Consider the following 57671-nt stretch of genomic DNA (forward strand, 5'->3'; position numbering starts at 1 on the left):
CTACGCCAGCCCGGAGCTGATTGCCGGGCAGAAGGTGGGCGCGGCCAGCGATGTCTACAGCCTGGGCGTGATGTTGGTGGAGCTGCTGTCCACCCGGCCATGCCTGCGCGAGCCGCAGGACCGCGATACGCCGGTGCCGTTGCCCAGCGACCTGGCGCCGGATGGTTTGCCCTGGCGCAAGCGCCTTCGTGGTGACCTGGATGCCATCGCCGGGCGCGCCTGCGCGTTGGATGTCAGCCAGCGTTATCGCTCGGTGGAAGCGTTGATCACTGACGTGCGTCGCTATCTGGACGTGCAGCCGGTCGTCGCACGCCAAGGCGGCCGGCTGTATCGGCTGGGCAAGGGAATGCGACGCAACTGGCACGTGGTGGCGCTGGCCGCAGGTGCGGCGCTGGTGCTGCTGGTATTTGTTGCCGGGCTGCTGCGTACGCGGCACCAGGCGCAGGAAGAGGCTGCCATTGCCCAGCAGGTCAGCAATTTCATGGTGGGCGTGTTTGAAACCGCCGATCCGTTCCTGCGCACCGAGCGTGGCCAGGAGGAACTCAGTTCCCGTCAGTTGTTGGACAAGGCCTCGTTGCAGGTCTCGCGCGATCTGGCCGATGCGCCGGCACAGCTGGCCAGGATGCGCGCGGTGCTGGGCGTGGCGTACCAGAACTCAGGCGTGTCGCATCAGGCCGAGGCGCTGTTGCAGCAGGCCTACAACGGCTTCATGGACCCGCGTGTGGCACGTCGCGACGATGCTGCCGCAGTGCTGGCCGATCTGTCGGTGCAGAAAACGCTCGACGGCAACGGCCAGCTGGGTGTACGCATGGCCGAACAGGGCCTGGCGCTGCTGGATCGCAACGGGCCCACCGCAGTGAAGGCCAAGTTGCACGCGGCCCGAGGGATGGCGCTGGCCAACCAGCAACAGTTCGATCAGGCCGAAGTGGCGTTCGATTCGGCCATGGCGTTCTACAGCCGGCAGACCGATCACACCGCCATGGCCAAGCGACTGGAGCTGTCCTACAACAAGGGCCTGATGTACCTGCGCTGGGGCAAGCTGGAAGCAGCCGAGCGGGCATTTGGCCAGGTGCTGGACAGCCTGCACGGGCGTCGCACCAGCATGGCGCTGGCTGCCGAAGTACGGTTGGCGCAGCTGCTGCGCGAGCAGGGCCGCTACGAACAGGCGCTGCCCTTGCTGCAATCGGGCATGCGCCATGCGTTGGAGCTCTACGGGCCGCAGAGCCGGTTCGTGCTGATCCAGCATGATGGCCTGGCCGATCTGTACCGTGATTCGGGTGATTACGTGGCCGCCGACAGGCAATACCAGCAACGGCATGCATTGAGCGCCCAGTTGGATGGCCCCGAATCAGTGGAGTACTCGATGGGGCTGTTCAATCACGGCACCCTGCATGAACTCCGTGGTGACCTGAGCGCAGCCGAGCGCCTGTACCGGGAGGCCCTGGATATCCGCCGGCAGCAGCTGGGGCGTGAATCACCCACGAGCATGCGCGCCGAAACCGGCCTGGGCCTGTTGTCGATGCGTGAAGGGCGGATGGAAGAGGCCGGCAGGATGCTGCTGCACGCCGACCAGGGCATGGCGCTAGCCCTGCCGGCCGATGCACCCGGACGCATCGAAGCGCGCCTGAACCGGATCGACTGGCATGTGCGCATGGGCCAATTGCGCGAAGCGGGCCTGCTGCTCAAGGACATGCCCAAGACCATTCCGGACAGCCAACAGGCGCGCCTATTGCGGTTGCAGGCCGATCTGGCCGAGCGTGGTGGTCAGGCCGAGCAGGCGTTGGCCCGGCGCCGTGCGGCGCTGGCGTTCGTGCGTGGCCGTTATGGCGATGCAGGCGCAGAAACCGCTGACAGTCGCATGCTGTTGGCCGAAACCCTGCTGGCGCAGGGCCAGGCTTCGCTGGCGCGGCAGGAACTGGCCAGTGCGGCGCCGGTACTGCGGCGCCTGCAACTGGAAACCTCGCCGGAACGACGCAAGCTGGAGGGGTTGATGCTGCTGGCGGGCAAGGGCTGAGCGCGGCGATCGCCGGCAGGTTGCCCCCCGGCAGCTTGGCGTTGGCCTAGCCCTGCTCGCGCACGATTTCCACCAGGCGCGGGCCATAGCGGCTGAGCTTGCTGCCACCGATGCCGCCGACACGACCAAGCGCATCGATGCTGGTCGGACGTTGCTCGGCGATATTGCGCAGGGTGCTGTCGTGGAAGATCACGAAGGCCGGCACGTTCTGTTCACGGGCCAGTTCCGCACGCAGGCCGCGTAGCGCATTGAACAGTGCAAGGTCCTCGGCCTGTACCGGCAGGCCGGTGCGTTGGCTGCCTCGCTCGCGTTCGCGCGTGGCCGGGTTTTCACGGCGCATCATCATCTGCCGGCGGCCCTTGAGCACGTCGCGACTGGCATCGGTGAGACGCAGGCCACCATGGGCTTCCGGGTCCACTTCCAGCAGGCTGGCAGCCACCAGTTGCCGGAACACTCCGCGCCAGCTGCGCGCGTCCAGGTCGCGGCCGATGCCGTAGGTGCTGAGTTTTTCGTGGCCAAGCTGACGCATGCGCTCGCTGTCGCTGCCGCGCAGGATGTCGATCAGATGACCAACGCCGAAACGCTGGCCGCTGCGGTACACGCAGCTGAGTGCTTTTTGCGCCGGCACGGTGGCATCCCAGGCAGCGGGCGGGGTGAGGCAGTTGTCGCAGTTGCCGCACGGCCCGGGGTAGGTTTCGCCGAAACCGGCCAGCAGCACCTGGCGCCGGCACTGCATGGATTCGCAGTACCCGAGCAGGTGATCGAGCTTGGAGCGTTCCAGTTGCTTGCGTTCCTCGCCGGCTTCGGACTGCTCGATCATCTGCTTGAGCAGCACCACATCGCCCAGCCCGTAGCACAGCCATGCTTCGGCTGGTTCGCCATCGCGGCCGGCACGCCCGGTTTCCTGGTAATAGCCTTCCATCGACTTGGGCAGGTCGGTATGTGCGACGAAGCGGACGTCCGGCTTGTCGATGCCCATGCCGAAGGCGATGGTGGCGCACATCACGATGCCGTCCTCGCGCAGGAAGCGGCGCTGGTTGGCAGCACGCACTTCGGCTGGCAGGCCGGCGTGGTAGGGCAGGGCCTGCATGCCTTCGTTGCACAGGAACTGCGCGGTCTCCTCCACCTTGCGCCGGGACATGCAGTAGACGATGCCGGCTTCGTCACGGTGGGCCTTGAGGAAATCCAGCAGCTGGCGCTTGGCATTGTCCTTCTGCACCACGCGATAGCGGATGTTGGGGCGGTCGAAGGAGCTGACGAAGTGGCGTGCCTGCGCAAGATCCAGGCGCTCGGCGATTTCACGTTGGGTCGGCGGGTCGGCGGTTGCGGTCAACGCGATGCGCGGGATCTGCGGCCAGCGCTCGTGAAGCACGGTGAGCTGCCGGTATTCAGGCCGGAAATCGTGTCCCCATTGCGACACGCAGTGCGCCTCGTCGATGGCGAACAGCGCGATCTGGCTACGCCCGAGCAGCGACAGGAAGCGCCCGGTCAGCAAACGCTCCGGCGCCACGTACAGCAGTTCCAGTTCGCCATCGAGCAGCTCGCGCTCGACCCGCGCGGCGGTTTCGGCATCCAGCGTGGAGTTCAGGAATTCGGCGCGCACGCCGGCCTGGCGTAGCGCTTCGACCTGGTCCTGCATCAGCGCGATCAACGGCGAAATGACAATGCCGCAGCCGTCACGCAGCAGCGCCGGGATCTGGTAGCAGAGCGACTTGCCACCGCCGGTAGGCATCAGCACCAGCGCATCGTTGCCGCCGGCGACGTGTTCGACGATGGCCTGCTGGTCGCCGCGGAAACTGTCGTAACCGAAAACGCTGGAGAGCAGTTCTTGCGCGGGACTATGGGGCATCGGCGTAGTTTACCCGCAGCGGTGGACCCGTCGCGTTGCCGGTTTCCACGAAAGCGTGTGGGAGTGGCCTAAACGCCAATGTAGGAGCGGCGTCCGCCGCGAAACCGGTGCCCTTCCCGCACTGCAATTGCTGACGTCAATCATCAGGTGGCGGGTTATATGAACGACTGGCAGTCCGTCAGCTTCGCGGCGGACGCCGCTCCTACGAAAGCGGCGACGGAAGACCGCATGTTGGATCTGGAGCAAAGCCCCCTTGAGTCAAGGGGGCACGCCGAAGGCGGGGGGGTCTGGCGCCTCTGGCCAGGGTCCAGAGTTTGCAGTGCAAACTCTGGAGGGCATGCCCGCTTGCAGGCGTAACCGCCACCCCATGAGTCAAGGAGGCGCGCCGAAGGCGGGGGGATCTGGCCGGCAGATGAAGCAGGGCTCTTGGTTCGGTGCGCCGAACCACGGAAATCCCGCAGGGGCGAAGCCCGGAGAGATTGCCGCAACAGCGAAGGAAGACCGCATATTGGATCTGGAGCAAAGCCCCCTTGAGTCAAGGGGGCGCGCCGAAGGCGGGGGGATGTGGCAGGCAGATGAAGCAGGGTCCGTGGTTCGGTGTGCCGAACCACGGAAATCCCGCAGGGGCGAAGCCCAGAGGGATTACTGCAACAACGAACGCAGCATCCAGGCGTACTTTTCGTGGATCTGCAGGCGCTGGGTGAGCAGGTCCTCGCTGGGTGCATCGTCGGCGTCGTCGGCCTGTTCCAGCACCTTGCGCGCGGTGCGGCATACCGCTTCGTTGCCGGCGACCAGCTGCTGCACCATGTCCTTCCAGTCCGAACTGTGGGTCAGGCCGGGTTCCTCGCTGATCGAGGTCAGGGCCGCGAACTCACGGTAGGAGCCGGGGGCGTTGAAGCCCAGCGCACGGATGCGTTCGGCGATTTCATCCAGCGCGGTCCACTGTTCGGTGTACTGGTCCATGAACATGGCGTGCAGCGAGTTGAACATCGGCCCGGTGACATTCCAATGGAAATTGTGGGTCTTCAGGTACAGCGTGTAGGCATCGGCGAGGAAGTGCGACAGGCCATCGGCCACCTTCTTGCGATCACTGTCCTTGATCCCGATATCCACCCCCGGTGCCGACGGCGCGGCCGCTGCCAGCTTCTTCTTTCCTGCGTCGGGCTTGGTGCTCTTCTTGGCCTTGGCCATGATGCGTACTCCTTGACGGGTTGAATGGCTTCACAATAGCGCTCCGGCAACCATACCGACATTTCAAGTTTTCACGTTGAACGATTGATGAGCGCTATCGAAAAAGACACTGCCGCGCGCCTGCGCGACGCCCGCAAGGCCATTGACACTGCAATGAGCCGTGATCGCGGACGCCTGCTGGGCCTGTTGTCGCGTTGGCAGGGCAAACCTGCCGATGCGGCTGCGGAACAGGCGTTCACGCAGCTGCTGGGGCGTTCCCATGCCCAGCGCCAGCAACGTGCCGCGAAGCAGATCGCGATCACCATGGACGAAACGCTGCCAATCGCGCGTGAAGCCGAGCAGATCAGTGCGTTGATCCGCGCTCATCAGGTGGTGGTGATTGCCGGTGAGACCGGTTCGGGCAAGACCACCCAGCTGCCCAAACTGTGCCTTGCGGCCGGGCGCGGCGAAGCCGGCATGATCGGCTGCACCCAGCCGCGCCGCATCGCCGCACGGGCGGTGGCCGCGCGCGTGGCCGAGGAACTGGGCACCGAGCTGGGTTCGGTGGTTGGCTTCCAGGTGCGCTTCACCGACAAGGTGGGCGAGGACAGTCGCATCAAGTTCATGACCGACGGCATCCTGCTGGCCGAGATCGCCTCGGACCGCTGGCTGTCTCGCTACGACACGCTGATCATCGACGAGGCGCACGAACGCAGCCTCAACATCGATTTCCTGCTGGGCTATCTGAAGCAGCTGCTGCGCAAGCGCCCGGACCTGAAGCTGATCGTCACTTCGGCCACCATCGATACCGAGCGTTTCTCGCGGCATTTCGACAACGCGCCGGTGGTGAACGTGGAAGGCCGCACCTACCCGGTGGAAGTGCGTTACCGCGCGCTGGATGAAAAACCGGGGTCAGAGTCGGGTTCCGCGCCGGCCGATGCCAGCGGGCGCGGCAAGCGCGAGGAGCCGGACGGCGACCCGGTGTCGGCGATCGTGGCGGCAATGGATGAAATCACCCGCAGCGACCCGCGCGGCGACGTGCTGATCTTCCTGCCGGGCGAACGCGAAATCCGCGACACCCACCAGGCGCTGGAGCGACGCAAGTACCGGGAAACCGAGGTGCTGCCGTTGTACGCGCGTCTGTCGGCCAAGGACCAGGACCGGGTGTTCAACCCGGGCCCGAAGCGGCGCGTGGTGCTGACCACCAACGTGGCCGAAACTTCGTTGACCGTGCCGCGCATCCGCTACGTCATCGATCCGGGTTTTGCCCGGATCAAGCGCTACAGCCCGCGCCAGAAGCTGGACCGCCTGCACATCGAGCCGGTGTCGCAGGCCAGTGCCAACCAGCGCAAGGGCCGCTGCGGTCGTATCGCCGAGGGCATCTGCTACCGGCTGTATTCGGAAGCCGATTTCCAGTCGCGCCCGGAGTTCACCGATCCGGAAATCCGCCGTTCCTCGCTGGCCGGCGTGATCCTGCGCATGTTGCAGCTGGGGCTGGGCCAGATCGACGAATTCCCGTTCCTGGAAGCCCCCGACGAACGTGCGGTGGCTGACGGTTGGCAACAGCTGGCCGAGCTCGGCGCCATCGACGATGAGCGCAAGCTCACAGCCATCGGTCGCCAGATGGCGCGTCTGCCGGTGGACGTGAAGCTGGCACGCATGCTGGTCGCTGCGCAGAAGGCCGGTTGCCTGCGCGAGATGCTGGTGATCGCCGCGTTCCTGGGCATCCAGGACCCGCGCGAGCGCCCGCCGGAAGCACGCGAGGCGGCTGACAACGCGCATGCCTTGTTCGCCGATGGGCGTTCGGAATTCCTCGGCATCCTGCGTCTGTGGGAGGGCTATCGCATTGCCCATGAGGACCTCACCCAGTCCAAGCTGCGCGACTGGTGCGGGCGGCATTTCCTGGGCTTCCTGCGCATGCGCGAATGGCGCGAACTGCATCGCCAGCTGCGCCTGCTGTGCGAGGAACTGGGTTGGGACATCAACGAAGGCGATGCCTTCGGCAAGGCATTGCTGTCGGCACCGGCCGCGTTGCCGGCCGGCGGTGATGCGCAGGCCAAGCACAAGGCCACGCGCGGCGAGCAGCACAAGGCGGCGCGTCTGGCGCGTGAAGGTAAGAAACCGGGGTCAGAGTCGGGTTTCCCCAATCTTCAGGCAACCAACCAGAACGGACGGGGGAAACCCGACTCTGACCCCGGTTTGTCTCCCAGCATCCCCGAGAAGGCACGCGTAGCCGCCTACCAGGCACTGCATCGCGCGATCCTGGCCGGCTTACCTACGCAGGTCGGCCACCGCACCGACAAGGGTGATTTCCAGGCCCCACGCCAACGTCGCTTCCATCTCTTCCCTGGCTCGGTGCTGGCCAAACGTCCGCCGCCGTGGGTGCTCAGCGCCACGCTGCTTGATACCCAGCGCGTCTGGGGCATGACCAATGCGTCGATCGAACCGGACTGGGTGATTGCCGAGCTGCCGCATCTGCTGGCGCGCAAGCACTTCGACCCGCATTGGTCGCGCGCGCAGGGGCAGGTGCTGGCATCGGAGCAGATCAGTCTGTTCGGGCTGGTGCTGGCGCCGAAGAAGCCGGTGCATTTCGGCAAGATCGATCCCGGCCAGGCGCATGACATCTTCGTGCGCCAGGCGCTGGTGACCGGCGAGATCAACACCCGCGCCAGCTTTGTCGCCGACAACCTGAAAGTGCTGGAACAGGCGCGCGAGGAAGAAGCCAAGCTGCGTCGCGCCGGCATCGTCGCCGACGAGGACTGGCAGGCACGCTGGTACCTGGACCGGGTGCCGTCCCACATCCATTCGGCCAACCTGCTCGATGGCTGGTGGAAGGCGTTGCCGCCGGAGCAGCGCCGCAGCCTGCAGTGGTCGCTGATCGACCTGCTGCCGGGCGAGGGCAGTGAAGAGGACCGCTACCCGAAGTATTTCCCGCTGGGCGATGCGCGCCTGGCCATGCATTATCGTTTCGAGCCCGGTGCCGAGGACGACGGCGTGACGCTGGACGTGCCGCTGCATCTGCTCAATGCGCTCGATCCGGCGCGGCTTTCATGGCTGGCGCCGGGTTTCGTCGCCGACAAGGCCAGTGCCATGATCCGCACCCTGCCCAAGGCAATGCGGCGCAACTACGTACCGGCGCCGGACTTCGGCCGGGCCTTTTTCGAGGCCTGGCCGCAGCCTTCGGCCGATGACATCCGTGGCGAGTTGGCGCGCTTCCTGAGCAAGACCACCGGGGCGACGGTGGCGGCCACCGATTTTGACGTGGACGCATTGGAGCCGCATCTGCGGATGAACCTGCGTCTGTTTGAAGCCGCGCCTTCGCGCGCGGGTGGCGCAGGAAAGGGACGGTCAGCGGCGGATGCTGGCGACGCCCAGAAGCTTGCTTCCGCAAGCGCAAGGGAGGGCGCCAAGCTGCTCGCCATGTCGCGTGATCTGGATGAACTGCGTGCGCGTTTCGGCGAACGAGCCGGTAGCGCGTTCGCCGCGCGTGCGGGTCAAGCGCTGGCCGCCGAGGGGCTGCGCGAATTCCCGGCGACATCGATTCCCGAGCAGGTGCCAGGCGAAGCCGGCGTGCCGGCGTATCCGGCGCTGGTCGATACCGGCGACGCTGCGGCACTGCGCATTTTTGCTGATCGCAACGAGGCAGCATTGGCGCATCCGGGTGGCGTTCGTCGACTGCTGGAGATCGCCCTGGCCGACAAGGTCAAGCAGGCGCGCAAGCAGTTGCCGGTGTCGCCCAAGACCGGCCTTTTGTATGCGGCGATCGAATCGCAGGAACGTCTGCGCGGCGATCTGGTCGATGCCGCAATGAACGCGGTGTTGGCTGACGGATTGGAGACGATCCGCTCACCTGAGACGTTTGAACTGCGCCGCGCCGATGCGGCCAAGCGTCTGTTCGGCGAAGCGATGGAACGGCTGAAGCTGGCCGAATCCATCCTCGGCCTGGTCGGCGAATTGAAGCCGCAGCTGGAAGCACCGCTGATGGGCTGGGCGCGCGGCAACCTGGACGATATGGAGGCGCAGCTGGCCGGGCTGGTGCACGCAGGCTTCCTGCGCGAAACACCGGCCGATGCGCTGGCGCAGTTCCCGCGTTACCTGAAGGCGATGATCCTGCGCGCCGAACGTGCCAAGCGTGATCCGCCGCGTGACCAGGCCAGAATGCTGGAGCTCAAGCCGTTCATCGATGCGCTTGACGATGCACGCGTGCAGGGCCGGGCGGGACGACCGGAATGGGCCGCGCTGCGTTGGGATCTCGAAGAGCTGCGCGTGTCGTTGTTCGCGCAGGAACTGGGATTCCGTTCCGGCATCTCGGCCAAGAAGCTGGCCCAGCGGGTGGCGGCGCTGCGCGGTTGAGGAAAACCGGGGTCAGAGTCGTGTTTCGCTCTGATCCCGCTTCTGCTTGCTTTGCCGCAACCCGACTCTGACCCCGGTTTTGATCCTGCTCTCAGCGCGCCGAGCGGTGCTGTTCCAGGCACCGTTGGCGGGCAGCATTCATCTGTGCGTGGGCATTGCCGTGTTCGCGGCTGATGGCCTGCCGGAAGGTTGCCATGCGCGTGCGTAGCGCCTGGCTGCGCTGCGCATCCGGCGCGTTGGCCAGTTGCTCGTTGAGCAGGGTCATCTGTTGTTGCAGCGTGCTGACGCGGTCGTTCGACGGGCCGTAGACCGAAGCAGTGGCGTTGGCGATGCAACTGCGTTCTGCTGCGCGGCTTTCTTCGGCTGCCTTGGCGTTTGCAGCGCTGGCTGCCGATGGCGCGGATGAAGAGCCTTCGGCAGACGGCTCCGAGCCTTCGACCGAGGCTTCAGCCGAAGCCTGCCCCGACGCGGCCACCGGTGTGGGCGCGGTGTGTTCGCGCAGTTTCATCGGCTCGGCGCGGGCATCGCAGGGATGCTCGGAGTACATCGTCTCACCGGATTTGCCCTTGCACTTGTAAACCTGTGCCATGGCGGTGGTTGGAAGCAGCAGCAACAGCAGGGTCAGGAAAATCGCGGGCATGTCATCAAGGTATCGACGGGCGCCGGGGCGCGGCAGGAGGTGCCCGGCGCAGGGCCGGGCAAGGTGACTGAAGCGTGAGCCGAACGGGTGCAGGGTTACTTGGTGCGACGAACCTTGGCACGGGTGTTGAGGCCGTCCACCTGCATGTACCAAACGCCCATCAGGCCGGGCGTCATGCGTACCTGCGGCGCCTGTTTGCGTACGCCGGCGGCGCTTGCGTCGTCCGTCTGCTCCCAGACCTGGTTGTTGTCCAGGGTGTACTGGCGGCCCTTGCCAAAGCCGCTGAAGTCACCGCTCAGCCGGGCAACGATCGGCTCGTTGGAGCCAAAGTCGTAGAAGCCGCGGTTCTTCACGATCACTTCCTGGCGGCCTTCCTCGCGGGCCTGTTCCAGCACGCTGCTGGTGGCCTGCTCGACCTTGCCCTGCAACCAGCGGTTGAGCGTGGCCAGTTCGGCGGCGCTGAGCTTGTCCAGGCCGGCAGCCTTGAACTCGTCGGTGGACATCTGCTGCTGCAGATCGCCGTGCACCACGCGCTGGGCATGGGCATCGATGAACGGGGACACGGACAGGACGGTGAAGGCAAACAGGGCAGTCAGGCGCGGCAGCTTCATGAACGATTGTTCCCGGAGACGGTTGGGCGCTAGTGTAGGGGCATCCGTCTGCAATTGAATGCTGTGAACCGCACCTCCTCCCCCGGCCTGGATACGCTGCTGCAGCGTGCCTCCACCCGCGCCCTGTCCGAACCGCTGCGACAGGCGCTGCTGGCGTGCTGGCAGCACCCCGATCTCGATCAGACCCCGCGCCTGGCCTGGCCAGTGCTGGCCGATACGCTGGACTCGCTGGCGCTGTTGTCGGCCGACGAAAGCGTGATTGTGTCCGCGCTGTTGTTCGACCTGCCGGGTCTGCGCTCGCATCTGCATGAACTGCCCTTGGGCGTTGGCGCCGCAGCGGTGACCGGCCTGCTCGACGGCCAGGAAGCGGCCGACCAGGTGTGGGCGTTGCATGCCGGGCGCGAAGCCGGACGCAATTCCGAAGGGCTGCGGCGGCTGCTGCTGTCCATCATCCACGACCTGCGGGTGGTGCCGATCCTGCTGTCGCGGCAGCTGGCCTGCATGCGTGCGGCCGACAGGCTGCCCGAGGACGAGCGCCGCGCGCTGGCGCAGCTGACCCGCGACATCCACGCGCCGTTGGCCAACCGGCTGGGCATCTGGCAGCTGAAGTGGGAGTTGGAAGACCTGGCGTTCCGCTTCCTGGAACCTGAAACCTACCGCCACATCGCCCGCGAGGTGGACGAAACCCGCGTCGCCCGCGAGCGCTACGTGGATGCGGTGAAGAAGAAGCTGTCCGCCGCCTTGGACGAGCAGGGTATCCGTGGCGAAGTCAGTGGCCGGCCGAAGCACATCTACAGCATCTGGCGGAAGATGCAGAAGAAGCATCTCGCGTTCCAGCAGCTGTACGACCTGCGCGCGGTGCGGGTGATGGTGGACGACGTGGCTGCGTGCTACGCCACGCTGGGCGTGGTGCATGCGTTGTGGGCGCCCATTCCCAGCGAGTTCGACGACTACATCGCCCGGCCCAAGGCCAACGATTACCGCTCGTTGCACACGGCGGTGATCGGCCCGGAAGGGCGCACCATCGAAGTGCAGATCCGTACCCACGAAATGCACGCACAGGCCGAGCTGGGCGTGGCCGCGCACTGGAAGTACAAGGAAGGCGGCAAGGGCGCGGAAAAGGCTTTTGATCGCAAGATCACCTGGATGCGGCAACTGCTGGAGCAGGCGCAGGACCCGGGCAATCCCGAGGACCTGGCCGGCGCACTGGATGCCGAGCTGGTTGAAGACCGGGTCTACGCACTGAGCCCCAAGGGCGAGGTGATGGACCTGCCAGCTGGCGCCACGCCGCTGGATTTTGCGTACCACGTACACACCATGGTCGGGCACCGTTGCCGTGGCGCGAAGATCAACGGCCGCATCGTGCCGCTGACCTACCGTCTGCGCAGCGGCGACCGGGTCGAAATCCTGACCGGCAAGGAAGCTGATCCCCGGCGCGACTGGCTGTTGCCGGCCAACGGCTTCCTGGCCAGCGGGCGTTCGCGCGAGAAGGTCCGCAGCTGGTTCCACAAGCTGGACCGCGCACGCAACGTGCAGGCCGGCCGTGACCTGTTGGACCGTGAACTCAAACGATTGGGTCTGCAGCATTCGGACCTGATGGTGGCCGCCCGCAAGTTCCACGCCGACAGCGTGGATGACCTGTATATCCAGGTTGCGCTCGGTGATACCGGCCCCAACCAGGTCAGTCGTGCCCTGCTGGAAGCGGAAAGGGCAGCCCAGGCACCGGCAGCACCGGCCTTGCCCAGGCCGACTGCCAGACGCGGCAGCACCGGCAAATCCGATTTCACGGTGGAAGGCGTGGGCAACCTGCTGGTGCAGTTGGCGCGCTGCTGCCAGCCGGTGGCCGGCGAACCGATCAGCGGCTATCTCACCCGCACCCGCGGCGTCACCGTGCATCGGGCCGATTGCGTGGCGCTGGCGCGTTTGTCGGCCGCTCACCCGGAGCGGGTGATGCCGGTGGAATGGGGGCGTACCGGCGCCAGCTACGAAGTGGACGTGATGGTGCGCGCGGTCGACCGGCGCTGGTTGCTCAAGGACATCACCAACCTGATCGCACAGGAAGACGCCTACGTCATCGAGATCAACAGCGACAACGTGCGTGAGAGTGGGCGCGTGCAGCTGCGGCTGCGGTTGAAGGTGAGCGACTACGGGCAGTTGTCCACGTTGCTGGGCAAGCTGGATGCACTGCCGGGTGTGGACGAGGCACGCCGGTTGGGGTGAGCCCGGCAGGCACGCGTTCACTGCGTCGTTGCCGGCTGTATCGTGCCGGTCATGCCGACGCGTGAACATCTGCACTGCTGGCAACGGGCCTGCGCGACAGCGCTGGCGACGGTTTGTGGACAAGGACTCTGGTTAAGCTGGGCGCATGCGCAGAAAGCGGCAACGAGCCGAACATGGACGGGAAGCACTCGGCGATCGCCTGCGGTTGTACAGCCGCTGGTGGGTGGCGCGTGGCTGGAGCAGCCCTCGTGCCTGGCGCTGGATCGGCCTGGGTGTGCTGCTGCTGGCGGTGGTGCTGGTCATCTTCCGCCAGCCACTGGCTGACCGGTTGTGGCCGGAAACCAGGATCCAGCAGTTGCTGGACGAGGGCCAACGTGCGCTGCAACAGGGGCGGCTGAGCGCGTCCGATGGCAGCGGAGCGCGCGAGTTGTTCCAGGCCGCCGCCGCGCTGGACCCTGATCGCAGCGACGTACAGAACGCGCTGGTGCGCACTGGTCAGGCGGCGCTGGAACGGGCGCGACGACAACTGGCTGCCGGCGACCACGATGGTGCGGCAGTCGCCCTGGAACTGGCGCGGCAACTGCAGGTGTCAGCCACCGATATCGAACAGGTCGCAGCCACCGCGCAGCGTGCGGCCAGTGACCGTGACGGTCTCGAGCAACTGTTGCAGCAGGCCGAAGCGGCCCAGGCACAGGGACGGCTTGATGATGGTCCGGACAGTGCGTTGCCGCTGTACCAGCGCGTGCTGGCACTGCAACCAGACCGGATGCGTGCGCTGGCCGGGCGCGATGAGGTGCTGTCGGACCTGTTGGCCCAGGCCAATGACGAGATCGCACAGGGAAAGCTCGCCGACGCAGTGGCGACCGTGCAGCGGGTGGAATCCTATGACGGCGGGCACGCTGATCTGCCGCCGACCAAGGCCGCGCTCAATGCCGCGCTGGATCAGCGCATGCAACAGGCCGAACGCGATCTTGCGCGTGGCCGGCTCGAGCGCGCCACCACCGGTTTCCAGCAGGTGCTGGCAGTGAACGACAACACCGCCGCGTGGCAGGGATTGCAGCGCATCGCCCGGGCACGGGCGCAGGAAGCCACCCGGCTGGCAGCGGACTTCCATTTCGAACAGGCCGAACAAGCCCTGTCCCACGCCCGCGAGCTGGCGCCGGACAGCGCCGATGTCGCCAGCGCCAGCCAGGCCCTGCTGCGCGCTCGCGCGGCACGGCAATCGATGGAGGCCGGTCTGGCGCCTGCCGCACGCGAGCGACGCCTGAAGGAGCTGCTGGCGAAGCTGGAAGTGGCTGAAGCGCGCCAGCAATGGTTGCTGCCACCGGGCAGCAGTGCCTACGACCATTTCAAGGCGGCACAGGCATTGGCTCCGCAAGACGCACGGGTCAAGCGCGCCGCCGCGCGCATCCAGCCGGCGGCGCGCAGCTGCCTGGAGGAGAACCTGCGCGGTAACCGCCTGCGCGCGGCGCGTGGTTGCCTGGACGCCTGGCAGGCGCTGGCTCCGGCTGACCCGGCGTTGGCCCCGGCGCGACGGCGGTTGGCGCAACGCTGGATCGCGGTGGGTAGCGAGCGGCTGGGCATGGGCGATACGGCGTTTGCGCAGCAGGCGCTGGAGCAGGCCCAGGAAGTGGATGGCACCGCGCCGGAGATCGGTGCATTCGCCGAACGGGTGCGCGCGGCGATCCCGTAAAGCGATGCGGGATGGTCGGATGCCGAAGGCATCCATGCAGCGGGGTACGCAGCCAGGCTCGCAGCCGCCTCGTGGCTGACGTGACTTGCCGGCGCGTGCAGTTCCGGCACCGGCGGGCGCACCGGTCATTCCGTCCGGCGCGTGACACGGACGCGCATCCAATGACGAGATGCGCGTGATGCCCTCAATCCGGGCTGGGGCGCAGTTACGCGCCGCTGGCCGTTGTCGCGGTATCGAAGAACACGCGCCTGACCGCCGCCTGCGCCGCATCCATCGAGAAATGCCGGGCGATGTTGCGCAGACCGCTTTCGGAAAGCTGCTGCCACAGCACCGGGTCGCGATACAGCCTGACCACGGAATCGGCAAATGCCTGCGCGTCGTCGGCCACCAGCACATCCTCGCCATCGTGCAGGTGCATGCCTTCCACCGCGCAGGTGGTTGCGACAACCGGCTGGCCGTGAGCCATGCTCAGGTTGACCTTGCCTTTGACCCCGGCTCCGAAGCGCAGCGGCGCCACGGCGATGCGCTTGCCGTCCATGTATGGGCCCACATCCGGCACGTAGCCATGGACCTGCACGCCGGGTTGGTTCGCGGCCAAGGCGTAGATGCTGTCCGGCGCATTGGCGCCGATGCAATGGAAGCGGATATCGGGCAGCTGCTGCCGGATCAGCGGGAACACCTCGCCGATGAACCACTGCATCGCATCCAGGTTGGGCAGGTGGCCGAAGCCGCCCACGAAGACCAGATCGTCGCGTCGTTCCCAGCCTTCGCCGCCACCGGTTGCTTCATGCAGGTTGGAGATCAGTTCGACCTGCACCTGCGGCGCATCCTGGCTCAGTTGCTGTTGCTCGGCGGCGCTGACCAGCACGGTCACGTCGGTGCCCGCCATCACCGCCAGTTCGCTGGTGCGGGTGCGTTCGGCGCTGCGCAGCAGGCCAGCATCGCCAGCCACTTCGGCACCACGGCGTTCACGCAGGTAATGCAGGTCGACCGTGTCGAAGACGGTGCGTGCCTGCGGGGCGAACTGGCGCACCAGTGCCAGGCATTCGTTGGCGACGTGGTAACGGACCATCATCACCACCGAGAAACGTCGGCCGTTATCGCGCAGCCAACTGGCCACGCCCTTCAGGAACGGCGCATGCCAGACTTCCACGCCCAGTGCTTGCAGCGCCTCGGTGGCCTTGCCGGCGTGTTCGCCGCGGGTCGGTACGAACACGACATGCGCGCCATCGGCCAGCAGCATGCGGATCAGGTTGAACTGGCGCAGCGACGCCGAGTCGCGGTCCGGCTGCGGAACCGACTCATCCAGAATCAGGATCTGGCGCTGGCTGCGGTGCTGGTTGGCCGGCGCCGGGACGCTGCCGGGAGGCAGCTGCTGCGTCAGCGCATCGCGCCACTTGTCGGCAAACACCTGCTGGTTGCGGACCTGGTAGGCCTTGACCCCGCTGCTGGTGTCGGTGCCATTGCTGGTGCCTTCGTCATGCACCACGCGGCTGGCGGGCTGCACCAGTACGCGCTGGCCGGCGGCACGCACCTTGAACGCCAGGTCGGTGTCTTCGTAGTAGGCCGGTGCGTAGCGCGTATCCAGCCCGCCAAGCTGCTCGAACAGGTCACGGGGAATGGCCAGTGCCGCACCGGAGCAGTAATCGGTGTCGCGCAGGGAGGTAAAGCGCGGGTCTTCGGCGGACTCGAAGCGGCCGTAGCTCCAGCAGCTGCCATCGGCGAACACCACGCCGCCGGACTCCTGCAGGCGTCCATCCGGGTAAAGCAGCTGCGAACCGACCAGGCCGGCGTTGGGGACGTTGCTGAAGGTATCGAGCAGTGCGTCCAGCCAGCCCGGCTGCGGAATGGTGTCGTTGTTCAACAGCACTACGTAACGGCCGCGGCTCAGGCGCAAGCCATCGTTGCAGGCGGCGATGAAGCCACCATTGCGTTCGCGCACGTGGTAACGCAGGCCGTCGATCTGGGGCATCCATTGGCCGGTCTCGTCACTGCTGCCGTCGTCCACCACCAGGATCTCGCAGGCGGTGACCGGCGGATGGGCGGCGAGAGCGCGCAGGCAGGCCAGGGTGTGGGCGCAGTGGTTGTAGACGGGAATGACGATGCTGGCCTGCGGCTGCGCGCTTGCCGGCACGCTGAACGGCGCGAATGGTGCCGGCTCGGGCAGGAACAAGGGCTCGCGACGCGGCGGCGGCTGCCTGCGGGCATGAACCCCGACCCGGTTCAGGGTGGCGCGCCAACCGCGCGTGCGCAGGCTCGCCAGAGCGCGGCGGATCAGGCCGGTGATGCGCTTGAGGTGGTAGCGCGCGTCGGCCAGTGACATCGACATTGCGTTGGAACTCCAGCTTAAGCAGGGGGGAGCCTTTCGCCGCGCCAAAGCTTGGGCCTGCGTTAGACTCCTGACAAACCACATTCTCGCATCCCAGTGCCACGACGCTACGATTCCGACGAGTTCGACGACGATACCGACGACAGCAATCCGTTGTGGCGCAGCCGCCTGATCACCTGGGGCATTGCCGCGGTGGCCTTGGGGCTGGGCTTCCTGGTTCCCTATACGGTCTACCTGAACAGTCAGGTCACCCAGCGTTTCGGGGAGCTGCGCTGGCAGATTCCGACCCGCGTCTATGCGCGCCCGCTGGTGCTCAGCCCTGGCGTGGCGATGAACGCTGCCACTCTCAAGACCGAGCTGGCCGCCTCCGGTTACCGTGACGATGGCATCGGTGACGCTCCCGGCACCTACAAGGTGAAGGGCGCCAGCTTCAACATTTCCAGCCGTGGCTACGACGACGTGGACGGCCGCGTGGCGCCGCGTCAGCTGGATGTGGTGCTGTCCGGCGGGCAGGTGGCTTCGGTACGCGAAAGCGGCAACCGCAAGGCGGTGAAGGCCGCGCGTCTGGACCCGGCGCGCATCGCCACGCTGTACGGGCAGAACCAGGAAGAACGCCGTCTGGTGCGCGTATCCGAAGTGCCGGAGCTGCTGGTCACCGGCCTGCAGGCAGTGGAAGACAAGGATTTCGCACGCCATCACGGCATCGACCTGAGCGGCATCGTGCGCGCGGTCTGGGTGACGTTGCGCTCCGGTGGTGAAACCCGCCAGGGCGCCAGCACCTTGACCCAGCAGCTGGCCCGCAGCGGCCTGCTCGGCATCGGCAAGGAACAGACGGTCACCCGCAAGTTCAACGAGGTGCTGTACGCGCTGATCATGGAAGCGCGCTATGAGAAGGCCACCATCCTGGAGGCCTACCTCAACCAGGTTTACCTGGGCCAGCGTGGCAGCCAGGCCATCCACGGCGTTGCTTCGGGTGCGGAGTTCTGGTTCGGTCGCGATCTTAATTCGCTCACCTCCGAGCAGGTGGCGTTGCTGATCGGCCTGGTCAAGGGCCCGTCCTACTACGACCCGCGCCGCAATCCCGAGCGCGCGCTGGACCGCCGCAACTTCGTGCTGGGCAAGCTGCATGAAAGCAACCTGATCGACGACGCCGAGTACCAGCGTGCGCTGAAGGCGCCGTTGGGCGTGGCAAAGACGCCGGGCTTGGCCGCAGCCAACCGCTTCCCGGCCTACATCGACCTGGTCCGCCGCCAGCTGGGCAACGACTACCCGGAAACCGTGCTGCAGGGCGCCGGCCTGAACGTTTTTACCGGCATGTCGCCGTCGGCCCAGGCCTATGCCGAAGGCGCGGTGGCGCACACCATCAAGGCGCTGACCAACAAGCGCCGGCCGGAACTGCAGACCGGGCTGGTGCTGACCGACGTGCACAACGGTGACGTGCTGGCCGTGGTTGGCAGCCGCGATGTGGCCGAACCGGGCTTCAACCGTGCCATCGAGGCACAGCGCCCGGTGGGTTCGCTGCTCAAGCCGTTCGTCTACCTGCTGGCCCTGGCGCAGCCGGATCGCTTCTCGCTGGCCAGCTGGGTGGATGACTCACCGGTGACGGTCAAGCTCAGTCGTGGCCGCAACTGGACGCCGGGCAACGCGGACAACCGCAGCCACGGCACGGTGCGGCTGATCGACGCGCTGGCGCGTTCCTACAACCAGGCCACGGTGCGGGTGGGCATGCAGGTCGGGCCGGAGCGGCTGGCGCAGCTGATCCACGTACTGGCCGGGCTCAAGGCCGACTCCAATCCTTCGGTGATCTTGGGTTCCACCGACCAGAGCCCGTACGGCATGGCGCAGCTCTACCAGTTCCTGGCGTCCGGCGGCGAGATCCAGCCGCTGCACGCAGTGCGTGGCGTGGTTGATGCGCAGGGCAAGCTGCTCAAGCGTTACGACAAGAGCCCGGCACCGGCGCAGGAAGGTGATTCCATCGCTGCCAACCTGATCAGCGTCGGCCTGCAACAGGTGGTGGCCAGCGGCACCGCGTCGCGTCTGAACGCCGATGGCCTGTCGCACCTGCAAGCCGCCGGCAAGACCGGCACTTCCAACGACGGTCGCGACAGCTGGTATGCCGGCTATACCGGCGATCACTTGGCGGTGGTCTGGATGGGCAACGACCAGAACGAGCAGACCGGCCTGTTTGGTGCTTCCGGCGCGATGCGGGTGTGGTCGGGCATCTTCCGCAACCTGCCCAGCGCACCGCTGCGGGTGAGCAACAAGGGCCTGGACTGGCAGTACGTGGAAGCCACCGGCAGCAACGCCACCGACGAAGGTTGTCCGGGGGCGCGTCGCTTCCCGTTCGTGGTGGGCTTCGCCCCGCCGCATGTTCCCTGCGCTATGCCCGTCGAAACGGCGCCGGTCGAAGGCGAGGGCGGTGAAGAGCAGGGCGGCGGCTGGCGCAGCTGGTTCGGCCTGGAACGCAAACCGGAAGAGGCTGCCCCCGCAGCTGCAACGGAAACCCCTGCACGATGATGCCGATGATGAATGCCAACTCCCTGATACGCCCCGCCGTCGTTGCCCTGGCCGCTGGCCTGCTGCTCAGTGCCTGCATCAGCGCGCCGCCGAGCGCCCCCAAGGTGGTGGACAGCACCACGCCGGCCCAGCGCCTGGCTGCGGTGGACGCGATTGCCGGGGTCGATGACACCGAGCTGTCGGTACAGCCGTTGCGTGATGCACAGGTTGACGACTTGCGCGAAACGGCCATCGCCAAGCGCAAGGCCGGCGATCTGGCTGGCGCGGCCGAAGCCTTGAACCAGGCGCTGCTGCTGGTCGACAACGATCCGGGCATCCTCCAGGAGCGCGCCGAAATCGCCCTGCTGCAAGGCGATTGGTCGCGTGCGGAATCCCTGGCGAAAATGGCTGTGGACCTGGGTTCGCGTACCGGCCCGCTGTGCCGCCGCCACTGGGCGACCATCGAACAATCGCGCCTGGCCCGTGCGGAGAAGGAAAACGCCGTTTCCGCGCACGCGCAGATCGAAGGCTGCACGGTGCCGGGGATCAAGCGCTACTGACGCGCGGGAATCGGCGGCCCGGGATTCGGGGTGTTTCCGCTCCTTGCTCCTGTTCCGACCTTTGCACGTGTTCTTTGCTTGCTCGTCATGCCCCGCTGCGCGGGAATGACGACAATGGAGCGCACGCCAAGGCTGCAAAGCCCATTCCGCCTTCCGAATCCGCAGCCTCGAAGCCATGTCCTCCCTAGCCACCGCCAGCCGTGAAGCATTGAGCGAAGGCGGCGCACTCGCGCGGCAGCTGGACGCCTTTGTGCCGCGCCCGGCGCAGTTGCGGTTGACGGCGGCCATCGCCGATACCTTCCAGCAGCGCGACGTGCTGCTGGCCGAGGCCGGCACCGGTACCGGCAAGACGTTCGCCTATCTGGTGCCGGCGTTGTTGTCGGGGCTGAAGACGATTGTTTCCACCGGCACCCGCGCGTTGCAGGACCAGCTCTATCACCGCGACCTGCCGCGTGTGCGCGCCGCGCTGGGCGTCGGGCATCGCGCAGCATTGTTGAAGGGGCGGGCGAACTACCTGTGCCGCTACCGGCTGGACCAGGCGCGCGGTGAGCCGCGCTTCGCCACGCCCGAGCAGGTGGCGCAGTTCCAGCGCATCGCCACCTGGAGTGGGCGTACCCAGTACGGCGATATCGCCGAGCTGGAAGGGCTGGCAGACGATTCGCCGTTGTTGCCGATGGTGACGTCCACGATGGACAACTGCCTCGGGACGGATTGTCCGTTCTGGAGTGACTGCTTCGTGGTGCAGGCGCGGCAACGCGCGCAGGAGGCGGACCTGGTGGTGGTCAACCATCATCTGCTGCTGGCTGATCTGGCCCTCAAGCAGGAAGGCTTCGGCGAAATCCTGCCCGGCGCGCAGGCGTTCGTCATCGATGAGGCGCATCAGCTGCCGGAGCTGGCGGCCAACTTCTTCGGTGAAGGTTTCGGCATGCGCCCGTGGCAGGAGCTCACCCGCGACTGCCTGGCCGAATGCCGCAGCGTGGCTGGCGCGCAGGCCACGTTGCATGCGCCGGTAGCCACGCTGGAACTGGCATTGCGCCAGCTGCGCGAGGCGATGGAGCAACTGCCGCCGCGCGGCACCCGCTGGCGTGCATTGGCGGTGCCCGATGTCGCCGATGGTTTCGACGCGGTCTCCAGTGCGCTGCTGCAATTGCGCGATGCGCTGGCGATCGTGCGTGAAGCCTCACCGGGGCTGGATGCCTGCCATGCGCGCGCGCTGGAAGGCGTTTCGCGGCTGGCGCGCTGGCTGGAGGACGGCCAGGAAAGCGGGGGCGAGGAATGGGAAATCGACGACGCCCCGATCGAAACGCCGCTGCTTCCCGAGGCCCCCGAGCCGGCGTCCTGCTACTGGTACGAATTGACCCCGCGTGGCTTCCGTTGCCAGCGCACGCCGATGGACGTTTCCGGGCCGCTGCGCGAGCACCGCGAGCGTTCGATGGCGGCGTGGGTGTTCACCTCGGCCACGCTGACCGTGGACGGTGGTTTCGAGCACCTGGCCAAGCGACTGGGCCTGGATGACCCGGACACGCTGGTCCAGCCCAGCCCGTTCGATTGGCAGCAACAGGCGCTGTGCTATCTGCCCAGGCAGTTGCCGGATCCGGCAGCACGCGGCTTCGGTGCGGCGTTGATCGCTACGCTCAAGCCGGTGCTGGAGGCATCACAGGGCCGCGCGTTTCTGCTGTTTGCCTCGCATCGGGCGTTGCGCGAAGCCGCCGATGCGCTGCGGGGTGGGCCGTGGCCGCTGTTCGTGCAGGGCGAGGCGCCACGTGCCAGCCTGCTGCAACGTTTTCGCGAATCCGGCAATGGCGTGCTGCTGGGCTCGGCCAGCTTCCGTGAAGGCGTGGATGTGACCGGCGATGCGCTGAGCGTGGTGGTGATCGACAAGCTGCCGTTCGCCGCGCCGGATGATCCGGTGTTCGAGGCGCGGCTGGACGCGATCCGGCGTGAGGGTGGCAATCCGTTCCGCGACGAGCAGCTGCCGCAGGCGGTGATCGCGCTCAAGCAGGGCGTGGGCCGGTTGATCCGCAGCGAAACCGACCGTGGCGTGCTGGTGCTGTGCGACCCGCGTCTGCTCTCGCGTGGCTACGGCCGGGTGTTCCTGGATTCGCTGCCGCCGTTCCGGCGCACCCGTGAGCTGGCCGATGTCCAAGCCTTCTTTGCGCGACAATGGGCGCCGGCCGCCGACGAAAGCCTGCCCGATGACGCGGATTCTCCGGCACCGCCGTTCTCCCTTTCCTGATTGTCCTGCCATGAAGCTGCTCGCCTTTGAAACCGCCACCGAAGCCTGTTCCGTCGCCCTGCATGTGGATGGGCAGGTGCTGGAACGGTTCGAAATCGCCCCGCGCCGACATGCCGAGCTGAGTCTGCCGTGGGCCGAACAGCTGCTTGCCGAGGCCGGCATCGCCCGTAGTCAACTCGATGGCATTGCACTGAGCCGTGGTCCCGGTGCGTTTACCGGCGTGCGGCTGGCCATCGCCATCGCTCAAGGCATCGCACTGGCGCTGGACCGGCCGCTGTTGCCGGTGTCCACGCTGCACACGCTGGCCCTGCGCGCGCCGCAGTCCGCGCCACGCGTGCTGGCCAGCATCGATGCACGGATGGGCGAGGTGTACGCCGCGCAGTTCATCCGCACGGGCGACGGTGAGCTTGAGTTGCAAGGGCAGGAAGTGGTGATTGCACCGGACGCACTGGAACTGCCCGCCGACGGCACCGAATGGGCCGCTGTGGGCACCGGGTTTGGCGCCGTTGATGGCGCGCTGGCCACGCGCCTGCAGGCGCGCCTGTCGTCACTGGATGCACTGGCGCTGCCACATGCATCGGACGTGTTGAAGATCGCCGTTCCGGTTCTGCAACGTGGTGGTGGTATCGCCCCGGAGTTGGTGCAGCCGGCCTATCTGCGCGACAACGTCGCCCTGACCCTGATCGAGCAGCAGGCACTGCGCGCCGCCAAGGGTGGGTGAGTTTGTGGCCGGGTTCGCGATGCAGACCGGCGCTGCGCAGCACCTGTAGGAGCGGCGTAAGCCGCGAAGCCGGCGCTGCATCCAGTCTCGCAATGTCAGTCATTGCAGCCTTTGTAGACCTGGATGTTGGCCGGCAGGCCTGGGGCCTGCCTCGCCGGGATTGGTTCCGGCCTACGGATGTCCGCTGAAGTTCTCGCCCCGCAAGCCGCATCGCGCGCTTGCAGGCGTTGCATGAACCGCGAAACCGGCACGGCAGCCATTGGCGCCGTTCCAGCAATTGCTCACATGCCCTGGGCCTGGGTTGTTTTCAGCATCGCGGCTTGCGCCGCTCCAGCAGAAGACCAGGGCGCAGCAGCTCAACGATCGTCGCGCAGCTCGCCGCCCGGCAGGAACACCCAGGTGCGGGTCACCTGCAGGATGTCGATGTCATCCCCGCTCTTGGGCAGGGCGGGGAACGGCTGGGCCAGTTCGATCACCCGCAATGCGGCGGCGTCGAGCAGCGGCACGCCACTGCTGCGCAGCACCCGGCTGCTCTCCACGCTGCCATCGCGGCGCACGCCAACGGTGATCACCACCTGTCCGCCAAGGCGGCGCTGACGGGCTTCGTCCGGGTAGTTCAGGTTGCCCACGCGCTCGGCACGGTCGACCCATGCGCGCAGGTAGTTGGCGTAGGCGTACTCGCGGGTGCTGGCAGAGACGAATTTGCGGTTCGGTCGTTTGGCGTACTGCTCCGAGCGCAGATGGACTTCGGCGGCCAATCGCGCCATTTCCGCATTGCGCTGCTCGCGTGCGGTCATGGGGGCGTTGGGGTCCGGCCGCTCGGGCAGCGGCTGGGATTGCGCGTCGGCTACACGCTCCTGGCCGTGCGTGCTGGTGACCACCCGCGCTTCGGGTGGGGGCGGGGTGGTCGCGGCCTGCTGCTGCAGCGGCACCGGTGCCAGCCCATCCTGCGCCTGCGGCACGATCCCGGCCTGGCTGTCGCGCGGGCGTTGCGCCTTGTCGTGGTCGCCACCGCCCTGCTGGTTGGCCTGGGCCAGGAAGTCGGCCTGCTTTGGCGTGAGCGGTGTGCTGGTCTGGCTGAAGATCACATCCAGGGTCGGCACCAGCGGCGCGTTGTCACTGACCGCAAAGCCCACGCCCAGGATCAGCAGCCCATGCACGAGGATGGACAGCACCAGGGTGGCGGTCAGGCGTTGCTGTTCGGTGACGCGCGGTGAGGCGGGCAGGGCGGCGGACGTGGAGCTCATTGCGTCAGGCTGGCCTCGATGACGTCAAACAGCTGGCCGGCGATGTTCAGGCCGAACTGCGCATCCAGCTCACGCACGCACGTGGGGCTGGTGACGTTGACCTCGGTCAGGTAGTCGCCGATCACGTCCAGGCCGACGAAACGCATGCCACGGCGCTTCATCTCCGGGCCGACCTGCGCGGCGATCCAGCGGTCGCGCTCGCTCAGCGGGCGGCCTTCGCCACGGCCACCGGCGGCCAGGTTGCCGCGGAACTCATCGCCCTGCGGGATACGCGCCAGCGCGTAGCCCACCGGCTCGCCATCGACCAGCAGGATGCGCTTGTCGCCGGCGCTGATATCCGGGATGAAGCGTTGCGCCAGCGCCAGGTTGCGGCCGCCATCGGTGAGCGTTTCCAGGATCACGTTGAGGTTGGGGTCGCCGGTGCCGCTGCGGAAGATCGACCGCCCGCCCATGCCGTCCAGCGGTTTGAGCACCGCCTGGCCGTGCTCGTGCACGAAGGCCTTCAGCTCGACGGCGCTGCGACTGACCAGGGTGGGCGGGCAGCATTGCGGGAACAGCAGCGCGGCCAGCTTCTCGTTGAAGTCACGCAGGCCCTGCGGGTCGTTGACCACCATCGCGCCGGCAACCTGGGCGACGCTGAGGACGTGGGTGTCGTACAGGTACTCCGAGTCGAACGGCGGATCCTTGCGCATCAGCACCACCTGGCCGGGGCCGAACGGCAGCGGCGCGAACGCGCCCAGGGTGAACCAGTCGGCCTTGTCGTCGCGCACCTGCAGCGGCGCCACCTCGGCCATGGCGGTGCCACCGTGCAGGGACAGCCCGCCCGGACGCACGTAGTGCAGCCGGTGGCCACGGCGCTGGGCTTCCAGCAGCATGGCGAACGTGGTGTCCTTGGCGATCTTGATGTGGGCGATGGGGTCCATCACCACGATTACGTCTAAAGGCATGGCCGGGGTCCGTCGGATCAGGTAGCGATGGTAGCCGGTCGCGTCGGGAGCGCCCAGCGCATGCCGCGCACGTACTGGCTGAATAGCGTCGCGGCGGAGTGAGAACCAACGCACATTGGCGGGCGCTGCGCCCCGATCTCATGGATGTTGCTTGACAGTTCGCGGCCAGACTGGGATATAGATGCGCTTTCACGGCGGCTTCGCATCTGAAGCGGGCCGCGTGTTCGGGGAATAGAAATGGTTGAAGACATGGCTGCGGGTGGGGAACTCGCAGGTTTGAAAGTGATGGTCATCGACGACTCGAAGACCATCCGTCGTACTGCCGAAACGCTGCTCAAGCGCGAGGGCTGCGAGGTCGTGACCGCGACCGACGGCTTCGAGGCCTTGGCCAAGATCGCCGACCAGCACCCGCAGATCATCTTCGTGGACATCATGATGCCGCGCCTGGACGGGTATCAGACCTGCGCGCTGATCAAGGGCAACCAGCTGTTCAAGTCCACGCCGGTGATCATGCTGTCTTCGAAGGATGGTCTGTTCGACAAGGCTCGCGGCCGCATCGTCGGCTCCGAGCAGTACCTGACCAAGCCATTCACTCGCGACGAACTACTGGGTGCCATCCGTACATACGTCAACGCCTGACCAGGGGGAAAGGCACAATGGCTCGAATCTTGCTGATCGAGGACTCACCGACCGACCGGGCGGTGTTTACGCAATGGCTGGTCAAGGCCGGCCACGAAGTGCTGGCGGCCGACAACGCCGAGGAAGGTTTGCAGATTGCCCGTGACCAGGGTCCGCAGCTGGTGCTGATGGACGTGGTGCTGCCGGGCATGAGCGGCTTCCAGGCCACCCGCGCGATGTCGCGTGACGAGGCCACCCGCGACATCCCGGTGCTGATCGTCAGCACCAAGGGCATGGAAACGGACAAGGCCTGGGGCATGCGCCAGGGCGCTTCCGATTACATCGTCAAGCCGCCGCGAGAAGACGACCTGATCGCGCGGATCAACAAACTGGTGGGTTGATGCGTTCTCCCTTCGACATCCTTGAAGCTTACGAACGGCGCAGCCTGGCGCATGCGGTGCAGTTGCCGGAGCGGCGCTTCTCGCAGGATGTCTGGCGTGGCGTGGGTTACCGCGTCGGCAGCCGCCACCTGGTATCGGATTTCCGCGAAGTGGTGGAAATCGTACCGATGCCGCCGGTCACCCCGGTTCCCGGCGCGCAGCCGTGGCTGCTGGGCGTGGGCAACCTGCGCGGCAACCTGTTCCCGGTGGTGGACCTGAAATATTTCCTCGAAGGCGAGCGCACCGCGCCACAGGAAGGCCAGCGCGTGTTGATCATGCGCCAGGCCGGTGGTGACGTGGCGCTGGTGATCGACGAGCTGTATGGCCAGCGCAGTTTCGAGGCGCACATGCAGACAACGGCCGGCGACATCGCCCAGGGCCGTTACGCGCACTTCGTCGAGCGCGCCTTCCACGATGAGGGGCGCGCCTGGGGCGTGTTCTCGCTTTCGCTGCTTTCCCGCACTCCCGAATTCCGACAAGCCGCCGCCTGACCGGCGCGCCTGTCCCTTCGCATTGGATACCGAGGTCGAACGATGAGTACTGCTCCCGAAGCCGCCAGGGCCGGCAAGCTTGGCAACGTGGGTACCAACTTCTGGTTGGGCCTGCTGGTGCTTTCGATGGTCGTGTTCGGCGCCAATACCGGCGTGGCAACCTGGCAGGGCAGCCGCCTGGCCGGTGCCAGTACCGGCGCGGCCGACCTGCAGGTGCTGTCACAGCAGCTGGCCAACCAGGGCCGAGAGGCCGTGGCCGGCAGCCGCGACAGCTATGGCGCCTTCAAGGACACGCGCAACAAGGTCGAAAGCGCGGTGAGCGAGCTGCAGGGCCGCTTCGGCAACGAAGCCGGCGTGTCTGGCCCGCTGGGCAACCTGGTCGATACCTGGAAGCCGCTGTCCAAGAATGCCGAGCAGATCGTGGCCAGTGAGCCGGCAGTGCTGGCGCTGGCCGGCAACGCCGACAACTTCGTCGGTGCCGTGCCGCAGTTGCAGGCGCAGTTGAACGAAGTGGTGCGCGCGATGACCGCCGGTGGCGCACAGTCCTCGCAGGTCTACAACGGCCTGCAGCAGGTCGTGGTGGTGGGCACGATGGCCCGCCGCGTAACCGAAATCCGTGCCGGTGGCGCTGGTGCAAGTGGTGCCGGCGACGCGCTGGCACGTGACATGGTGGTGTTCTCGCAGGTACTTGAAGGCCTGCGCAACGGCAATGAGGAAATGGGCATCGCCCCGGTGCGCAACGCCGCTGCACAGGTTGCCCTGGAGCAGTCGGCCAACCAGTGGGCGAAGATGAAGAAGGATGCCGACGCCATCCTGGCCAGCTCGCGCAACCTGTTCGCCGCGCAGTCCTCGGCTGCGGCGCTGACCAGCGGTTCGGACAAGATGCTGGAGAGCAGCCGCAAGCTGTTCGATGCGTTCTCGGCCTTTGGTTCGGCGCGCGATACCCGCATCTTCCCGAACTTCTGGTGGAGCGTGGTCTTCGGCGGTCTGTCGGTGCTGTCCATCATCGGCTTCGTGTGGAGCACGGTGCGTACGCGTTCGCGCGAGCAGGACGTGCGCTACCAGACCCAGGTGGAATTCAACAGCCGCAACCAGCAGGCGATCATGCGGCTGCTGGACGAAATCAGTTCGCTCGGTGAAGGCGACCTGACGGTGAAGGCCTCGGTGACCGAGGACATGACCGGCGCCATCGCCGACGCTATCAACTACGCCGTGGACGAACTGCGCCACCTGGTGACCACCATCAACGACATCTCCAGCAAGGTGGCGGTGTCGGCGCAGGAAACCCAGGCCACCGCCATGCAGCTGGCAGAGGCTGCCGGCCACCAGGCTGACGAAATCACCAGTGCCTCGGACCGCATCGGCGAAATCGCCTCGTCCATTGAGCAGGTATCGCGCAACTCCAGCGAATCGGCCGACGTGGCACAGCGCTCGGTGGTCATCGCCACCGAGGGTGCCGGCGTGGTGCGCCAGACCATCCAGGGCATGGACCAGATCCGCGACCAGATTCAGGAAACCTCCAAGCGCATCAAGCGCCTGGGTGAGTCCTCGCAGGAAATCGGCTCGATCGTGGAACTGATCAACGACATTTCCGAGCAGACCAACATCCTGGCGTTGAACGCGGCGGTGCAGGCGGCTTCGGCTGGTGAGGCCGGTCGCGGTTTCGCGGTCGTGGCTGACGAAGTGCAACGACTGGCAGAACGTACCTCCGGCGCGACGCGTCGAATCGAAGGCCTGGTGCAGGCGATTCAGGCCGATACCAACGAAGCGGTCACCTCGATGGAGCAGACCACCGCCGAAGTGGTGTCCGGTGCGCGACTGGCCGAAGACGCCGGCACCGCGCTGACCGAGATCGAGCGCGTGTCCAACGCCTTGAACAACCTCATCAAAAACATCTCCGTAGCCGCTCACCAGCAGGCCTCGGCTGCAACCGACATTACCCAGACGATGGGCGTGATCCGAAAGATCACCGGCCAGACCTCGCAGGGTGCCGGGCAGACCGCCGATTCGCTGGGACAGCTGAACCAGTTGGCGGCCGAACTGCGCCGCTCGGTGGCCGACTTCAAGCTGCCTGCTTGAACACGCTGGTTACACGGGGGAGAAGGAACCAGCAGATGAAGTGTCGTCATAACGCAAAGCAGGGCCGCCCGGACGGCATGCAATTGATGCTGTACAGGGGAGTGCGATGAGTACCTTGCGCGATGCGATGAGCCATGCGGCGCTGGGCTGGGTCAAGCCCGAGCTGGACGAAACCCTGCGCCAGGTGCGCAGCGAGGTCGAGTACTTCGTTGAAGACCCGGCCGATACCAGCCGCATGCGCTTCTGCGCCGGCTACCTGCACCAGGTGCAGGGCACGCTGCGCATGGTCGAGCTGTACGCCCCGGCGATGGTTGCCGAGGAGCTGGAGCAGCTGGCCCATGCCGTGCGCGAGGGCACGGTCACCGACCGCGACGAAGCCTGCGCCACGCTGATGCGCGGCACCGTGCTGTTGCCCGATTATCTGGAGCGCCTGCAGAACGGCCACCGCGACATTCCGATCGTGTTGTTGCCGCTGCTCAATGAAATCCGCGCCGCACGCGGTGCCGAAGGCATCAACGAGAGCGTGCTGTTCGCCTTCAATCCGGATGCGGGCAACGCCAGCCCGGCCGAGCTGGAACATGCGCGTGGCAGCCTGAGTGGCCGCAACCGCGAGCTGCTCGATACCGTGGGCAGTGCGGTCAAGGAAGAGTTGATGCGCATCAAGGATGCGCTGGATCTGCACGTGCGCATGGGTGGTGACCCGGCGCAGCTGCAGACGCAGGTCAACGAACTGGGTGCCGTGGCCGACACGCTGGGTGTGATGGGCCTGGGCGTGGCCCGCGGCATCGTTGCCCAGCAGCGCGATGCATTGCGCGAAGTGGTTGCCGGTACCCGCACCATCGATGAGAACCTGCTGCTGGATATCGCCGGTTCGCTGCTGTACGTGGATGCTTCGCTGGATGACCAGGTCGCTTACCTGGGCGCCAACGTGGACGGCGAGGAAGACGCTGGCACGGTGGAAACCCGTCGCACGGTAGAGGTGCTGGCACACGAAGCCATCGCCAACTTCACCGCCGCGCGCGAATCGTTCGTGGCCTTCATTGAAACCAACTGGGACCATCAGCGCCTGGCCGAAGTGCCGCGACTGCTGGACGAGGTGTCCGGCGCGCTGCGTATGTTGGAACTGGCGCAGCCGGCCGATTACCTGCAGGCGGTGCGGCAGTACATCGATGTCGAACTGATCGGCCGCCGGCGCATTCCCAGCGGTCGCCAGCTGGATACGCTGGCCGACGCGATGGCCAGCCTTGAGTATTACCTCGAAGCGCTGCGCGAGCGCCGCCCGGGCCGCGAGGAGATCCTCGACATCACCCGCACCAGCCTGGAAACGCTGCGTTACTGGCCGATTCCGACGGCAGCGGGTGCCGTTGTCGAGGACGTCGTGGCCGTATCGCCGATCGAGATGACGCTGGCTGCTGCGGCTGAGCCGAGCGCTCAGCAGGCAGTGGAAGTGTCCACGTCGCCGGAGCTGCCGGCAGCGATTGTTGCCGCGCCCGTGGCGCCGGTAGCGAGCGTGGGTCCGCCGCCGTTGCCACCGTTGCCCGACGCAGTACCTGCACAGGCAGCGAATCGTCCGGAGTATCCTCTGGTGTTTGGCGCGGCCATCCACGCCAAGCCCAGCGCCGAGGTGTCCTCCGCCGATGCGGCTGGCGCGCCTGAATCCGATGCAGTGGCCGATGAGCCGATTGCGCTCGCGCTCGATACGCTGGCACTGGAGCAGCCCTCGCAGGATGATGCCGGGTTCACGCTGGCACCGCTCGAACTGGAAGGCCACGACAGCCGCGCACATGACCAGGTCGTGGATGTCGCGCACGCCGGCTTTGACCCGGTTGCAGCCGAAGCCGATGAAGCGTCGGTTGATGCCAAGGACGTTTACACCTTCGACAGCTCGCTGCTGGAGTTCGATGGTGCCGATGCCGCCAGCATCGAAGCAGATGCCGTGCAGTCCGCGCAGGACTACGGCCTTGAACTGGCCGAGGCTGACGCATTCTTCGAGCCCGAGCTGGAAGAACTGGAAACGGCGCAGGCCGCCGGCACGTTCAGTGCTACGGCCTCCCATCCGTCGCAGCCGGGCTGGCAGCGCGACGCGGCTTCGCCGCACTCCGGGGTGTTCAACGGCACCGGCAGCACGCTGGAGGCCGCACCGGCCACGGCTGCGGATGTACCTGCACTGCCTTCTTCCAACGTGCCGCCGCAGGCTGCATGGGAACTGGAAGACGCCGCTGATCCCGATACCACCGCAGCCTCGCTGCAGGTGGATGCTGAAACGGCGGCCTTCATGGCCGAACTCAACGCTGCTGCCGAAGCGTTCGACACCGACACCCAGGAGCAATCGGCTCCGGTTGCCGAGCCGGCGGCCATCACGCCGGCCGCTGTGGTCGGTGCCAATGCCGTGGAGCCGCTTGCTGGCGGTTTCATCGACAGCGGTGAAGTGATCGACCAGGACATCCGCGAAGTCTTCATCGAAGAGTTCGACGAAGAGCTGGTGAACCTGGGCGAGCTGTTGCAGGCCTGGCGTGCCGCGCCGGCCAACATGGAGCGCCTGCGTCCGGTGCGCCGCGTGTTCCACACGCTCAAGGGCAGTGGCCGTCTGGTTGGTGCACGCACCCTGGGCGAGTTCAGCTGGAAGATCGAAAGCATGCTCAACCGCGTGCTCGACGGCAGCCGCCCGGCCAGCCCGGCGGTGGTGGCCATGGTCAACCAGGCCTATGAAGTACTGCCCGAACTCAATGCCGCGCTGCGCGACAACGGTGTCGTCCACGCCGACCTGCTCGGCATGCAGGATGTAGCCGACCGCATCGCCGCTGGTGAGGAAGCCTTCAACCTGACTGCGCCGCCCGCGCAGACGGCTGCTGCAACTGCGGCGCCGACCGAAGCCAGCGTGCCGCCGCTGGATGCCAGTGAGGGCGTGCCCGCCTCGGTGGACAGCGTGCTGCGTGAAATCCTGGAGGCCGAAATCGGCGTCCATCTGGAAACCATCAATGCCTGGCTTGGCCGTTCGGCTTCGCAGCCACAGGCGGTGTCCGAGAGCCTGCTGCGCGCGGTCCACACGATGAGTGGCGCGTTCGCGATGACCGATGTGCCGGTGATCACCGGCATCACCATGCCGGCCGAGTCGTTCGTGAAGCGTTCGCTGGCCGCTGGCGTGACGCCATCCGCGGCCGGTGTCGAGGCGCTGGCACAGATGGCGGTGGCGGTGGATGCCACCATCAACGCGCTGCGCGAGCCGTCGCCGCGCATCCCCGCATTCCCGGGTGTGGCGCAGCGTCTGCAGATGCTGGCCGATGCGCTGCCGGATGCGACCTGGCCGCCGATGCTGCTCGACGAAGAGCAGGCGTTGCAGGAAGAAGAAACCGAGTCCGCCCCGTCGCAGTCCGAGGCCCCGGCACCGGTCAAAACCGAGCTGGCCGGTGTCGAGGATCTTTCCGCGTACTTCGATCCGTCCCTGCTTGATGGTTCGCTGGCGGGCCTGCCTGCGTTCGAAGGCGCAGCCTCCGAAAGCGCAGCCTCGCAGCCGGTCGCCGAGTCGGAAGCGGCTGCCGAGCAGGTGGCTGCTGGCTGGACGCCGGTCGAGCAGTTGGAAAGCAACGAGATCGAACTGGCGTTGGAAGCGCCGGTGTTCGAATTCGAAGTTGAGACGCCCGCAACGGCCGACGTGGTGGCCATTGACCTTGTCGATGACGCTCCGGCTGCCGAAATTCTGTCGGCCGAATCGATCGAGCTGACGGATGCGCCGCAGTTTGAAGCCGAGGTGATCCAGACGCTGGACGTTGTGCAGGAAGGCGAGGCCGCCGCGGTTGAAGATGCCGTGGTGGTTGAAGACATTGCCCACGCCGAAGAGGCCGCGCAGCCGGCTGCGGAGGCGGAAGTGCTGTCGGTAGATCAGACCGACGACGTGCAGTTGGAAGAGATTGCGGTCGAGCCTGCGTTCGAAGCGGCGGCCGAAAGCGTCGAAGATGCCGTGGACGAGACGGTCGCGACCGAAGCTGCGCTCGAAGCGGTGACAACGCTCGAAACCGAAACCGAAACCGAAACCGAAACCGAAACTGATGCCGCAGCCGCAGCCGCAGCCGCAGCCGCAGCTGTGGTTGAGGTCGAAGCTGACCTTGAAAGCGACTTGGCTGAAGTCGCCCCGGAGGTCGAGCACGGCGCAGCGCCGACGCTCGATGCCGAGGCGGAGCAGGGCGCAGTCGAGGTCGAGGCTGTCGACGAGGAAACGGTCGATGCCTTCGTGCCGGCCAGCGAAGCCGAGCCGGAGCCGGTTGTTGTCGAAGTGCCGGTTGCCGACGAACCCGTTGTCGACGAACCGACCCAGGCGGAAGACGTCGAAGTCGTCGCCGAGATGGAAACCGTCGCGCCGCTCAAGGCCGAACTCGCACCACTGACCGCACCGCTGCCGGAGCAGGTCCAGGTGCAGGCGTCGGCGATTGAGCCGACCGCCGCACAGTTCGACGCGGGTGCGCTGAACTTCGATGAGCTCGATCGCGAACTGGTTGATATTTTTGTCGAGGAAGGCAAGGACCTGCTTGACCATTGCGATGGTCTGATCAGTGAACTGCGCTCGGCGCCGGAAGACCGCGAGGTCCTGGCAGGCCTGCAGCGTGACCTGCACACGCTCAAGGGCGGTGCGCGCATGGCCGGCATCAACGCCATTGGTGACCTGGGCCACAGCATCGAATCGCTGCTGGAAGCCGTTGCCGCCAATCGCATCGAGATCACCCGCGGCGACGTGCAGCTGCTGGAGCGCGGTTTCGACCGCCTGCACCAGCTGTTGATCCGCACCGGCGAGCACCGTGCGGTGCAGATGCCGGGCGATCTGGTTGAGGCCTTCGAGGCCCGCACCGCAGGCCGTGCGGAAGCCGCTCCGGCTGCGGTCACCGCCGCCCCGGTCGAAATCACCACCGGCGCCGAACCGGTGCTGGCCGAGTCGGGGCTGGAAGAGATTGCAGCGCCGCTGCCGCTGGTTGCCAACGAGCCGCTTTCGGCGCCGGTGAGCGACGAGCAGGGCAGCGAGGAAGAGGGCGCGCCGCGCGGTCAGGAGCAGGTGCGCGTCCGCGCCGACCTGCTCGACAGCCTGGTCAACCATGCCGGTGAAGTGGCGATCTACCGCTCGCGCCTGGAACAGCAGTTGGGTGCCTTCCGTGGCGCCATGGCCGAGCTGGACCGCACCAACGCCCGTCTGCGCGACCAGCTGCGTCGTCTGGATCTGGAAACCGAAGCGCAGATCGTGGCCCGTTACCGCCGCGAACACGAACAGGCCGACCAGACCTTCGATCCGCTGGAACTGGATCGTTTCTCGACCTTGCAGCAGCTCAGCCGTGCGCTGAACGAATCGGCGGCCGACTTGGGTGGCCTGCAGGGCGTGCTGGATGACCTTTCGCGCAACTACGACGGCCTGCTGCAACAGCAGTCGCGCGTCAGTTCGGAGCTGCAGGACGGCCTGATGCGTGCGCGCATGGTGCCGTTCGACGGTCTGGTGCCGCGCCTGCGTCGCGTGGTGCGCCAGGCTGCACAGGAAACCGGCAAGCAGGTTCACCTGAAGCTGGAAGGTACCCACGGCGAACTGGACCGCAACGTCCTGGACCGCATGGTCGCGCCGCTGGAACACATGCTGCGCAACTCGGTGGCGCATGGCCTGGAACTGCCCGCTACCCGCGCTGCCAACGGCAAGCCCGAAGAAGGCGAAATCGCACTGCGTCTGCGTCGCGAAGGTTCTGAAATCGTGCTCGAAGTGGCCGATGACGGTGCTGGCCTGGACCGCGAGGCGATCCGCCGTCGCGCCGAACAGCGCGGCCTGCTCGGTGCCGATGAGCAGATCGACGACGTGCGTCTGGACCAGATGATCTTCGCTTCGGGCTTCAGCACCAGCGAACAGGTCAGCCAGCTGGCCGGTCGTGGCGTGGGCATGGACGTGGTGCGCAACGAAGTGCGCCAGCTGGGCGGTTCGGTGGACATCCATTCCGAACGTGGCCACGGTGCGACCTTCACCCTGCGCCTGCCGCAGACGCTGGCGGTCACCCAGGCGGTGTTCGCCCGTATCGGCGAAACCACCTACGCGGTGCCGGTGGCTTCGGTCAGCGGTATCGGCCGCATCTCGCGCGAGCGCTTCGAGTCCGGGCAGGGCGGTTACCACTACAACGGTGAAGACTTCACCCTGTACAACCTGGGGGCGCTGGTCGGCCAGGCTGCGGCCAAGGCTGAAGGCCAGCAGGAAATTCCGCTGCTGCTGGTGCGCTCGGGCGACCTGCGCGCGGCCGTGGCGATCGACCAGGTGCTGGGCAACCGCGAAATCGTGGTCAAGCCGGTGGGCCTGCAGATCGCTTCGGTGCCGGGCATCTACGGCGCCACCATCACCGGCGAAGGCAACGTGGTGGTGATCCTGGACGTGGCACCGCTGGTGCGTCGCCATCTGGCGCAGCCGCAGCAGGCGGTGGAAGTGGTCGTGGCCAGCCAGCAGCGGCATGTGCCGCTGGTGATGGTGGTCGACGATTCGCTGACCATGCGCAAGGTCACCGGCCGCGTGCTGGAGCGCCACAACTTCGAAGTGGTGGTTGCGCGCGATGGCGTGGAAGCACTGGAGCAGCTGGAAGAGCGGGTGCCCGACCTGATGCTGCTGGATATCGAAATGCCGCGCATGGACGGCTACGAGCTGGCCACCGCAATGCGTGCGGACGCGCGTTACAAGGCAGTGCCCATCGTCATGATCACGTCGCGTAGTGGTGACAAACACCGCCAGCGCGCGTTCGAGATCGGCGTGCAGCGCTATCTCGGCAAGCCGTATCAGGAGCTGGACCTGATGCGAAATGTCTACGATCTGCTGGGGATTGCACGTGTACGTGAATGATGATGTCGCCAAGCCGGTCGCCCTGCTGGCGCGAGCCGGTGTCGCCCGCGATCGCCTGCGTGAAGCGCTGGTCGCCGCTGGTGCCCGGATCGTGCTGGAGGAAGATCCCAATCAGCTGGAAGTAGGCGTGTTGCAGGCAGCGTCGCCGCAGGTGGTGCTGGTGGCACTGGAGCCTGCTGTTGAAGACGCTCTGGAGCGTCTGGAACCGGTACTGGAAGCGCCGCAGCTGAGCCTGATGTTCGAGGAAGCCGAGCTGGCCGCCCGCCGCGAAGGCTGGGAGGCACAGCGCTGGGTCCGGCACATGGCGGCCAAGCTGCAGGGCCACGACAACGTACTGCCACCGGGCTCGGAGAGCGAAGCGGTGCGGGCGCCGGTGGCACCTGAGCCGGTACCGGAAGCGGTGCTGGAAACGGTCGAAGTGGAAGCAGAAGCCAACGATGTGGCACCGAATTTCCACGTATACGACAGCCAGGCCTGGAACGATGAGCCGGCTGGCGAGGCGCTGAATGCGGAAGTCGCTGCGCCGGTCGTGCGTGATGAAGCCGAAGTGCTGTCGTTCGAGGAGCTGATTGCCGGTTCGGCGCGGACTGAGTCGCGCGATCGCGCCGTGCCACCGCCGTTGCCCGAACAGGTTGCCGGACCTGCGACGCAGCTTCCGGCAGCGCCGGATTTCAGCGAATGGTCGCTGGTCGAGGACGATGGCTATGTCAGCGCAGCACAGGTGGAACCGGCGGCGGTCGAGGAATCGGCGTTGGATAGCCTGCTCAACAGCTCGCTGACGCTGATGGAAATCGAAGGCGAAGGCGCCACCGAAGCCGATGGCGCGGTGCTGCTGATCGCCGGTATCGGAGGGCCGGATGCGGTGCGCCGTATCCTGGCCGGGCTGCCGGAAGACTTCGCGCGACCGGTGCTGGTACAGCTGCGTTTGGACGGCGGGCGGTACGCCAACCTGGTCAAGCAGATGGCCCGTGCGACCACGTTGCCGGTATCGCTGGCTGATCCTGGGCAGGCGCTGCAGGCCGGCAACATCTACATCCTGCCCGATGTCATCGGCGTGGAAGCAAGTCCGCAGGGGCTGCTCTTCAGCGAGGCATCCGGCAACCTGTTGTCTGCCCTGGCGCCGGCACGCAGCGCAGTGCTGATGCTCAGCGGCGCTGATACGACGATGGTGGAACAGGTGCTGGAATTCGCCGGCCGTGGCGGCTGGGTGGCGGGGCAGGTGGGCGAAGGTTGCTACGATCCGGCCGCAGCCAGCCAACTGGCCGTGGCTGGCATGAGCGCTGGCGACCCGGAATACCTGGCAGCCGAGCTGGCCGTCCACTGCGCCGCTTGATGCTGCCGCGCCCAAGGAACCGACAATGAGTTATGCAAACAACGACGAAGTACGCGGTGTCCTGATCCAGGCGGGCAACGAGCGCGTATTGCTGCCCAACGCGACTGTCGCCGAGATGATGTCGCGCGTCCCGGTGGAACCGATCAACAATGCCCCGGCCTGGCTGGTCGGACAGATTGTCTGGCATGGCTGGAATGTGCCGTTGCTGTCCTACGCCACGCTCAGCGGCCATGGCCACGAAACGGTGGGCAGCAACAACAAAGTGGTGGTGCTCAAGGCATTGGGTGGTAATCCCGACCTGCCTTACTTCGCGCTTCTCACCCAGTCCTTCCCGCAGTTGATTGCGGTGCCGCGTGATGGCCTGCTGGCCGACGCATCGGAAGATCGCCTGCCCACCGGCGTTCACATGAGGGTGCTGCTGGGTGAACAAAGTGCGCTGTTGCCGGACCTGGATGCGATTGAGAGCGCCGTGGCAGGGGCCATGGCCGCGGCGGGCTGATCGGCCTGCCGCAATGAACAAAAGGCCGCGCGGATGCGCGGCCTTTTGCGTTGCAGGGAACCCCGATCAGTAGGTTGGGATGCAATCCCGGCAGCCCCGTTGCAGGTGCACTGGCTTTTGTAGGAGCGGCTTCAGCCGCGAGGCTGACGTGGGTTCCGACTGCGGCATGCCTGCAATTGCAGATTTCATCTGGTCTGCGTGCATTGCCAGCTTCGCGGCTGAAGCCGCTTCCATGGGCTGCACGCAACCAGATTCGCAGGCTGGAACGGCAATCCCAGCTCCCCAAACCAACGCCTACAAATCCCCCAGCCGCGCCTGAATCGCTGCAATGGCCGCCAGGCCGGCGGTTTCGGTGCGGAGAATGCGTGGGCCCAGCTGCAATCCCTGGAAGCCGGCCTCGGCCAGCTGCTGGCGGTCACGCGGAGACCAGCCGCCTTCCGGGCCGATGGCAATCACCACGCCATTGACCGGGGCGGTATCGAGCGTGGCCAGGCGATGTTCACCCTGCGGGTCCAGGGTCAGGCGCAGGGTCTGTTCCGGCAGGGACGCGGCAGCCGCAGCCAATGACTGCGGAGCGCCGATCGCTGGAATGCGCGCGCGCCCGGATTGGCCGCAGGCCGAACCCACCACATTGCGCCAGTGCGCGATGCGCTTCTCGGCACGTGCGGCGTCCAGCTTGACCTCGGTGCGCTCGGCGTTGACCGGGATGATGGCGGTGACGCCCAGCTCGGTGGCCTTCTGCAGGATCAGATCCATCTTCTCGCCACGGGCAATGCCCTGCAGCAGGGTGATCGGCAGCGGTGATTCGTTGTCGACCGCCTGGGCGGCGTCGATCTGCACCAGCACCTCGCGCTTGCTGACGCTGCTGATGGTGGCCGGGTAATCATGCCCATCGCCGTTGAACAGCACGCAGCCGTCACCTTCGCGCAGGCGCATCACCCGTACCAGGTGGTTGGCTGCTTCCTCGGGCAACGGCAGGGTCTTGCCGGCGGCGAGCGGCAGGTCGACCGGGCAACGGGTCAGGCGCATGGGGTGGCCTCCGGGTAATGGTGCGGCGGGGGGACGAGCGGGTCTGCTAGCATCTCGGGCTCATGAAAACGTATCTGCCAATGCGCATTCTATCGGTCGTCCGCACTTCTGCCGGGAGCGGCGCATGAGCCGCCGGCTGCCATTGATCCACAAGGTCGAGGCCGAGAGCATCGGCCCGTTCCAGCAGGAGCAGCTGGATCTGGAGTTTTCCAACGGCGAGCGCCGGCATTTCCAGCGCCTGGTCAGCCGTGGTCACGGCGCGGTGGTGGTGGTGCCGATGCTCGATGACGAGACGGTGCTGCTGGTGCGTGAGTACGCCGCTGGCCTGCATCGCTACGAACTGGGCCTGGTCAAAGGCCGCATCGATGCCGGCGAGAGCCCGGTGGAAGCGGCCAACCGCGAGCTGAAGGAGGAGGCCGGTTACGGCGCCCATCAGCTCGACGTACTGCGTGCGCTGACCCTGGCGCCGACCTACATGAGCCATCAATCCTGGCTGGTGTTGGCGCGCGACCTGTACCCGGAGCGCCTGGTCGGTGACGAACCGGAGGAACTGGAAGTAGTGCCGTGGAAGCTGGCCGAGCTGGATCAGCTGATGTTGCGCGAGGACTTCTCCGAAGGTCGTTCGCTGGCGGCCCTGTTCATCGCCCGCGAATGGCTGGGGCGTGGCGCATGAACCATCTGGATACGCTCCAGCGCGAGGCCGTCATTGATATCGCCAGCCGTGCCGGTGCGGCGATCATGCAGGTCTACGCCAACGGTTTCGATATCGAACACAAGGCCGATGACAGCCCGGTCACCAGCGCCGACCTGGCCGCGCACCGGTTGATCGTGCAGGGCCTGTCGCAGCTGACCCCGGATGTGCCGGTGCTGTCGGAGGAGTCGGCGCAGCTGCCGTGGGAAACCCGTCGCCAGTGGCAGCGCTATTGGCTGGTGGACCCGCTCGACGGTACCCGTGAATTCATCAAGCGCAATGGCGAGTTCAGCGTGAATATCGCCCTGATCGACGATGGCCTGCCGGTGTTCGGCGTGGTCCAGGCGCCGGTGACCGGGGTGATCTGGCATGCCGAGCGCGGTGGCAACGCATTCCGTCGCCAGGGCGAACAGCAGCAACTCATCCGCACCCGCGTGCCTTCCCCAGCGCCGTTGCGGGTTGCTGCCAGCCGTTCGCACCGTGGCCCGCGTACCGAAGAGATGCTGTCGCGGATGGGCGATATCGAACTGGTCGCGCAGGGTTCCTCGCTCAAGTTCTGCCGCATCGCCGAAGGCTCGCTGGACGTGTACCCGCGCCTGGGCCCGACCAGCGAATGGGACACCGCCGCTGGCCAGTGCGTGCTGGAAGCCGCCGGCGGTGTGCTGCTGGCGGCCGATACCGGCGAAGCCTTCCATTACAACCGGCGTCCGCGCCTGCTCAATGGCGACTTCGTCGCGCTTGGCGATGCCTCGTTGCCTTGGCAGCAGTGGGTGGCCGGGTTGTTGAGCCACTGAGTACGACTGCATCCCATGCCCGCAAACGAACCGACTGATCTTGCACCGAACGACATCCGGTCACTGCTGAAGATCATGGCGCGCCTGCGCGACCCGCAGGCAGGCTGCCCGTGGGACCTGCAGCAGGATTTCGCCAGCATTGCGCCGTACACGGTGGAGGAGGCCTATGAAGTGGCCGATGCCATCGACCGCAACGACCTGGCCGATCTGAAGGATGAACTGGGCGACCTGCTGTTGCAGGTGGTGTTCCATGCGCAGATGGCCAGCGAGCAGGGCGCGTTCGATTTTGGCGACGTGGTGGCTTCGATCAGCAACAAGATGGTGCGCCGCCACCCGCATATCTTTGCCGACACCGCAGTGAACGATGCCGGTGATGTCAGCAGCAACTGGGAAGAGATCAAGCGTCGCGAACGTGCCGCCAAGGGCGAAGCCGATACCTCGGCACTGGCTGGCATTTCGCGCGGCCTGCCGGAGTGGCAGCGGGCGGTGAAGCTGCAATCGCGCGCGGCCCGTACCGGTTTCGACTGGCCGCAGGTAGCGCCGGTGCTGGACAAGCTGCGCGAGGAAATCGACGAAGTGCAGGCCGAATTCGCCGCCGCGCCGGTCGCCGACAACCAGGAACGGTTGCGGGAGGAAATCGGCGACGTGCTGTTTGTCTGCGCCAACCTGGCACGCCACGCCAAGGTGGATGTCGGCACGGCGCTGCGCCACGCCAACCACAAGTTTGAACGCCGCTTCCGTGCGATGGAGGCGCTGGCGGCCGGGCAGGGCGGCAACATGGCGGACCTCACACTGGAACAGCAGGAAGCGCTGTGGCAGGCAGTCAAACGTGACGAGAAGGCCGGCCAATGAAGACCGCGCTTCTGTTCTTTGTCACTGCATTGGCCGAGATCATCGGCTGCTACCTGCCGTGGTTGTGGCTGCGCAAGCAGGGCAGCCCGTGGTTGCTGCTGCCGGCTGCCGCCAGCCTGGCGCTGTTCGCCTGGTTGCTGACCCTGCACCCGACCGCTACCGGCCGCGTCTATGCCGCCTACGGTGGCGTCTACGTCTGCGTGGCGCTGTTGTGGCTGTGGCTGGTGGATTCGGTCAAGCCCACCCGTTGGGACCTGCTCGGCGGCGGCCTGTGCCTGCTGGGCATGGCCGTGATCATGTTCGCGCCGCGCGGCAACTGAAGGTCGTATCCTGCTGCCGGAAATCCCGGGAGCAGGCCATGTCGCGTTTCAGCAGCTTCAGCCAGTTCTACCCGTACTACCTGGAAGAACACCGCAACCGCATCTGTCGGCGGCTGCATTTCGTTGGCAGTTGTGCAGCGCTGGCCTGCCTGGCGATGGCCATCGGCCAAGGCCAGTGGGGCTGGCTGCTGGCCGCCGTGTTGTGCGGTTATGGCTTCGCCTGGATTGGGCATTTCTTCTTCGAGAAGAACCGGCCGGCTACTTTCAGCCATCCGTTCTATTCCTTTGCCGGCGACTGGGTGATGTTTGCCGACATCCTGCGAGGGCGGCTGCCACTGTGATGGCCGGTCGCGGCTAGGCGCCTGGTCGCATTCACCTTGCAGGAGCCGCGGCGCGTTGTGCCTGTTTGCCATCCGCGCTGGCATACGGCGATGGACACGGGCGGCGCTGTCGGCGCTGGCTATACTCGGTGCACATACATCACAAGGAGTGGGTCATGGGTAGCGGCGCAGGGGTTCTGGCACTGGTCGTGGTGGTGGCCGGCATCATCATCCTGTTCAAGACGGTGCGGATGGTGCCGCAGGGTTTTGAGTGGACGGTGGAACGTTTCGGCAAGTACACGCACACGATGTCGCCCGGGCTGCACTTCCTGATCCCGATCGTCTACGGCGTCGGCCGCAAGGTGAACATGATGGAGCAGGTGCTGGACGTGCCCAGCCAGGAAGTGATCACCAAGGACAACGCAGCCGTGCGCGTGGACGGAGTGGTGTTCTTCCAGGTGCTGGACGCGGCCAAGGCCGCCTACGAGGTCGCCAACCTGGAAGTGGCGATGATCGCCCTGGTGCAGACCAACATCCGCACGGTGATCGGCTCGATGGACCTGGATGAGTCGCTGAGCCAGCGCGAAGTGATCAATGCCCAGCTGTTGAGCGTGGTCGACCAGGCCACCAATCCGTGGGGCGTGAAGGTAAACCGCATCGAGATCCGCGATATCCAGCCGCCGCGCGATCTGCTCGACGCCATGGCGCGGCAGATGAAGGCCGAGCGCGAAAAGCGTGCGCAGATCCTGGAGGCCGAAGGTTCGCGCCAGTCCGAAATCCTGCGCGCCGAAGGCGAGAAGCAGGCCACGGTGCTGGAAGCCGAAGGCCGCAAGGAAGCCGCGTTCCGCGACGCCGAAGCGCGTGAGCGCCAGGCCGAGGCCGAAGCCAAGGCGACCACGCTGGTGTCCGATGCCATCGCCCAGGGCGACGTGCAGGCCATCAACTACTTCATCGCGCAGAAGTACGTGGAGGCGTTCGGCAAGCTGGCCAGTTCGCCCAACCAGAAGTTGGTGCTGATGCCGATGGAGGCCACTGGTGTGATCAGCTCCATCGCCGGTGTGGCGGAACTGGCCAAGGAAGCGTTCGCCAAGCAGGACGATCGCAAGCCGAATGCGTCGCGCGGCAACCCGCCGCCGCTGGAGCGCTGAGCCATGCGCTGGGAAGTGGTGATCTGGGCGGCGTTGGCGGTGACCTTGTTCGCCGCCGAAGCGCTGGCGCCTGGCGCATTCATGCTGTGGATGGGCATCGCCGCCGCAGCGGTGTTCCTGACCGTGTGGGCTTTCGAGGGAATGACGGTACTGGCGCAGATCATCCTGTTCGTGGTGCTGAGCTTCGTTTCCATCCAGGTCTACCGCACCTGGTTCCGCAAGCGCGGGCGGCAGAGTGACCAGCCGATGCTCAACCGCCGCGCCGAACAACTGGTCGGGCGCGTGGTGGAGCTGGAGCAGGCCATCGTTGATGGCCATGGGCGCGCCAAGGTGGGCGATGCGTTGTGGGTCGTCGCCGGCCCCGATCTGCCAGCAGGCAGCCGCGTGCGGATCATTGCCGTGGACGGCATGACCCTGAAAGTCCAGCAGGCCTGACCTGGCTGCGGCGCCGTCGTGTGGCGGTGCCGCAGGTTTTCGCGTTGCCCATCTGGGATAATGGCGGCCCCTTTTTGTGGAACGGCCATGACCCTGAAAACCCAGCTCAACGAAACCCACCGCTCGCTCGGCGCCAAAATGGTCGACTTCGGCGGCTGGGACATGCCGATCCACTACGGTTCGCAGATCGACGAGCACCACCTGGTGCGCCGTGCCGCCGGCATGTTCGACGTGAGCCACATGACCGTGGTTGACCTCAAGGGCGCGCGTACCCGCGAGTTCCTGCGCCACCTGCTGGCCAACTCCATCGACAAGCTCAAGGTCAGTGGCAAGGCGCTGTACTCGTGCATGCTCAACGCGCAGGGCGGGGTGATCGACGACCTGATCGTCTATTTCCTGGCCGAGGACTTCTTCCGCATGGTGGTCAACGCCTCCACCCGCGAGAAGGACCTGGCATGGATCCGTCAGCACGCTGCTGCCTTCGACGTGGACGTCATCGAGCGCGAAGAACTGGCCATCGTTGCCGTGCAGGGGCCGCAGGCGCGCACGCTGGTGTCCGGTCTGGTGGCCGACGCCGACCGCGCCGCGCTGGACAAGCTCGGTCGCTTCGCCGCACTGGAGGTGACCTCCAGCGCCGGCGTGCCGTTGTTTGTCGCCCGTACCGGTTACACCGGTGAGGACGGTTACGAAGTGCTGTTGCCGCAGACCGACGTGGTCGCGTTCTGGAACGCACTGCTGGAAGCCGGTGTGAAGCCGGCCGGCCTGGGTGCACGCGACACGCTGCGCCTGGAAGCGGGCATGAATCTTTACGGCCAGGACATGGACGAAGCCGTCAGCCCGTTCGAGGCCGCACTGGCCTGGACCGTGGCGTTGGACAACCAGCCTGATGGAGCACCGCGTGACTTCATCGGCCGCCCGGTGCTCGAAGCACAGAAGGCTGCCGGCAACGCGCGCCAGATGATCGGCGTGGTGATGGACGAGAAGGGCGTGCTGCGCCACGGCCAGAAGGTGCTCACCGCCAATGGCGAAGGCGAGATCCTGTCCGGTACCTTCTCACCGACGCTGGGCAAGGCAATCGCCTTTGCCCGCGTACCCGCCGGCGAGCCGGCCGACGTACGCGTGGACATCCGTGGCAAGGAAGTACCGGTGCGCGTGGTGAAGTTCCCGTTCGTGCGCGACGGCCAGGCACAGGCCGGCATCAACGTTTGAAACCCCTGGACCGGGTCGGAAGCCACCCCGAGCCCGGTCCGTTAAACTAGCGATCCATCCCGACCATCGTTTTTTTCGGAGCAGTTCCATGAGCGAGATCCCCGGCGACCTCAAATTCCTCAAGTCCCACGAGTGGGCCCGTGCTGAAGGCAACGGCCGCGTCACCGTTGGTATTTCCGACCATGCCCAGGGCCTGTTGGGCGACCTGGTCTACGTCGAACTGCCGGGCGTCGGCGACACCGTGCAGGCCGGCAATGCCGCTGCGGTGGTGGAGTCGGTGAAGGCGGCATCGGACGTGTACAGCCCGGTCTCCGGCACCGTTGTCGAAGTCAACGAAGCGCTGACCGACAAGCCGGAAACCATCAACGAAGATGCCTACGGCGACGGTTGGCTGTTCGTGGTGGAGCTGGCCGAGCCGGAGCAGTTGAACGACCTGCTTGGCCCGGACGACTACGCGCAGATGCTGGAAGACGAAGAGCACTAAGCCTCCTCGTTTCCGCGAAAACGGCCGCCAACTGGCGGCCGTTTTTTTTGGGGGACGATGTCACTGCCATGTGAGGAGCACAGGCGTGCTCGGGGTGTTCGTCTGCAAGGTGGAAAGCAGCCGGAGTCGATCGCCGCGATGTCATCGTCGCGTGATGATCCGACGTGCTCGACGTCGCTTGGCGACATGAGCAAGTGGCATCTGCTGATGCGTCGAGTGGTGTGTCCGGTGCTGTTCGAGTGCGTACGAGGGAGCGACAAGGCGTCGTTTTTTTTGCGCAAATCGAACCGTGCATGTGGCAATGTGCGGGTGGCGGTGCAAAATATTTTGGGGTGTTGGGTACAGCTTTCAGGCGCGGTTGCCGGCACCTGCAACGCGCGCGGACACGCATGCAAAGACGTACGCACATATTGTGCGCGCGAAAGAATAGTGCGTTTTTCCCGATGTTTTTTTGCATTCGTATTTCGGTAGCGTGTCTGCTTGCCGGTTGCGGGCGAGCTTGTTGGCTACCTTTGCCTGGCCGGCCGGTGTCGGTGGCCGGAGGCCGGGGCGAAAAATTTTTCGAACAGACTGTTGACAGTAAAAAAAACCGTGATTAGGTTTCGCCCAGCAGACCTTTCCTGCGGAAGCGAGTGAGCCGGATCAACATTCAGACGCGAAGCACAACTTGGACGTCCGCCAGGATCTCTTCAATGGTGGAGCAGGACTCGCTTCCTTCCGCGAAACACCCCCCCGAATTCAACATGGCACCCGCAGCGGGAACCGTTGCGGGTGTTTCTGTATCCGTCACGACGTGCATGACGCGTCGTCGGTCCTCCGCGGTACACCGCGGATTTGCTTCAACTGGGCATTTCAATTCCATAGATCACTGACGAGGAACCATCCTATGGCCACGAAGAAAGCTGCTAAAAAGCCGGCCGCCAAGAAGGCGGTCAAGAAAGTTGCCAAGAAAGCCGCTGTGAAGAAGGTTGCCAAGAAGGCAACCGCCAAGAAGGCGGTAAAGAAGGTCGCCAAGAAGGCAACTGCCAAGAAGGCCGTCAAGAAGACTGCAAAGAAGGCAGTGAAGAAGACCGTCAAGAAGGCAGCCGCCAAGAAGGCCGTCAAGAAGACTGCCAAGAAGGCAGTGAAGAAGACCGTCAAGAAGGCAGCCGCCAAGAAGGCCGTCAAGAAGACTGCAAAGAAGGCCGTCAAGAAGACTGCCAAGAAGGCAGTGAAGAAGACCGCCAAGAAGGCAGTAGCCAAGAAGGCCGTCAAGAAGACCGCCAAGAAGGCAACCGCCAAGAAGGCTGTAAAGAAGACCGCGAAGAAGGCCGTTGCCAAGAAGCCGGCCGCCAAGAAGGCTGCTGCAAAGAAGAAGCCGGCTGCTCGCAAGAAGAAGACCGCTCCGATCGCGCTGCCGACCACTGTGGCACCGCTGATCTGATCCAGCTTCACTAGCAGTACCTGAAACTCCTTCCCCGACTGCCCAGCGGGGAGGGAGTTTTTTTATGCGCGGATGTCGCCGGGCGGGGCGCCTGGGAGCAGGGGCTGCCATGGCTGTTGCAGGAGCGGCTTCAGCCGCGAAGCTACTGCTGCTTCGAAGACGGAAGAGCTACCCCTGCCCAACCCTCCCTTGGCTTTGCCAAAGGGAGGGGGCAGGGCGTGACGTCGTCGAAGGGGCCGATGCTGTGGCTGTTGTACGAGCGGCGTCAGTCGCGAAGCCACTGCTGCATTCGAAGACGGAAGAGCTACCCCTCCCCAACCCTCCCCTTGGCTTTGCCAAAGGGAGGGGGCAGGGCACGACGCCGTCGAAGCGTCCGATGCTGTAGCTGTTGTAGGAGCGGCGACAGCCGCGAAGCCATTGCTGCATCCGACGACGGAAGAACTGCTTTTCCCAACGTGCCCGATGCTTTGGCACAGGCTCGGGGAGCCGCAAAGAAGAAAGGCGGCCATCGGCCGCCTTTCGGGTGTTGCAGTAGATGCAGCAGGTCAGCGCGGCGAAGCGTTGGCGCGTTCGGAAGAGGCGCCCTTCTTGCCGCCACGCGTGGGCGTGCCGTCTTCGGCCATCAGGTTGTCGCTGCCGAAGTCGGTGTCGACATCGAGCCAGCGTTGCGACGGCAGGCCGATGGCACGGTCAAGGATGGTCGGCATCAGCCCGCTCGGCAGGCTGCTCTCGCCATTCCACATCACCGCGATGCCGAGGTCGCGCTCGGGCAGCAGTGCCACCAGTCCGCGATAGCCCTGCACGGCGCCGGCATGGAACACCACCTGGTGGCCGGAGTAATCGAACACGCGCCAACCCAAGGCGTAACCGGCCGAGTCCAGGCGCTGGTGGCGCCAGCCCGAACGCATTTCGCCGGGCGTGCTGACCAGCGGTGCATGCAGCGTGGCCAGCAGCGGCGCCGGCAACACGTCGGGGCGGTGTCCGGTGTGGGCGAGCAGCCATTGCGCCATGTCGCTGGCGCTGGCGTTGACGCCGGCCGCCGGTGCAACGCGGTAGTAGGTGGGCTTGGGGTTGAGCGAGACCCAGCCGTTGCGGCTGCGCACATGCGGGCGTGCCCAGCGCGAACTGGCCTGGATGCCGGCAAGGCCGAGGCTTGCGTCATTCATGCCCAGCGGCTTGAGGATGCGCTTCTCCACGGCCTGCTCGTAGAAGTTGCCGGAGGCGGCAAACACCACGTCGCCGACCAGGCTGAAGGCCACGTTCTGGTAGGCGTAGCAGTCGCCAGGTGCGCACTTGAGCGGTGCGCTGGCCAGCTTCTGGGTGAGCGTGTAGTAATCGGTGTTGGCTTCGACGTCGCGGTCGTAGGCGTTGTAGGGCAGGCCGACGCGATGGCTGAGTACGTCGGCGACAGTCAGCTTGCTGGTTGCCTCCGGCGAAGCCAGTCGGAAGCCGGGCACGTAGTCGGTGATCTTGCTGTCCCAGCGCAGGGTGCCGTCGTTGACCAGCAGGCCGGCCATGGTGCCGGCGAAGGCCTTGGACAACGAGGCCAGGCGGAACACGGTATGAGCATCGACCGGCTGCGGGCTGCTGATGTCGGTGACACCGTAGCCGCGCGCGGACAGGATGCGGCCGTTCTGCACGATGGCCATGGCCATGCCCGGGACGCGGTTGCCGTAGGTCAGCTGCTCGGCCATCGATTCAAGTGCGGCGACATTGAAGTCCGCCGGCAGCGGCTGCACCTGGTCCGGGCGCAGCGCTACCCGGTAGGGCATCGGCTGTGTCGGTGATTGCGCGGGTGCGTTTTCCAGATTCGCCGGCAATGCGGCGGCAGTCATCGCCGTGGGCAGGGTGCCCTGCGTGGGCGTCTGTGCGGTAGAGGACAATGCGAAGGGCATCAGTACCCCCAGCAACCCCGATGCAACCGGGCGGATCGGCCGGCGTGTGCGCTTGTCTTTCATCGTGATCGGTGCCTGTAAGCTACTGCTGCCGGCGATTCTAGCGCCGCTTTTCGCCATTGCACAAACGGGGAGAGAATGAATGGGCATCATCTTGATATTGCTTATTTTTATTGTGGTGGTGGTCGCAGTGGCCGGCGTGGGTATCGGCATCTACAACGGGCTGGTGCGGGGCAGGAACGCTTTCAGGAATGCCTTTGCCCAGATCGACGTGCAGCTGCAGCGCCGTTTTGACCTGATTCCCAACCTGGTGGAGACCGCCAAGGCCTACATGGGCCATGAGCGACAGACGCTGGAAGCGGTGATCGCCGCACGCAGTGCCGCCCAGTCAGGTCTGGCTGCGGCCAAGGCCAATCCGGGCGATGCGGCGGCGATGGCGCAGCTGGCTGCTTCGCAGGGGCAGTTGAACAACGTGCTCGGGCGGCTGATGGCGGTGGCCGAGGCCTACCCGGATCTGAAAGCCAACCAGAACATGATGCAGCTCAGTGAGGAGCTGACCAGCACCGAGAACCGGGTGGCGTTCGCGCGGCAGGCGTACAACGACGCGGTGATGGCCTACAACAACCGTCGCGAGACGTTCCCGGCCAATGTGTTTGCCGGCATGTTCAATTTCCCGAGTGCCGCGTTGCTGGATATTCCGCTGGAGAAGCGCGAACAGGTGCGCGAGGCACCGAAGGTCCAGTTCTGACGCAGGCCGGATGGGGTGCCGCACGCGATCGGGCGTAGCCGGCAGCAGCAAGGGGGCGGGATGAACTTTTTCGAACACCAGGCGCAGGCGCGACGGAATTCGGGCCGCTTGTTGCTGCTGTTCGCGTTGGCGGTGATCGCCATCGTGGCCGTGATCGACGTGCTGGTGCTGTGGGTCAGCGGCAGCGTGCAGATGGCGCTGTGGAGCACGCTGGTGACCGTGGCGGTGATCGGCCTGGCCTCGTTGTATCGCGTCTCCAAGCTGCGCGGTGGCGGCGAGGTGGTGGCGCTGCAGATGGGCGGCACCGAAGTGCCGGCAAACACCACCGATCCCGCATTGAGGCGCCTGCGCAACGTGGTGGAGGAAATCGCCATTGCCTCCGGCGTACCGATGCCGCGCCTGTACGTGCTGGAACAGGAACCGGGCATCAATGCGTTCGCTGCCGGTTACTCCCCGGCCGACGCAGCCATCGCGGTGACGCGCGGCACCTTGCAGCGGCTCAACCGCGACGAGTTGCAGGGCGTGATCGCCCATGAGTTCAGCCACATCCTCAACGGCGACATGCGCCTGAACATCCGGCTGATGGGCGTACTGTTCGGCATCCTGATGATCAGCGTGATCGGCCGCCGCGTGCTGATGCATATGGGCGCCGGTTCGCGTGTGCGCAGTGGCCGCACGCTGGGGCCGGTGGTGGCGTTGCTGATCGCCGGCCTGGTGGCGATGGCGATCGGCAGCATCGGGGTGCTGCTCGGGCGGCTGATCAAGGCGGCGGTATCACGCCAGCGCGAAGTGCTGGCCGACGCCTCGGCGGTGCAGTTCACGCGGCAGACGCAAGGTCTGGCTGGCGCACTGAAGAAGATTGGTGGCTTGCCGGATGGTTCGCGCCTGGTCGACCGTGCCGGCGCGGAGGAGGTGAGCCACATGTTGTTCGGCGAGGGCCTGGGCTTCTCGCGCTGGTTTGCCACGCACCCGCCGCTGGTCGAGCGCATTCAACGGCTGGAGCCTGCGTTCAATGCCGCGCAGTTGCAGCAGCTGCGCGGCCGTTGGTTTACCAGTCCGCCCGATGGCATGGCCGAAGACATGGCGCTGGGATTGGTGCCGACCGACGCTTCGGCAACGCGGGCAGTACCGCCGTCATTGCCGGGGGGCGCTGAGTCGCGGCCTATCGATCCGGCCCAGGTTGCGGCGCAGGTCGCCACGCCGGGCGACGATGATTACCAGCAGGCATTGCGCCTGGCCGGCAACCTGCCGGTGGCGTTGCGCGAGCTGGCGCGTGACAAGACCGTCGCCCCGACGCTGCTGCTGGCGCTGTTGCGCGATGGCGATGCGCAGGTGGCCGCACGCCAGCGCGAGGCCGTACGGGCGCAACTGGGCGCGGACGTGGCCGAACACATGCAGGTGCTTGCCGATGGCCCGCTGCGCGGATTGCATGCGGCCTTGCGCCTGCCGCTGGCGACGTTGGCATTTCCGGCGTTGAGGGCGCAGCCGCGTCCGCAGCTGCAGGTGTTCCTGCAGTGCATCGATGTACTGGCCCATGCCGATGGGCGAATTTCGCTGTTCGAGTACTGCCTGTCGCGCTTGTTGCAGGTGCAGGTGCAGGCCGCGCTGGACCCGTCGCGACACCTGCATTTCGGCCGGCGCAAGACCATCAGCGTGCGCCAGGAGTTCGCCACGTTGCTGGCGGTGGTGGCATGGGCGGGTAATCCCGGCGACACCGCGGCCGCGCGCCGCGCGTACCTGGCCGGGTTGCACCGCATCCTGCCGCAGGATCACCTTCCGTACGTGCCGCCCGCCGCCGGTGTGTTGGCATTGGATGCGGTGTGGGAACCGCTGGACGCGCTCGATCCGCTGGCCAAGCAGGTGCTGGTGGAATCGGTGGCGGCAACCGTCAGCCACAACCAGCGCATCAGCGTGGCCGAGGCAGAGCTGCTGCGCACGATCTGCGGTGCGCTGCATTGCCCGTTGCCGGCGTTGTTGGCGGCAGCGTAGGGCTCGGCCATGCCCGGCAGTGGCTTTCCCGCTGATGCCTCAGCGGAGCGTGCGTTGGCGCCGGTAGTGACGGGCGACGCTCGGCAGCAGTCTTCCCGCTGATGCTTCGGCGGAGCCTGGCTCCGCTCTACAGGGAATCCGGCGCCAGAATCAGGCTGGCGGCGCGCTCGGCAATCATGATGGTCGGCGCGTTGGTGTTGCCGCTGAGCAGGCTGGGCATCACCGAGGCGTCGATCACGCGCAGGCCGTCGATGCCGCGCACCCGCAGCTGCGGGTCCACCACCGCCGCTGCATCGCTGCCCATGCGGCAGGTGCCGATCGGGTGGTAGATGGTTTCGGCCTTGGCGCGGATGAAGGCTTCCAGACCGGCGTCGTCCAGGTCATCCCGGTCGGGGAACAGCGGCGCCTTGCGCCACGGAGCGAATGCCGTTTGCTGCAGGATGTCGCGGCTCAGGCGAGCGGCTTCGACCATCATCTTCAGGTCGAAGCCTTCGGCATCGCCGAGGTAGTTGGCGTGGATGCGTGCCGGTGCCAGCGGGTCGTTGCTGGCCAGGCGGATATGACCACGACTGCGCGGGTGCAGGTAGCAGGCGTGCAGCGTGTAACCGTCGCCGGGCAGGCGATGGCGGCCGTGGTTGTCGAGCATCGCCGGGACGAAATGGAACTGGATGTCGGCACGTTCGTCCGGGGCGAAGCGTGAGCGGATGAAGCCGCCGGCCTCGGCCACGTTGCTGGTGCCGGCGCCGCGATGACCGCGCAGGAAGTAGTCGAAGCCGATCTTCAGCTCACTGGCGCGGTCGTAGCTGACGCCGGGCACGGTGCGGTAGAGCGTGCAGATGTCCAGGTGATCCTGCAGGTTGGCGCCGACGCCGGGCTGGTCCAACTGCACATCGATGCCGTGACTGCGCAGGTGCTCGGCCGGGCCGATGCCGGACAGCATCAACAGCTGCGGCGAGTTGATCGCACCGGCGCTGAGCAGCACCTCGCGCGTGGCATGCAGTTGCTGGCGCTGACCACCCGCGCGCAGTACCACGCCGCTGGCGCGGCCGTTGTCGATCTGGATGCGTTCCACCTGGGCACCGGTCAGCACCTGCAGGTTGGGGCGATGCCGCGCCGGGGCGAGGTAGGCCGCGGCCGAAGAACAACGCGCGCCATCCTTCTGGGTGACCTGGTACAGACCCACGCCTTGGTGCTGCGGTCCGTTGAAGTCGTTGTTGAGCGCGTGGCCGGCCTGCTGTCCGGCATCAAGGAAGGCACGGGTCAGTGGATTGACGTGGCGCAGGTCGGATACCCGCAGCGGGCCGTCGGCACCGTGCAGCGCGTCGGCACCGCGGGCATTGCCTTCGCTGTGACGGAACCACGGCAGCACACTGTTCCAATCCCAGCCGCTGGCACCGGCCTGCGCCCAGCGGTCGTAGTCGCCGGGCACGCCGCGCACGTAGCACATGGCATTGATCGAACTGGACCCACCCAGCACCTTGCCGCGCGGCCACCACAGGCGGCGGTTGTTCAAGGCCGGCTCCGGCTCGGTGTCGTAGCTCCAGTTGACCCGGCGGTTGTTGACCAGGCGGGCGATGCCGGCCGGCATGTGGATGAAGGGGTGCCAGTCGCGCGGGCCGGCTTCTATCAGCAGTACCCGCAATTGTGGGTCGGCGCTGAGCCGGTTTGCCAGTACGCAGCCGGCCGAGCCGGCACCGACGATGATGTAGTCGAATTCCTTCACGGCGTTCCCCTTCCCAATCATTGCAGGATAGAACGCCGCGTTGTTGTCTGACATCCCTGCGCGCACTGGCGATGTTGCGGTGCATTAGATAACTTACGCGCTTCGCAGCCCCCCCGGAGTTCCCGATGTCGCCGTCCTGTCGCCACCCGCATTCCCGGGGTGCTGCATGAGCGTGTCTGGCCGGCCCGGCCCGTTGCTGCGGCTGATCCAGGCGCTGCGTGAATCGCCGGCGCTGTTGTGGTCGTTCCTGTACTTCTTCTGCCTGCTCAGCGGCTACTACGTGCTGCGCCCGGTGCGCGAGGCCATGGCCGCTTCGGCGGACCTGCAGACGATCTTCCCGACGGCGCTGATTGCCTGGTTTGACGTGCGCGGCATGCCATTGAAGGACTTCACCCTGCAGTTCCTGTTCACCTGCGTGTTCCTGATCATGCTGGTGATGCAGCCGCTGTACGGCTGGGTGGTCAGCCGCTTTCCGCGCAGGGTGTTCCTGCCGGTGGTGTACGGCTTCTTCATCGTCACGCTGCTGGGCTTCTACGCGATGTTCAACAGCGGCGTGCCGGGGCGGGGCATGGCGTTCTTCTTCTGGATCAGCGTGTACAACCTGTTCGCGGTGGCGGTGTTCTGGAGCTTCATGGCCGATGTGTTCTCCAATGCCCAGGCCCGCGCGTACTACGGCTACATCGGCGCGGCCGGCACGGTCGGAGCGTTCCTTGGCCCGATCATCACCAGCTCGCTGGTGCAGCGGGTGGGCATTGCCAATCTGATGCTGGTCTCGGTCGGGTTCCTGATCAGCTGCGTGTTCTGCGTCTGGCAACTGCGCAAGTGGGCGGTGCTGCGCGAGCGCGAGCAGCAGCTGGCAGATGGCGAACAGCCGATGGGTGGCAGCGTCATGGATGGCCTGAAGCTGATCGTGCGCGAACCGCTGCTGCGCTGGCTGGCGTTGATGGTGCTGTTCGGCGTGGGCATCGGCACCACGCTGTACAACGAGCAGGCCTCCATCGTGCGGCGGATGATCACCGATCCGGCCGCCAGTACCGCGTTCTATTCGCGTATCGACCTGGCGGTGAATGCGTTGACCCTGGTGATCCAGCTGGGTGTGACCCGCTGGTTGCTGTCGCGCTTCGGCATCGCCCCGGCGCTGCTGATTCCGGGCTTTGCCATCATCATCGGCTTCTCGGCGCTGGCCGCTTCACCGCTGCCGCTGATGGTGGCGATGGTGCAGGTGCTCACCCGCGCCAGTGAGTTCTCGCTGGGCAAGCCGGCGCGCGAGACCATCTACACGCGTGTGGACCGGCAATGGCGTTACAAGGCCGGTGCAGCCATCGACACGGTGGTCTATCGCGGTGCCGACCTGACCTTCGCCTGGGTCCACAAGGGCCTGTCGCTGTTTGGTTCGCACGTGGTGTTCGCCGGCGGCACGCTGGTGGCGATATGCATGACGCTGTCGGCACTGGGCGTGTTGCGCGAGGAAAAGAAGTTGCCCCGCGATCGCTGAGTGCAGCTGCGCGTCACCTTGTCCTTGTTGACCTGAAGGAAACAACGCCCATGTCCCTGCTCGCGCTGCTGCTGACCGTACTGGTCGCAATCCTGCACGTGTACTTCCTGGTGCTGGAGATGTTCCTGTGGACGCGCCCGCTGGGGCTGAAGACCTTCCGCAACACGCCGCAGAAGGCGGAGACGACCCGCGTGCTGGCGGCCAACCAGGGCTTGTACAACGGGTTCCTCGCCGCCGGGATCATCGCCGGGCTGGCACTTGGGCAACCGGTGCTGGTGACGTTCTCGCTGGTCTGTGTGGTGGTGGCCGGCGCGTATGGCGCGTGGAGCGTGAGCCCGCGCATTTTCCATATCCAGGCCGTGCCGGCGATTCTTGCGCTGGTGTTGCGGGCGTTCTGAAGCTCAGCGGCTGATGGCACGCATGAAGCCCAGCCACATCGGCATGGCATGCAGCGCCGCGCCCAGCACGAACAGGCCGGTCAGCAGATGCACGCGCCAGTCGTTGATGCGCAGGAACACGAACTGTTCAATCGCGCGGCCCAGCCAGAACAACGCCATGAAGCACAGCAGCACCAGCCCCAGCCGCGTGTCGACCAGGTCCGCGGTGAAGGTCAGCGCGATCACCCCCATTCCGAAAAAGACGTAGATCACGCGCAGATTGAGGATCTGCATGATCGCGCGGTTGGCGGCGCTGACACGGGCAAGCTCGTGCTTCCATCCAAACAACCGCCAGAACGCCAGATGGAAGGCGGCAAAAGCCAGGCTGTGAATGCCTGCCAGGCGCACCAGCAGTTCAGCGGTTGTCATGGTTCATTGGCCTGTGCGTGAGGGGCGCGGCGACACCCACATCGCGATGGTCGCATGGAACACCTCGGTCCCCGCCGCGTCGGTCACGCTGACCTTCACCGGCAGGTCGTAGCCGGTTGCCGCACTGACGATGGGCAGCGCCGGTGTCGCCACCGCCTTCAACACACCCAGTGCCTTGGCCTGGTATTTGACCTCCATGCCCTTGGGAATCCAGCGCATGTCGGCGGGCAGTGTGGCATCGACCATCACCCCGCCGACCAGCTCGGCCAGGTTGCACATGGCGATCGCATGCACCGTGCCGATGTGGTTGCTGATGCGTCGACGCTGGCGGATCACGCCTTCGCAGCGGCCCGGTTCCAGCCCTGTGATTGTTGGCGAGATGCTGGCGAAGTAGGGCGCCTTGAAGCACACCGCACGCGAGAACAACCAGTTCCCGGCCGGCCAGCGGACGAAACGTCGGTACAGCGAAAGCAGCGGAGCAGCCATGAGCAGGATTCCCGATATGAAAACGGCGGGCACAAGGCCCGCCGTTGGTGTCGCGTTGAAGGGGGTTACGCCGCCTGCTGCGGGCGCTGCTTGCCCGGCAGGTCGTAGTAGCCGGCCGAACGCAGTTCGTGTGCCTCGAAATCGTCCACGGTGATCGTGTCCATGGTGATCTCGCGCAGCTCTTCCAGCAGCTTGCGCTCGTCCTGGGTGATCACGCCCTCGGCCACGGCTTCGTCCAGCTGGGTGGCGAAGGTCAGCGCCTCGATGCCCTTGGTCTTGAGCGCCTTGAGGAACTTGCGCTCCACCGGCTCGGCCATGATCGCCTTGGACAGGTAGCTGTTGATGCGGCCACCCGGGTTGTTCTCGCACGGGGTCAGGAACACGCCCTGGGCCAGGCGATCACGGGCTTCGCCCGGTGCCATCAAGGTGGCGGCGACGCGGCGGCTCAGGCGGTCACCCGGCGCTTCGGCACGACGGCCCAGCGGGAAGATCAGCGCCCACATCAGCCAGCCGATCGGACGGATCGGGAAGTTGCGCAATGCAGCCGACAGCGATTCCTCGATCTTGTGCACGCTGTCATGGAAGGCCCAGGCCAGCAGCGGCTGGTCGGCGGTCGGCGCGCCTTCGTCGTGATAACGCTTGAGCATCGCGCTGGTCATGTAGATGTGGCTGAGCACATCACCCAGACGGCCGGACAGCGATTCCTTGAACTTCAGCTTGCCGCCGAGCGTCATCATCGAGATGTCGGCCATCAGCGCCAGGTTGGCCGAATAACGGTCCAGCTTGCGGAAGTAGCGGCGGGTGTAGGCATCACCCGGCGCGGCGCCGAAGCGGGCACCGGTCAGGCCGAACCAGAACGAACGCACGGCGTTGGAGATGCCGAAGCGGACGTGGCCGAACAGCGCCTGGTCGAATTCGCGCAGGCCGGCCTTGCGGTCCTCGTCCTGTGCGGCCTTCATTTCCTTGAGCACCCACGGGTGGCAGAGGATCGCACCCTGGCCGAAGATCAGCAGCGAGCGGGTCATGATGTTGGCGCCTTCCACCGTGATGGCGATCGGCGCGGCCTGCCAGCTGCGGCCGGCGAAGTTGCGCGGCCCCAGGATGATGCCCTTGCCACCGATCACGTCCATCACATCGGAGATGACTTCGCGGCTCATGTTGGTGCAGTGGTACTTGGCGATGGCCGACGGCACCGACGGCACGTCGCCACGGTCAACCGCAGCCGCGGTGGCCTGCGACAGCGCGCTGATCTTGTAGGCCTTGCCACCGATGCGTGCCAGTGCTTCTTCCACGCCCTCAAAGCGGCCGACCGACAGGCCGAACTGCTTGCGGATGCGTGCATAGGCGCCGGTCACCACCGCGCCGGCCTTGGCACCGCCCGAAGCAGTCGAGGGCAGGGTGATCGAGCGGCCCACGGCCAGGCACTCGTTGAGCATGTTCCAGCCCAGGCCACGCTTCTCGGCACCGCCGATCAGCTGGGTCATCGGGATGAACACGTTCTTGCCGCGGATCGGGCCGTTCTGGAAGGTGGAGTTCAGCGGGAAGTGGCGGCGGCCGATCTCCACGCCGTCGGTGTCACGCGGCAGCAGCGCCAGGGTGATGCCGATGTCCTTGGTGTCGCCGAGCAGGCCGTCCGGGTCGTACATGCGGAAGGCCATGCCGATCAGCGTGGCGACCGGGGCCAGGGTGATGTAGCGCTTGTCGAAGGTCAGCTTCAGGCCCAGCACTTCCTCGCCCTTCCACATGCCCTTGCAGACGATGCCGAAGTCGGGAATGGAGGTCGCGTCCGAACCGGCGAACGGGCCGGTCAAACCGAAGCAGGGCACTTCCTGGCCAATGGCCAGGCGCGGCAGGTAGTAGTCCTTCTGTTCCTGCGTGCCGTAGTGGTTGAGCAGCTCACCCGGGCCCAGCGAGTTGGGCACGCCGACGGTGGAGCTGACCACGCTGGAAACCGAAGCCAGCTTCTGGATCACCTTGTGGTGCGCCAGCGCGCTGAAACCCAGGCCGCCGTACTCCTTCGGGATGATCATGCCGAAGAACTTGTTCTTCTTGATGTAGTCCCACAGCTCCGGCGGCAGGTCCGCGTGCACGTGGGTGATCTCGAAGTCGTTGACCATCTTGCACAGCTCTTCGACCGGGCCATCGAGGAAGGCCTGTTCCTCGGCGGTGAGCTGCGGCTTGGGATAGTTGAGCAGGATGTTCCAGTCCGGGTCACCGGTGAACAGCTCGCCTTCGAAACCGACCGAGCCGGTTTCCAGTGCGATGCGCTCGGTCTTGGACAGCGGCGGCAGGACCTTGCGGAACACGCCCATGAACGGTGAGGTGATCAGCGGCTTGCGCAGGAACGGCAGCAGCACCGGCACGCTGACCAGCGCGACGATGGCGGCAGCGACGATGATCGCGGTCTGGTTGATGCCGGTGAACCAGCAGGCTGCCA

At 66.0% G+C, this 57671-nt stretch carries 42 protein-coding genes (2 of these 42 running past the window's edge); 29 read left to right on the forward strand and 13 right to left on the reverse strand.

Annotated elements, in window-relative coordinates:
• On the forward strand, nt 1-2014 hold the 3' portion of the coding sequence (locus tag LR961_RS05630; protein ID WP_232147441.1) for a tetratricopeptide repeat protein. The gene continues 728 nt to the left of window position 1, outside the view; the window shows 2014 of its 2742 coding nt (coding positions 729-2742); the start codon falls outside the window, past its left edge; its stop codon occupies nt 2012-2014.
• A 46-nt stretch (nt 2015-2060) separates the two neighbouring features.
• On the opposite strand, the gene recQ is transcribed toward LR961_RS05630, so the two are convergent.
• Together recQ and LR961_RS05640 are read right to left on the reverse strand one after the other, a co-directional pair.
• On the reverse strand, nt 2061-3863 hold the full coding sequence (gene recQ, locus LR961_RS05635; protein ID WP_232147442.1) for a DNA helicase RecQ: 1803 nt from the start codon (nt 3861-3863) through the stop codon (nt 2061-2063).
• Between the two features lie 642 nt (nt 3864-4505).
• Nucleotides 4506-5054, reverse strand: a complete 549-nt coding sequence (locus tag LR961_RS05640; protein WP_232147443.1) for a Dps family protein — start codon at nt 5052-5054, stop codon at nt 4506-4508.
• A gap of 87 nt (nt 5055-5141) precedes the next feature.
• On the opposite strand from LR961_RS05640, the gene hrpA reads away from it, so the two are divergent.
• Nucleotides 5142-9386 (forward strand): ATP-dependent RNA helicase HrpA, encoded by a 4245-nt coding sequence (gene hrpA, locus LR961_RS05645; protein ID WP_232147444.1) that lies wholly within the window; start codon nt 5142-5144, stop codon nt 9384-9386.
• A 91-nt stretch (nt 9387-9477) separates the two neighbouring features.
• On the opposite strand, the gene LR961_RS05650 is transcribed toward hrpA, so the two are convergent.
• Together LR961_RS05650 and LR961_RS05655 are read right to left on the reverse strand one after the other, a co-directional pair.
• Nucleotides 9478-10026 (reverse strand): DUF4124 domain-containing protein, encoded by a 549-nt coding sequence (locus LR961_RS05650; protein WP_232147445.1) that lies wholly within the window; start codon nt 10024-10026, stop codon nt 9478-9480.
• Between the two features lie 95 nt (nt 10027-10121).
• Entirely contained in the window at nt 10122-10637 is a 516-nt protein-coding gene (locus LR961_RS05655) for a hypothetical protein (RefSeq protein WP_232147446.1), read from the reverse strand.
• A 63-nt stretch (nt 10638-10700) separates the two neighbouring features.
• On the opposite strand from LR961_RS05655, the gene LR961_RS05660 reads away from it, so the two are divergent.
• Nucleotides 10701-12857, forward strand: a complete 2157-nt coding sequence (locus LR961_RS05660; protein WP_232147447.1) for a bifunctional (p)ppGpp synthetase/guanosine-3',5'-bis(diphosphate) 3'-pyrophosphohydrolase — start codon at nt 10701-10703, stop codon at nt 12855-12857.
• A gap of 145 nt (nt 12858-13002) precedes the next feature.
• A complete protein-coding gene (locus tag LR961_RS05665) occupies nt 13003-14550 on the forward strand; it encodes a hypothetical protein (protein WP_232147448.1) in 1548 nt (515 codons plus the stop codon).
• Nucleotides 14551-14755: 205 nt separating this feature from the next.
• On the opposite strand, the gene LR961_RS05670 is transcribed toward LR961_RS05665, so the two are convergent.
• Nucleotides 14756-16879 (reverse strand): glycosyltransferase, encoded by a 2124-nt coding sequence (locus LR961_RS05670; protein ID WP_232147449.1) that lies wholly within the window; start codon nt 16877-16879, stop codon nt 14756-14758.
• 96 nt (nt 16880-16975) lie between these two features.
• Here LR961_RS05670 and mrcB point away from each other — a divergent pair, with 96 nt between their 5' ends.
• The 4 genes from mrcB to tsaB all read left to right on the forward strand — a co-directional run bounded on the left by mrcB (nt 16976) and on the right by tsaB (nt 22892).
• Entirely contained in the window at nt 16976-19396 is a 2421-nt protein-coding gene (mrcB, locus tag LR961_RS05675; protein WP_232147450.1) for a penicillin-binding protein 1B, read from the forward strand.
• A complete protein-coding gene (locus tag LR961_RS05680) occupies nt 19396-19935 on the forward strand; it encodes a hypothetical protein (protein WP_232149214.1) in 540 nt (179 codons plus the stop codon). The genes mrcB and LR961_RS05680 overlap by 1 nt, the downstream gene beginning before the upstream one ends.
• A 175-nt stretch (nt 19936-20110) precedes the next feature.
• On the forward strand, nt 20111-22171 hold the full coding sequence (locus tag LR961_RS05685) for an ATP-dependent DNA helicase (RefSeq protein WP_232147451.1): 2061 nt from the start codon (nt 20111-20113) through the stop codon (nt 22169-22171).
• Nucleotides 22172-22181: 10 nt separating this feature from the next.
• The gene (tsaB, locus tag LR961_RS05690) at nt 22182-22892 is read left to right on the forward strand and encodes a tRNA (adenosine(37)-N6)-threonylcarbamoyltransferase complex dimerization subunit type 1 TsaB (RefSeq protein WP_232147452.1); all 711 of its coding nucleotides are present in this window, start codon (nt 22182-22184) and stop codon (nt 22890-22892) included.
• Nucleotides 22893-23248: 356 nt separating this feature from the next.
• On the opposite strand, the gene LR961_RS05695 is transcribed toward tsaB, so the two are convergent.
• Nucleotides 23249-24139 carry an energy transducer TonB gene (locus LR961_RS05695; protein ID WP_232147453.1) on the reverse strand — a complete coding sequence of 297 codons (891 nt, stop codon included), beginning with the start codon at nt 24137-24139 and terminating at the stop codon, nt 23249-23251.
• Nucleotides 24136-25086 (reverse strand): glutathione synthase, encoded by a 951-nt coding sequence (gshB, locus tag LR961_RS05700; RefSeq protein WP_232147454.1) that lies wholly within the window; start codon nt 25084-25086, stop codon nt 24136-24138. The genes LR961_RS05695 and gshB overlap by 4 nt, the downstream gene beginning before the upstream one ends.
• A 237-nt stretch (nt 25087-25323) precedes the next feature.
• On the opposite strand from gshB, the gene pilG reads away from it, so the two are divergent.
• From pilG to LR961_RS05735, 7 genes are all read left to right on the forward strand, one after another.
• A complete protein-coding gene (pilG, locus tag LR961_RS05705; protein WP_232147455.1) occupies nt 25324-25725 on the forward strand; it encodes a twitching motility response regulator PilG in 402 nt (133 codons plus the stop codon).
• A 17-nt stretch (nt 25726-25742) separates the two neighbouring features.
• Nucleotides 25743-26105, forward strand: a complete 363-nt coding sequence (locus LR961_RS05710) for a response regulator (protein ID WP_232147456.1) — start codon at nt 25743-25745, stop codon at nt 26103-26105.
• Nucleotides 26105-26635: a chemotaxis protein CheW gene (locus tag LR961_RS05715; RefSeq protein ID WP_232147457.1), complete on the forward strand. Its 531-nt coding sequence runs from the start codon at nt 26105-26107 to the stop codon at nt 26633-26635. The genes LR961_RS05710 and LR961_RS05715 overlap by 1 nt, the downstream gene beginning before the upstream one ends.
• A 42-nt stretch (nt 26636-26677) precedes the next feature.
• Nucleotides 26678-28714 (forward strand): methyl-accepting chemotaxis protein, encoded by a 2037-nt coding sequence (locus LR961_RS05720; RefSeq protein WP_232147458.1) that lies wholly within the window; start codon nt 26678-26680, stop codon nt 28712-28714.
• 106 nt (nt 28715-28820) lie between these two features.
• Nucleotides 28821-35555 carry an Hpt domain-containing protein gene (locus LR961_RS05725; protein ID WP_232147459.1) on the forward strand — a complete coding sequence of 2245 codons (6735 nt, stop codon included), beginning with the start codon at nt 28821-28823 and terminating at the stop codon, nt 35553-35555.
• Nucleotides 35515-36888 (forward strand): chemotaxis protein CheB, encoded by a 1374-nt coding sequence (locus LR961_RS05730; protein ID WP_232147460.1) that lies wholly within the window; start codon nt 35515-35517, stop codon nt 36886-36888. The genes LR961_RS05725 and LR961_RS05730 overlap by 41 nt, the downstream gene beginning before the upstream one ends.
• 25 nt (nt 36889-36913) lie before the next feature.
• Complete coding sequence (locus LR961_RS05735) at nt 36914-37387, forward strand: chemotaxis protein CheW (RefSeq protein WP_232147461.1); 474 nt, start codon at nt 36914-36916, stop codon at nt 37385-37387.
• A 294-nt stretch (nt 37388-37681) separates the two neighbouring features.
• On the opposite strand, the gene LR961_RS05740 is transcribed toward LR961_RS05735, so the two are convergent.
• The gene (locus LR961_RS05740; RefSeq protein ID WP_232147462.1) at nt 37682-38416 is read right to left on the reverse strand and encodes a 16S rRNA (uracil(1498)-N(3))-methyltransferase; all 735 of its coding nucleotides are present in this window, start codon (nt 38414-38416) and stop codon (nt 37682-37684) included.
• 124 nt (nt 38417-38540) lie between these two features.
• Between LR961_RS05740 and nudE the strand changes: the two genes are divergently transcribed.
• From nudE to LR961_RS05790, 10 genes are all read left to right on the forward strand, one after another.
• Nucleotides 38541-39089: an ADP compounds hydrolase NudE gene (gene nudE / locus LR961_RS05745; RefSeq protein WP_232147463.1), complete on the forward strand. Its 549-nt coding sequence runs from the start codon at nt 38541-38543 to the stop codon at nt 39087-39089.
• Nucleotides 39086-39901: a 3'(2'),5'-bisphosphate nucleotidase CysQ gene (gene cysQ / locus LR961_RS05750; protein WP_232147464.1), complete on the forward strand. Its 816-nt coding sequence runs from the start codon at nt 39086-39088 to the stop codon at nt 39899-39901. Before nudE ends, cysQ begins: the two co-directional genes overlap by 4 nt.
• 15 nt (nt 39902-39916) lie before the next feature.
• Complete coding sequence (gene mazG, locus LR961_RS05755; protein ID WP_232147465.1) at nt 39917-40753, forward strand: nucleoside triphosphate pyrophosphohydrolase; 837 nt, start codon at nt 39917-39919, stop codon at nt 40751-40753.
• Complete coding sequence (locus LR961_RS05760; protein ID WP_232147466.1) at nt 40750-41073, forward strand: YnfA family protein; 324 nt, start codon at nt 40750-40752, stop codon at nt 41071-41073. Before mazG ends, LR961_RS05760 begins: the two co-directional genes overlap by 4 nt.
• Nucleotides 41074-41111: 38 nt before the next feature.
• Nucleotides 41112-41414, forward strand: coding sequence for a DUF962 domain-containing protein (locus tag LR961_RS05765; protein ID WP_232147467.1), 303 nt, complete (start codon nt 41112-41114; stop codon nt 41412-41414).
• Nucleotides 41415-41569: 155 nt separating this feature from the next.
• A complete protein-coding gene (locus LR961_RS05770) occupies nt 41570-42541 on the forward strand; it encodes an SPFH domain-containing protein (RefSeq protein WP_232147468.1) in 972 nt (323 codons plus the stop codon).
• 3 nt (nt 42542-42544) lie between these two features.
• Nucleotides 42545-42976: an NfeD family protein gene (locus LR961_RS05775; RefSeq protein ID WP_232147469.1), complete on the forward strand. Its 432-nt coding sequence runs from the start codon at nt 42545-42547 to the stop codon at nt 42974-42976.
• Between the two features lie 87 nt (nt 42977-43063).
• Complete coding sequence (gene gcvT / locus LR961_RS05780) at nt 43064-44185, forward strand: glycine cleavage system aminomethyltransferase GcvT (RefSeq protein ID WP_232147470.1); 1122 nt, start codon at nt 43064-43066, stop codon at nt 44183-44185.
• An 88-nt stretch (nt 44186-44273) separates the two neighbouring features.
• Nucleotides 44274-44669 (forward strand): glycine cleavage system protein GcvH, encoded by a 396-nt coding sequence (gcvH, locus tag LR961_RS05785; protein WP_232147471.1) that lies wholly within the window; start codon nt 44274-44276, stop codon nt 44667-44669.
• A gap of 886 nt (nt 44670-45555) precedes the next feature.
• Nucleotides 45556-46092: a hypothetical protein gene (locus LR961_RS05790; protein ID WP_232147472.1), complete on the forward strand. Its 537-nt coding sequence runs from the start codon at nt 45556-45558 to the stop codon at nt 46090-46092.
• A gap of 545 nt (nt 46093-46637) precedes the next feature.
• Here LR961_RS05790 and LR961_RS05795 read toward each other — a convergent pair.
• Nucleotides 46638-48050 (reverse strand): serine hydrolase domain-containing protein, encoded by a 1413-nt coding sequence (locus tag LR961_RS05795; RefSeq protein WP_232147473.1) that lies wholly within the window; start codon nt 48048-48050, stop codon nt 46638-46640.
• Nucleotides 48051-48129: 79 nt separating this feature from the next.
• Here LR961_RS05795 and LR961_RS05800 point away from each other — a divergent pair, with 79 nt between their 5' ends.
• Both LR961_RS05800 and LR961_RS05805 read left to right on the forward strand, forming a co-directional pair.
• Complete coding sequence (locus LR961_RS05800) at nt 48130-48735, forward strand: LemA family protein (protein WP_232147474.1); 606 nt, start codon at nt 48130-48132, stop codon at nt 48733-48735.
• 60 nt (nt 48736-48795) lie between these two features.
• Nucleotides 48796-50724, forward strand: coding sequence for a M48 family metallopeptidase (locus tag LR961_RS05805; protein ID WP_232147475.1), 1929 nt, complete (start codon nt 48796-48798; stop codon nt 50722-50724).
• A 127-nt stretch (nt 50725-50851) separates the two neighbouring features.
• Here the strand turns inward: LR961_RS05805 and LR961_RS05810 are convergent, their stop codons facing one another.
• The gene (locus tag LR961_RS05810) at nt 50852-52447 is read right to left on the reverse strand and encodes a choline dehydrogenase (protein ID WP_232147476.1); all 1596 of its coding nucleotides are present in this window, start codon (nt 52445-52447) and stop codon (nt 50852-50854) included.
• Nucleotides 52448-52613: 166 nt separating this feature from the next.
• On the opposite strand from LR961_RS05810, the gene LR961_RS05815 reads away from it, so the two are divergent.
• Together LR961_RS05815 and LR961_RS05820 are read left to right on the forward strand one after the other, a co-directional pair.
• Nucleotides 52614-53942, forward strand: a complete 1329-nt coding sequence (locus LR961_RS05815; protein WP_232147477.1) for an MFS transporter — start codon at nt 52614-52616, stop codon at nt 53940-53942.
• Nucleotides 53943-53992: 50 nt separating this feature from the next.
• Nucleotides 53993-54340: a DUF1304 domain-containing protein gene (locus LR961_RS05820; protein ID WP_232147478.1), complete on the forward strand. Its 348-nt coding sequence runs from the start codon at nt 53993-53995 to the stop codon at nt 54338-54340.
• 3 nt (nt 54341-54343) lie between these two features.
• Here the strand turns inward: LR961_RS05820 and LR961_RS05825 are convergent, their stop codons facing one another.
• The 3 genes from LR961_RS05825 to LR961_RS05835 all read right to left on the reverse strand — a co-directional run.
• Complete coding sequence (locus LR961_RS05825; protein ID WP_232147479.1) at nt 54344-54748, reverse strand: hypothetical protein; 405 nt, start codon at nt 54746-54748, stop codon at nt 54344-54346.
• Nucleotides 54749-54751: 3 nt separating this feature from the next.
• Nucleotides 54752-55234 (reverse strand): hotdog fold domain-containing protein, encoded by a 483-nt coding sequence (locus LR961_RS05830; protein WP_232147480.1) that lies wholly within the window; start codon nt 55232-55234, stop codon nt 54752-54754.
• A 65-nt stretch (nt 55235-55299) separates the two neighbouring features.
• Nucleotides 55300-57671: the 3' portion of an acyl-CoA dehydrogenase gene (locus LR961_RS05835; RefSeq protein WP_232147481.1), read on the reverse strand. It continues 103 nt past the right edge of the window; only the last 2372 of its 2475 coding nucleotides appear in the window; its start codon lies off the right edge, out of view — the gene reads right to left on this strand; the stop codon is at nt 55300-55302.

It is taken from the genome of Stenotrophomonas sp. SY1 (assembly GCF_021202945.1).
GTDB lineage: Bacteria > Pseudomonadota > Gammaproteobacteria > Xanthomonadales > Xanthomonadaceae > Stenotrophomonas.

What these genes read in the sequence shown, in the direction of transcription:
- LR961_RS05730 (WP_232147460.1), top strand. Translation starts at nt 35,515, where the DNA reads ATGTCTACGATCTGCTGGGGATTGCACGTGTACGTGAATGATGATGTC.
- recQ (WP_232147442.1), bottom strand. Translation starts at nt 3,863, where the DNA reads ATGCCCCATAGTCCCGCGCAAGAACTGCTCTCCAGCGTTTTCGGTTAC.
- LR961_RS05665 (WP_232147448.1), top strand. Translation starts at nt 13,003, where the DNA reads ATGCGCAGAAAGCGGCAACGAGCCGAACATGGACGGGAAGCACTCGGC.
- LR961_RS05685 (WP_232147451.1), top strand. Translation starts at nt 20,111, where the DNA reads ATGTCCTCCCTAGCCACCGCCAGCCGTGAAGCATTGAGCGAAGGCGGC.
- LR961_RS05795 (WP_232147473.1), bottom strand. Translation starts at nt 48,050, where the DNA reads ATGAAAGACAAGCGCACACGCCGGCCGATCCGCCCGGTTGCATCGGGG.
- LR961_RS05640 (WP_232147443.1), bottom strand. Translation starts at nt 5,054, where the DNA reads ATGGCCAAGGCCAAGAAGAGCACCAAGCCCGACGCAGGAAAGAAGAAG.
- LR961_RS05765 (WP_232147467.1), top strand. Translation starts at nt 41,112, where the DNA reads ATGTCGCGTTTCAGCAGCTTCAGCCAGTTCTACCCGTACTACCTGGAA.
- LR961_RS05710 (WP_232147456.1), top strand. Translation starts at nt 25,743, where the DNA reads ATGGCTCGAATCTTGCTGATCGAGGACTCACCGACCGACCGGGCGGTG.
- LR961_RS05770 (WP_232147468.1), top strand. Translation starts at nt 41,570, where the DNA reads ATGGGTAGCGGCGCAGGGGTTCTGGCACTGGTCGTGGTGGTGGCCGGC.
- LR961_RS05820 (WP_232147478.1), top strand. Translation starts at nt 53,993, where the DNA reads ATGTCCCTGCTCGCGCTGCTGCTGACCGTACTGGTCGCAATCCTGCAC.
- LR961_RS05735 (WP_232147461.1), top strand. Translation starts at nt 36,914, where the DNA reads ATGAGTTATGCAAACAACGACGAAGTACGCGGTGTCCTGATCCAGGCG.
- LR961_RS05805 (WP_232147475.1), top strand. Translation starts at nt 48,796, where the DNA reads ATGAACTTTTTCGAACACCAGGCGCAGGCGCGACGGAATTCGGGCCGC.
- cysQ (WP_232147464.1), top strand. Translation starts at nt 39,086, where the DNA reads ATGAACCATCTGGATACGCTCCAGCGCGAGGCCGTCATTGATATCGCC.
- LR961_RS05790 (WP_232147472.1), top strand. Translation starts at nt 45,556, where the DNA reads ATGGCCACGAAGAAAGCTGCTAAAAAGCCGGCCGCCAAGAAGGCGGTC.
- LR961_RS05715 (WP_232147457.1), top strand. Translation starts at nt 26,105, where the DNA reads ATGCGTTCTCCCTTCGACATCCTTGAAGCTTACGAACGGCGCAGCCTG.
- gcvT (WP_232147470.1), top strand. Translation starts at nt 43,064, where the DNA reads ATGACCCTGAAAACCCAGCTCAACGAAACCCACCGCTCGCTCGGCGCC.
- hrpA (WP_232147444.1), top strand. Translation starts at nt 5,142, where the DNA reads ATGAGCGCTATCGAAAAAGACACTGCCGCGCGCCTGCGCGACGCCCGC.
- LR961_RS05760 (WP_232147466.1), top strand. Translation starts at nt 40,750, where the DNA reads ATGAAGACCGCGCTTCTGTTCTTTGTCACTGCATTGGCCGAGATCATC.
- tsaB (WP_232147452.1), top strand. Translation starts at nt 22,182, where the DNA reads ATGAAGCTGCTCGCCTTTGAAACCGCCACCGAAGCCTGTTCCGTCGCC.
- LR961_RS05740 (WP_232147462.1), bottom strand. Translation starts at nt 38,416, where the DNA reads ATGCGCCTGACCCGTTGCCCGGTCGACCTGCCGCTCGCCGCCGGCAAG.
- LR961_RS05830 (WP_232147480.1), bottom strand. Translation starts at nt 55,234, where the DNA reads ATGGCTGCTCCGCTGCTTTCGCTGTACCGACGTTTCGTCCGCTGGCCG.
- gshB (WP_232147454.1), bottom strand. Translation starts at nt 25,086, where the DNA reads ATGCCTTTAGACGTAATCGTGGTGATGGACCCCATCGCCCACATCAAG.
- LR961_RS05670 (WP_232147449.1), bottom strand. Translation starts at nt 16,879, where the DNA reads ATGTCGATGTCACTGGCCGACGCGCGCTACCACCTCAAGCGCATCACC.
- LR961_RS05800 (WP_232147474.1), top strand. Translation starts at nt 48,130, where the DNA reads ATGGGCATCATCTTGATATTGCTTATTTTTATTGTGGTGGTGGTCGCA.
- LR961_RS05680 (WP_232149214.1), top strand. Translation starts at nt 19,396, where the DNA reads ATGCCGATGATGAATGCCAACTCCCTGATACGCCCCGCCGTCGTTGCC.
- LR961_RS05650 (WP_232147445.1), bottom strand. Translation starts at nt 10,026, where the DNA reads ATGCCCGCGATTTTCCTGACCCTGCTGTTGCTGCTGCTTCCAACCACC.
- nudE (WP_232147463.1), top strand. Translation starts at nt 38,541, where the DNA reads ATGAGCCGCCGGCTGCCATTGATCCACAAGGTCGAGGCCGAGAGCATC.
- LR961_RS05775 (WP_232147469.1), top strand. Translation starts at nt 42,545, where the DNA reads ATGCGCTGGGAAGTGGTGATCTGGGCGGCGTTGGCGGTGACCTTGTTC.
- LR961_RS05720 (WP_232147458.1), top strand. Translation starts at nt 26,678, where the DNA reads ATGAGTACTGCTCCCGAAGCCGCCAGGGCCGGCAAGCTTGGCAACGTG.
- LR961_RS05695 (WP_232147453.1), bottom strand. Translation starts at nt 24,139, where the DNA reads ATGAGCTCCACGTCCGCCGCCCTGCCCGCCTCACCGCGCGTCACCGAA.
- LR961_RS05815 (WP_232147477.1), top strand. Translation starts at nt 52,614, where the DNA reads ATGAGCGTGTCTGGCCGGCCCGGCCCGTTGCTGCGGCTGATCCAGGCG.
- LR961_RS05655 (WP_232147446.1), bottom strand. Translation starts at nt 10,637, where the DNA reads ATGAAGCTGCCGCGCCTGACTGCCCTGTTTGCCTTCACCGTCCTGTCC.
- mazG (WP_232147465.1), top strand. Translation starts at nt 39,917, where the DNA reads ATGCCCGCAAACGAACCGACTGATCTTGCACCGAACGACATCCGGTCA.
- LR961_RS05825 (WP_232147479.1), bottom strand. Translation starts at nt 54,748, where the DNA reads ATGACAACCGCTGAACTGCTGGTGCGCCTGGCAGGCATTCACAGCCTG.
- pilG (WP_232147455.1), top strand. Translation starts at nt 25,324, where the DNA reads ATGGTTGAAGACATGGCTGCGGGTGGGGAACTCGCAGGTTTGAAAGTG.
- gcvH (WP_232147471.1), top strand. Translation starts at nt 44,274, where the DNA reads ATGAGCGAGATCCCCGGCGACCTCAAATTCCTCAAGTCCCACGAGTGG.
- LR961_RS05725 (WP_232147459.1), top strand. Translation starts at nt 28,821, where the DNA reads ATGAGTACCTTGCGCGATGCGATGAGCCATGCGGCGCTGGGCTGGGTC.